Origin of the sequence: Streptomyces sp. NPDC051172, assembly GCF_040682555.1 — a bacterium.
Classification (GTDB): domain Bacteria; phylum Actinomycetota; class Actinomycetes; order Streptomycetales; family Streptomycetaceae; genus Streptomyces.
The window spans coordinates 1-46,979 of sequence record NZ_JBFBBE010000076.1 but is presented as its reverse complement, the minus strand read 5'-3'; the positions used below and the strand labels follow the sequence as shown (position 1 = coordinate 46,979).

Sequence of the window (46,979 nt, the reverse complement as noted above, 5' to 3'; positions counted from 1 at the left end):
CCTCACCCTCGACGACGGTACGGAGCTCTGGTTCTGCCACCAGTCGTCGATCAGCGTCAGCGTCGGCCAGAAGGTCGGCACGGGTGACGTCATCGCCGACCGGAGGTCTCCCCGTGACCGCGCCCCGCACCACCGCTCCCCGCAAGGTCCTCGGACGTCTGTCCCTGCCCGAGCGGACCTTCGTCGCGGACGCACTGCGCACCGAGACCGTCGGCGGCGTGCTGCTGCTCGCAGCCGCGATCACGGCTCTGATCTGGGCGAACATACCCGCGTTGCATGACAGCTATGAGAGCGTCAGCCACTTCCACTTCGGCCCCGGGGCCCTCGGCCTGCATCTGTCGGTCGCGCACTGGGCCGCCGACGGGCTCCTCGCGGTGTTCTTCTTCGTCGCCGGCATCGAGCTCAAGCGTGAGCTGGTCGCCGGTGATCTCCGCGATCCCAAGGCGGCCGCGCTGCCGGTCGTCGCGGCCCTGTGCGGGATGGCCGTACCGGCGCTCGTCTACACCCTCACCAACCTGAGCGGCGGCGGCTCGCTCCAGGGCTGGGCCGTCCCCACCGCCACCGACATCGCGTTCGCGCTGGCGGTGCTCGCCGTCATCGGTACGTCGCTGCCGAGCGCCCTGCGTGCCTTCCTGCTCACCCTCGCGGTAGTGGACGACCTCTTCGCGATCCTGATCATCGCGGTCTTCTTCACGAACACCATCAATTTCGCCGCGCTGGGCGGCGCCGTCGTGGGCCTCGTCGTCTTCTGGCTGCTGCTGAGGAAGGGTGTGCGCGGGTGGTATGTGTACGTCCCGCTCGCGCTCGTCATCTGGGCGCTGATGTTCAACAGCGGCGTCCACGCGACGATCGCGGGCGTGGCGATGGGCCTGATGCTGCGCTGCCACCGCCAAGAGGGCGAGGCGCACTCCCCGGGCGAGCACATCGAGCACCTCGTACGGCCCCTGTCGGCGGGCCTCGCCGTCCCGCTCTTCGCCCTGTTCAGCGCCGGTGTCGCCATCTCGGGCGGCGCGCTCGGCGACGTGTTCACCAAGCCGCAGACGCTGGGTGTCGTCCTCGGGCTCGTGGTCGGCAAGGCGCTCGGGATCTTCGGCGGTACCTGGCTGACGGCCCGTTTCACCCGGGCCTCGCTCAGCGAGGACCTCGCCTGGGCCGATGTGTTCGCCGTGGCGACGCTGGCCGGCATCGGCTTCACCGTGTCGCTGCTGATCGGCGAACTCGCCTTCGACGGGGACGCCGTACTGACCGACGAGGTCAAGGCTGCCGTGCTGACGGGTTCCCTCGTCGCGGCAGGCCTGGCGACGGTGCTGCTGAAGATACGTAACGCCAAGTACCGCAGGCTGTGCGAGGCCGAGGAGCGCGACGAGGACCTCGACGGCATCCCGGACATCTACGAGGAGGACAACCCGGCGTACCACCTGCGGATGGCGGCGATCTACGAGAACAAGGCCGCCGAGCACCGCCGCACCGCCGAACGGAAGGCCGCCGAACGACGCGCGCTTGCCGAAGTGCCGGGCAGGGCAGGCGACGATGACGACCGTCCGGCATGATCTGACGAGACGGTACAAAAAGAGAGTGAGGGAGACCGCGATGAGCGCACCCGACGGCAGCCCGGTCGGCGCCGAACGCAGCATCGGCCAGCTGTTCGCCTCCGCGACGACCGAGATGTCGGCGCTGGTGCATGACGAGATCGCACTGGCCAAGGCTCAGCTCAAACAGGACGTCAAGCGCGGCGCGACGAGCGGCGGCGCGTTCACGGTGGCCGCCCTGGTGCTCGTGTTCTCCCTGCCGATGCTCAACTTCGCGCTGGCGTACGGCATCCGGACCTGGAGCGGCTGGAACCTCGCCGTCTGCTTCCTGCTGTCCTTCGCGGCGAACGTGCTGGTCGCCGTCCTCCTCGCGCTGATCGGCGTGGTCTTCGCGAAGAAGGCGAAGAAGGGCAAGGGCCCGCAGAAGGTCGCGGCGTCGATGAAGGAGACGGCGGGGGTCCTGCAGAAGGCCAAGCCGCACCCGCGGCCGGAGCAGCCCGAGACCCCGGCGCTCGAGGACCGGGCCCCCGCGGCCATCGAGGCTGTGGCACGCTCGTCCTCATGACGGGCTCCTCCCCCTCTGCGGGGCAATCACCTTCGGCGCAACCCACCTCGGTCGTACGGCCGGACGCCCTGCCCGACGGGACAAAGGTGACCCACCGGGACGTGGCCGCCAACGGCGCCCGCTTCCACATCGCCGAAGCCGGCGACGGACCGCTGGTGCTGCTGCTGCACGGCTTCCCGCAGTTCTGGTGGACCTGGCGGCATCAACTGACCGCGCTGTCCGACGCGGGCTTCAGGGCCGTCGCGATGGACCTGCGCGGTGTCGGCGGCAGCGACCGCACCCCGCGCGGCTACGACCCGGCGAACCTCGCCCTCGACATCACCGGCGTGATTCGCTCCCTGGGCGAGCCGGACGCCGCGCTGGTCGGCCACGACCTGGGTGGATATCTGGCGTGGACGGCGGCCGTGATGCGCCCGAAGCTGGTCCGGCGGCTCGCGGTCGCCTCCATGCCGCATCCCCGGCGCTGGCGCTCCGCGATGCTCTCGGACCTCAAGCAGACCCGCGCGGGCTCCTACATCTGGGGCTTCCAGCGCCCCTGGATCCCCGAGCGGCAGCTGACCGCGGACGACGGGGAGCTCGTCGGCGAGCTGATCCGGGAGTGGTCCGGGCCGAACCTGCCGGACGACGAGGCGGTGCGGACGTACCGCCGCGCGATGTGCATCCCGTCGACGGCACACTGCTCGGTTGAGCCGTACCGCTGGATGGTCCGCTCCATGGCCCGTCCGGACGGCATCCAGTTCAACCGCCGTATGAAGCGCCCCCTGCGGGTGCCGACCCTCCATCTGCACGGCTCACTCGACCCGGTGATGCGCACCCGCAGCGCGGCAGGGTCCGGCGAGTACGTCGAAGCGCCGTACCGCTGGCGGCTGTTCGACGGCCTCGGGCACTTCCCGCACGAGGAGGATCCGGTCGCCTTCTCAACCGAGTTGGTCAACTGGCTCAAGGATCCCGAGCCTGACCGGTGAGACGCGCACTTTCTGTACAGAACCGGTCAATTGGCCGAAAGACCCCGAGCCCGATCGGTGACCGAGCCGATGCGCCCGGTATCCGGACCTGAACACGTGTCCTACGAACAGCCAATTGCCTGGCGCATAGGCCAATTGGGGGCTCAGGGGGCGGTTATCGACCTTGGGGCGGGGGCAGACGTCGGGGTATGGGCTGGACGCACGACTACAGTGACGCAGCACGCAATCGCCGCTCGGCCAGTGGCCTGAGCTCCCACCAGCGAGGCGGTGCACCGCAGATGGCGGGCACGGACCTCAGGGTGGGCATTCCGCGCATTCTGCGCCGCCGGGCCCGCTGGGTCTCGGTACGCCTGCGCCATCCCCGGGGCTGACCCGCCCCGTTTTCCCGCAACCGCGGCTCACAAGGCGCAGCTGTCGCTGTCCACCTGCTGGTTCGCGGTACGCCCCTTGGCGATGTCCTCCTGGATCTCGTCCGCGGTGAGGGCGTACCCCGTCTCGGCGTCGTCGAGGGACTTCGCGAACACCACGCCGTACACATTGCCCTTGGGCGTGAGCAGCGGGCCGCCGGAGTTGCCCTGGCGGACGGTCGTGTACAGCGAGTAGACGTCCCGGCGGACGGTGCCGCGGTGGTAGATGTCCGGGCCGTTGGCCGGGAGACGGCCACGCACGCGTGCAGCCCGGACGTCGTACGACCCGTTCTCCGGGAAGCCCGCGATGATCGCGTCGTCGCCGCTGCGGGCGTCCGTGGTCGTGAACTTCAGGGCGGGCGCCTTGAGATCGGGTACGTCCAGTACGGCGATGTCGCGGTGCCAGTCGTAGAGGACGACCGTCGCGTCGTACTTCCTGCCCTCGCCGCCTATCTGGACTGTGGGCTCGTCGACGCCTCCGACGACGTGCGCGTTGGTCATGACGCGGCGGTCGCCGAAGACGAAGCCGCTGCCCTCCAGGACCTTGCCGCAGCTCTGCGCGGTGCCCATGACCTTGACGATGGAGCGCTTCGCGCGCGTGACCACGGGGCTGTTCGCGAGGGCCGGGTCGGGGGGACGGACGTCGTTGATCGGCTCGTTCGAGAACGGGCTGAAGACCTGCGGGAAGCCGTTCTGCGCGAGGACCGAGGAGAAGTCCGCGAACCAGGTGTCGGCCTGGTCGGGCAGGGCCCGGGCGACACCGAGGAGCACCTTGGAGCCGCGGACCTCCTTGCCGAGCGTCGGCAGCGTCGTACCGGCCAGAGCCGAGCCGATCAGCCAGGCCACCAGGAGCATCGCCACGACGTTGACCAGGGCGCCGCCGGTCGCGTCCAGGGCGCGGGCCGGGGACCAGGTGATGTAGCGGCGCAGCTTGTTGCCGAGATGGGTGGTCAGGGCCTGGCCGACGGAGGCGCAGACGATGACGACGACCACCGCGACGACGGCGGCCGTCGTGCTCACCTCGGCGTTGTCGGTCAGTGCGTCCCAGATGACGGGCAGGACGTAGACGGCGACGAGACCGCCGCCGAGGAAGCCGATCACCGACAGGATGCCGACGACGAACCCCTGGCGGTAACCCACGATCGCGAACCACACGGCGGCGACCAGCAACAGGATGTCCAGCACGTTCACCGGTTCGAGCCTCGCCTCATCACTCTGCGGTCACCTCAGGTCGGCCGGGGGCCTGCCCGCCGCGCAGCGGCGACCGATCACAGTGTCCCCCGGGAAGACACAGCACGGCAGACACCCTGTCATGACCGCCAGTCGAGCGGGACCTGCTTGTTCCGGTCCCAGGGCCGCTCCCAGCCCGCGTAGTGGAACAGACGGTCGATGATTCCGGCCGTGAAGCCCCAGACCAGGGCCGATTCGACCAGAAATGCCGGACCTCGGTGACCGCTGGGGTGGACGGTGGTGGCCCGGTTGGCCGGGTCCGTGAGATCCGCCACGGGGACGGTGAACACCCGGGCCGTCTCGTTCGGATCGACGACCCCGACCGGGCTCGGCTCGCGCCACCAGCCCATCACGGGGGTCACCACGAAGCCGCTGACCGGGATGTACAGCCTGGGCAGCACGCCGAAGAGCTGCACACCGGAAGGGTCGAGCCCGGTCTCCTCCTCGGCCTCGCGGAGAGCGGCGCGCAGCGGCCCGTCGACCTTCGGGTCGCCGTCCTCGGGGTCGAGGGCTCCGCCGGGGAAGGACGGCTGCCCGGCGTGCGACCTGAGCGAACTCGCCCGCTCCATCAGCAGCAGCTCGGGGCCACGCTCACCCTCGCCGAACAGGATCAGTACGGCGGACTGCCGCCCCGCCCCGTTCTCCGGCGGCAGGAAGCGGCTCAGCTGCAGCGGCTGCACCGTCTCCACGGCCCGCACCACCGGGTCCAGCCACTCGGGCAGCCCCTCCTTGCTGAGGACCACCGGACCACCCTGCGTGTTACTCGCGCGCGTCATCGCCACCCCCGTCCTGCCGGGTCCAACGCCCCGAACGCCCGAGATCGTTCCTGGGCCCGGGCCTGTGCCGTGTCGTCCGTCATCCGGCCCCCAGCGGCGGCGCCGGCTTGCCGCCCGCGTCCAGGTACGACTGCGGGGGCTTGAGGCGCTGGCCGGGGAAGCCGCCCTTCTCGTACTTGAGCAGCTTCTTCGCCTTCTCCGGATCCGTCTCGCCCTCGCCGTACGCCGGGCAGAGCGGAGCGATGGGGCAGGCGCCGCAGGCGGGCTTGCGGGCGTGGCAGATGCGGCGGCCATGGAAGATCACGTGGTGCGAGAGCATCGTCCAGTCGCTGTTGGGGAAGAGCCCGCCGACGGCGGCCTCGATCTTGTCCGGCTCGGTCTCGTCCGTCCACTGCCAGCGCCGCACCAGCCGCTGGAAGTGCGTGTCCACGGTGATACCGGGCCGCCCGAAGGCGTTCCCGAGCACGACGAAGGCGGTCTTGCGGCCCACCCCGGGCAGCTTGACCAGGTCTTCCAGACGGCCGGGGACCTCCCCGCCGAACTGCTCCACCAGCGCCTTCGACAGCCCTATGACCGACTTGGTCTTGGCCCGGAAGAAGCCGGTCGGGCGGAGGATCTCCTCGACCTCCTCGGGGTTCGCGGCGGCCAGGTCCTCCGGCGTCGGGTACTTGGCGAACAGCCCGGGCGTCGTCTGGTTGACCCGGAGGTCGGTGGTCTGGGCGGACAGGACCGTGGCGACCAAGAGCTGGAAGGGGTTCTCGAAGTCCAGCTCGGGGTGGGCGTACGGATACACCTCGGCGAGCTCGCGGTCGATACGGCGGGCACGGCGAACGAGGGCGGTGCGCGACTCGTTCTTCGGCGGCCTGGCGACGGCCTTAGCCGAAGGGGCGCCCTCGACCGCGGCAGACACCTTCTTGGGCGCGACGGCAGCTTTCTCGACGGCCGCCGTCTTTTTCACGGCGGCCTTTTTCACCACGGCCTTCTTCGCGGCAGCCTTCTTCACCGGAGTACTTTTCGTCTCTTTTGCCGGTTTCTTTCCGCCACCGGAGTTCTGTTCGCCCATAGCGGAATTACGACGTACAACCACCCGCCCAGCCCCCTTGGCCTGTGCTCTCACCGGCGATTTGGACACCCGGCCAGCCTAAAGCCCGGCACTGACATCTGCCCCGGACCCGGAAGATCGGCCCCCAATTGGACCCCTGCCGCTTACCTCGGGACAGGTGTGCGGCATCCTTGTGACAGATCACACTGTTTGGACCGTCCGGCAAAATGGGGAACACGGTCCCCTGGTACCAAGGGGGAGCAAGATCCCCTGAGCAGGTCGACAAGGAGAGAACTCGTGGACGACGTTCTGCGGCGGAACCCGCTCTTCGCGGCGCTCGACGACGAGCAGGCCGCGGAGCTCCGCGCCTCCATGAGTGAGGTCACCCTCGCGCGCGGTGACTCGCTCTTCCACGAGGGCGACCCCGGTGACCGGCTTTATGTCGTCACCGAGGGCAAGGTGAAGCTCCACCGCACCTCCCCCGACGGCCGCGAGAACATGCTCGCCGTCGTCGGCCCCAGCGAGCTGATCGGCGAGCTGTCGCTCTTCGACCCGGGCCCGCGCACCGCCACGGCCACCGCCCTGACCGAGGTCAAGCTCCTCGGTCTCGGCCACGGCGATCTGCAGCCCTGGCTGAGCGCCCGCCCCGAGGTGGCCGGCGCCCTGCTGCGCGCCGTCGCCCGCCGGCTGCGCAAGACCAACGACGCGATGTCCGACCTGGTCTTCTCCGACGTCCCCGGCCGCGTCGCCCGCGCCCTGCTGGACCTCTCGCGCCGCTTCGGCGTGCAGTCCGAGGAGGGCATCCACGTCGTCCACGACCTGACGCAGGAGGAACTGGCCCAGCTGGTCGGCGCCTCGCGCGAGACGGTCAACAAGGCGCTGGCCGACTTCGCGCAGCGTGGGTGGCTGCGGCTGGAGGCACGGGCCGTGATCCTGCTCGACGTCGAGCGGCTGGCGAAGCGGTCCCGCTGACGCTTGGTCTGGGCGGTGCTTCTGGGGGCTCCGCCCCCAGGCCCCCGACCGGCCTGAACGGCCTCGTCCTCAATCTCCCCCACTCTCGGCTTCGCTTGAGCGGGGGGAGCCCCATGACAGGCTGATCTGGTGGCCCATGGCCGAAATTGTGCGGGAAGCTAGATGAGCCCGTGCTCCTCCAGATACTCCAGCTGCGCCCGTACCGACAGTTCCGCCGCCGGCCACAGGGAGCGGTCCACGTCCGCGTACACGTGCGCGACGACCTCGGTCGGTGTGCGGTAGCCGTCCTCGACCGCCGTCTCGACCTGGGCGAGGCGGTGGGCGCGGTGGGCCAGGTAGAACTCGACGGCGCCCTGGGCGTCCTCCAGGACGGGGCCGTGGCCCGGCAGCACCGTGTGGACGCCGTCGTCGACCGTCAGCGACCGCAGCCGCCGTAGCGAGTCCAGATAGTCGCCCAGACGGCCGTCGGGGTGCGCCACCACGGTCGTGCCGCGGCCCAGGACGGTGTCGCCCGTCAGAACGGCCCGGTCGGCCGGGAGATGGAAGCAGAGTGAGTCCGAGGTGTGGCCCGGGGTCGGCACGACCCTCAGCTCCAGTCCGCCGACCGTGACGACGTCCCCGGCGCCGAGCCCCTCGTCGCCCAGCCGCAACGCCGGATCCAGGGCCCGCACCTTCGTGCCGGTCAGCCCGGCGAAGCGGACGGCGCCCTCGGCGTGGTCCGGGTGGCCGTGGGTCAGCAGGGTCAGTGCGATGCGCTTGCCGGCCTTCTCGGCGGTGTCCACCACGTTGCGCAGGTGGCCGTCGTCCAGGGGGCCGGGGTCAACGACGACGGCCAGGTCGGAGTCGGGCTCGGAGACGATCCAGGTGTTGGTTCCGTCGAGGGTCATCGCCGAGGCGTTGGGCGCCAGGACGTTGACGGCCCGGGCGGTGGCGGGGCCGGTGGACACCCCGCCCCGCGGCTGGCCGGGAAGGGCTGCTGCGTCGGTCATGCGGTGTTCTCCTCCGTCGGCGTCGTCGGTCCGTCGAGTCGTCGGTCGGAGGCCGGCGCAGCACCGGGCAGGGCCCGGCCCGGAAGGGCTGCTGCGTCCGTCATGCGGAGGCTCCACCGGCAGGTAGGTCGGTAGGACGGTCGGTCGGGATGTGCTTCGTGAACTCATCGTGGCCCGGCCAGGACAGCACGATCTCACCGTCCTTCACCCGGGCCTCGGCGAGGACGGGGGTCAGGTCGCGGTCGGGGGCCGCGGCGAGCGCGTCGGCGGCCGTGGCACAGTAGGCCAGCTGGCGCAGGGTCGCGATGGTGGGCGGCATCATCGTCAGCTCGCCCTTGTCGTACGAGGCCGCCGCCTCCCCGGGGCGGATCCACACCGTGCGGTCGGCCTCCGTGGAGGCGTTGCGGGTGCGCTGGCCGTGCGGGAGGGCGGCCACGAAGAACCAGGTGTCGTAGCGCCGGGATTCGAACTCCGGGGTGATCCAGCGGGTCCAGGCGCCGAGCAGATCCGAGCGCAGGACCAGGCCGCGGCGGTCGAGGAACTCGGCGAAGGAGTACTCGCGGGCGGCCACGGCCGCACGGTCGGCCTCCCAGTCCTCACCCGTGGTGTCGCCGACCACGGAGTCGGCGGACGGCCCGGCGAGCAGGACGCCCGCCTCCTCGTACGTCTCGCGCACCGCCGCGCAGACGATCGCCTGGGCCTCCCGCTCGTCGACACCGAGCCGCTCGGCCCACCACGCGCGCGTGGGGCCCGCCCAGCGGACGTGATGCTCGTCGTCGCGGGGGTCGACGCCGCCGCCCGGATATGCGTACGCGCCTCCGGCGAAGGCCATGGAGGCGCGTCTGCGCAGCATGTGCACAGCAGGACCGCGGTCGGTGTCCTTCAGGAGCATGACGGTGGCCGCGCGCTTCGGAACGACCGGGGTGAGCGTGCCGTCCGCGAGCCCGCGGATGCGTTCCGGCCAGTCCTGCGGAAACCACTGCCCATTCGCCATGGGCGGAGGCTATCCCGTGGTGCGCGAATGTTCGAGAGCTCCCCGAGGTCAGAGCACCGCTACGGGACGAGCTCGACCTGGATCTCGACCTCGACCGGTGCGTCCAGCGGCAGCACCGCCACACCGACCGCGCTGCGCGCGTGCACGCCCTTGTCGCCGAGCACCTCGCCGAGCAGCTCACTGGCACCGTTGACCACACCGGGCTGACCGGTGAAGTCCGAGGCCGAGGCGACGAAGCCCACGACCTTCACCACGCGTGCGATGCGGTCCAGGTCGCCGGTGACGGACTTCACAGCGGCCAGGGCGTTCAGCCCACAGATGCGGGCGAGCTCCTTGGCCTCCTCCGCCGTGACCTCCGCGCCGACCTTGCCGGTGACGGGCAGCTTGCCCTCCACCATCGGGAGCTGTCCGGACGTGTACACGTAGGAGCCGGACTGCACGGCCGGCTGGTACGCGGCCAGCGGCGGTACGACCTCGGGCAGGGTCAGGCCGAGCTCGGCCAGCTTCGCCTCGACGGCGCTCATGCCTTCTCCCGCTTCAGGTAGGCCACCAGCTGCTCGGGGTTGTTCGGCCCGGGGACGACCTGGACGAGCTCCCAGCCGTCCTCGCCCCAGGTGTCCAGAATCTGCTTCGTTGCGTGGACGAGCAGTGGCACAGTCGCGTATTCCCACTTGGTCATGTGGCCGACTTTAGCCGCTGCCCGGCCGCCGCCCGCTGCCGCGTTGTCCACAGGCTGTCGCGTGGTTGGCACACAGACTGGTTAGGCTCGAAGACGTGAGCAGGCTCCAGGTCGTCAGCGGCAAGGGCGGGACCGGAAAGACCACGGTCGCCGCCGCTCTCGCGCTGGCCCTCGCGACCGAGGGGAAGCGGACGCTTCTCGTCGAGGTCGAGGGGCGCCAGGGCATCGCGCAGCTCTTCGAGACGGAAGCGCTGCCCTACGAGGAGCGGAAGATCGCCGTCGCTCCAGGGGGCGGGGAGGTGTACGCCCTCGCCATCGACCCCGAACTGGCCCTTCTGGACTACCTCCAGATGTTCTACAAGCTCGGGGGCGCGGGCAGAGCCCTGAAGAAGCTCGGCGCGATCGACTTCGCCACCACCGTCGCACCGGGTCTCAGGGACGTGCTCCTGACCGGCAAGGCGTGCGAGGCGGTACGGCGCAAGGACAAGGCGGGGCGGTTCGCGTACGACTACGTCGTCATGGACGCGCCGCCCACCGGCCGCATCACCCGCTTTCTGAACGTGAACGACGAGGTGGCGGGCCTCGCCAAGATCGGCCCGATACACAATCAGGCGCAGGCCGTGATGCGGGTGCTGAAGTCGCCGGAGACAGCCGTGCACCTGGTGACTCTGCTGGAGGAGATGCCCGTCCAGGAGACCGCGGACGGGATCGCCGAACTGCGCGCCGCGAAGCTGCCGGTGGGCCGGATCATCGTGAACATGGTGCGGCCCGAGGTGTTGGACGCGGAGGATCTGGAACTCGTACGCAGCGTGCCGCGTTCTTCTGTTGCCAGGTCGCTGTCGGCGGCAGGACTCGGCGGTGCGCGCCGCGGTGGGAACGCGGAGAAGCTGGTGGACCCGCTGCTGCAGCAGGCCGACGAGTACGCCGAGCGGTATGCGCTGGAGCACGAACAGCGGGCGGTGCTGGCCGAGCAGGGCCTGCCGCTGCACGAACTGCCGCTGCTCGCCGAGGGCATGGACCTGGCGGGGCTGTACGAGCTGGCCCGCGAGCTGCGGAAGCAGGGCCTGTCATGAGCCGGGGCACGCGGAGCACGAGCCGTCAGCAGCAGAAGCAGCAGAAGCAGCAGAAGCAGCAGAAGCAGGGGATGTCATGAGTCCGGAGCCGGCCCACACACAGGACACCGCCCGCCCCCACCTGACCCCCGCGCGCGTGCTCGACGTCGACCCGCTGCTCGACGATCCCCAGACGCGCATCGTGGTGTGCTGCGGCTCGGGCGGGGTGGGAAAGACCACGACCGCGGCCGCCCTCGGCCTCAGGGCCGCCGAGCGCGGGCGCAAGGTGGTGGTGCTGACCATCGACCCGGCGCGCCGGCTCGCCCAGTCCATGGGCATCGACTCGCTGGACAACACCCCGCGCCGGGTGAAGGGCGTCGACGGCGACGGTGAGCTGCACGCCATGATGCTCGACATGAAGCGCACCTTCGACGAGATCGTCGAGGCGCACGCGGACGGCGAGCGGGCCGCCGCGATCCTGAACAACCCCTTCTACCAGTCGCTCTCTGCGGGCTTCGCGGGCACGCAGGAGTACATGGCGATGGAGAAGCTCGGGCAGCTGCGCGCGCGGGACGAGTGGGACCTGATCGTCGTCGACACCCCTCCGTCCCGCTCGGCGCTGGACTTCCTGGACGCGCCCAAGCGGCTCGGCTCGTTCCTCGACGGCCGGCTGATCCGGCTGCTCACCGCCCCGGCCAAGCTCGGCGGGCGGGCGGGCATGAAGTTCCTGAACGTAGGGATGTCGATGATGACCGGCACCCTCGGCAAGCTCCTCGGCGGTCAACTGCTCAAGGACGTCCAGACGTTCGTCGCCGCGATGGACACGACCTTCGGCGGGTTCCGCACGCGCGCGGATGCGACGTACCGGCTGCTGCAGGCGCCCGGGACGGCGTTCCTCGTGGTGGCGGCACCGGAGCGGGACGCGCTGCGGGAGGCCGCGTACTTCGTGGAGCGGCTGGCCGCCGAGGACATGCCGCTGGCCGGTCTGGTGCTCAACCGGGTGCACGGCAGCGGCGCCGCCCGGCTGTCGGCCGAGCGTGCGCTCGCCGCCGCGGAAAATCTTGTGGAGCCCCGCATTGTCGATCAGGACGGCGGGAAAGCTGGACTTCGTAACTCTCCCGACACGTACGGCAGTTCAGGCTCCCCCGCTTCCGAATCCCCTGCTGACGGGTCCGCCGAGTCTCCCGCGTCCGAGAACCACTCCCCCGGTCCGGATCAGGAGGACGAGGGCGCCCAGGGCATCGAGCGGCTCACCGCAGGCCTGCTCCGGTTGCACGCCGAACGTATGCAGCTGCTCTCCCGTGAGCAGCGCACGCGTGACCGCTTCACGGCGCTCCACCCCGAGGTGGCGGTGGCCGAAGTGGCCGCGCTGCCCGGCGACGTGCACGACCTCGCAGGGCTCAGGGACATCGGGGACCGGCTCGCGGCCAACCGGCCGGAGCTGCCCGAGGCTGCCGTCGACTGAGCCGAGGGATCCCCTCAGCTCACCGCCGCATAGTTCTCGTACACCTCGTCGTCGTCGAGCGGCAGGATCCCCACGCCGCGTTCGTACTCCACTCGTGCCGTCTCGAGCAGCCGACGCCAGGAGGTGACGGTGGGTCGCCTGCGCAGCAGTGCGCGGCGCTCCCGCTCCGTCATGCCTCCCCACACGCCGAACTCGACGCGGTTGTCGAGCGCATCGGCCAGGCATTCCGTGCGTACCGGACATCCGGTGCACACTGCCTTGGCCCTGTTCTGCGCTGCTCCCTGAACGAACAGTTCATCCGGATCGGTAGTGCGGCAGGCGGCCTGCGCACTCCAGTCGGTTACCCAGCCCATACCGGCGCCGTCCTCTCCCGAATCGAGGCTCCCCCACGGCGGCAGCGGCATATTCACCGCCGCCAGTTGAGGACGTTACGGAAGGTGGGCACAGCGCAACACCCCCTTCGGGCCCAATCTTGAATGGCCCGAACGGACTATGCGTAAGCGGCAGATCACCCGGGGGAGTGAGCTGGTGACATACGTGACCTTCCCGGCAAAACGGGACGGTTCAGTTGAGTCACAACGGGCGCCAGGTGACACACAAGGCGGATTCGGACACGCCCCCACCAAAAAAGTTGGGGAACCTCCGGAACGATTCGGGGTCGCCGGACGTATTGATACGTGGCCCTACTGCTGTGACAGTTGAGAGCAGCTTAGGCCAAGGCATATACGCGTGTCCGGCGAATGAGAACGTAGGCTGCCCTCATGCCAAAGAAGCGCTCGGGCGGTGGCCTGTCCCCTACGCAGCAGGCCGCCAAGTTCCTCGGTGTCAGTGTGCTCGCGGGAGCCGTCATGGCCGGTATCGCGCTGCCCGCCTTCGGCGCACTCGGACTTGCCGCCAAGGGTTCGGTGGAGAGTTTCGACGAGCTGCCCGCCACCCTCAAGACGCCACCCCTGAGCCAGCGCACCACGATCCTCGACGCCGACGGCGGCCAGATCGCCACGGTCTACTCGCGCGACCGCACGGTGGTCCCCCTCAAGGACATGTCCCCGTACATGCAGAAGGCGATCGTCGCGATCGAGGACTCGCGCTACTACCAGCACGGCGCGGTCGACCTGAAGGGCATCCTGCGCGCGCTGAACAAGAACGTGCAGAGCAGCGGAGTGGCCCAGGGCGCCTCCACGCTCACCCAGCAGCTCGTGAAGAACGTCGCCATCGAGGAGGCCGGCGACGACCCGACGAAGGTCGCGCAGGCCACTCAGCAGACACTCGGCCGCAAGATAAGGGAGCTGAAGTACGCGATCCAGCTCGAGCAGGAGCTCGGCAAGAAGAAGATCCTCGAGAACTACCTGAACATCACGTTCTTCGGCGAGCAGGCCTACGGCGTCGAGGCCGCGTCCCAGCGCTACTTCTCCAAGCACGCCAAGGACCTGAACGTGCAGGAGGCCGCGCTGCTGGCCGGCATCGTCCAGTCGCCCAGCCGGTACGACCCGGTCAACGACTCGACGGAGGCCACCAGGCGCCGCAACGTCGTCCTGCAGCGCATGGCCGACATGGGTGACATCTCGCAGGCGGAGGCCGACAAGGCCAAGAAGACGCCGCTGGGCCTCAACCCCAGCCAGCCGAAGAACGGCTGCATCACCGCGGTCAAGGGCGCCGGCTTCTTCTGCGACTACGTGCGCGAGGTGTTCCTCACCGACCCGATGTTCGGCAAGACCAAGGAAGCCCGGGCGAAGGTCTGGAACCAGGGCGGTCTGACGATCCGTACGACGCTCGACCCGCAGGCCCAGACCTCGGTGCAGGCGTCCATCAAGGACCACGTCTACAAGACCGACGACGTGGCCACCGCGGCCACCCTCGTCGAGCCCGGCACCGGCAAGATCCTCGCCATGGGCCAGTCCCGCCCGTACGGCTTCGGCAAGCACGAGACGCAGATCGACCTGTCGGTGAACCAGAGCATGGGCGGCGGCGCGGGCTACCAGCCCGGTTCGACGTTCAAGCCGATCGTGGCCGCGGCCGCCATAGAGGGCGGCACGCCGGCGACGCAGTCGTACCCCTCGCCGTACGAGATGGACTATCCGAGCCCGGTCTCGATCTGCAACGGCCGGCAGTGGCGTGACGATCCGAACAATCCGAGCAAGGTGGCGAACGAGAACAAGTCGGAGCACGGCCCGTACAGCATGAAGGAGGCGACCGCGAAGTCGGTCAACACCTACTACGTGCAGCTGATCAGCGACATCGGCATCTGCCCGGTCACCGAGATGGCCAAGAAGATGGGCGTGGAGCGCGCGGACGGCGGCAAGCTGCAGCAGGCCCCCTCCATCGCGCTCGGCACCCAGGAGATGTCGCCGCTGACGATGGCGAACGCGTACGCCACCTTCGCCTCGCGCGGCATGTACTGCACGCCGGTCGCCATCGAGTCCATCAGCCAGCGGATCGGCGACCGGACGAAGTCGCTCCAGGTGCCCAAGACGACCTGCACGCGCGCGATGTCGCAGAAGACCGCCGACACCGTGACGACGCTGCTGAAGGGCGTGGTCGAGGACGGTACGGGTCAGCAGGCGGGTCTCAGCGACCGCCCGAGCGCCGGTAAGACCGGTACGACGGACAACCGCTACGCGGCCTGGTTCGTGGGCTTCACGCCGAACATGGCGGGCGCGGTGTGGGTCGGCGACCCGACCCACAAGCGCCAGATGAACCAGATCACCATCGGCGGCGTCTACCACGACCAGGTCTACGGCGCCGACACCCCGGGCCCGATCTGGAAGGACGCCATGACGGGCGCCCTGGACGGCAAGCCCGTCGAGAACTTCAACCTCGTCGACATCCCCGACGGCAACAAGGACAAGGGGAAGGGCGACGGCGGGAAGAACGGAGACAACGGCGGCAACACGGGCGGCGGTCTCATCGGCGGCCTGACCACCGGCGGCACGAACGGCGGCACCACCTTCCCGACGCCCACCTTCTCCTTCCCTGCCAACCTGTTCCAGGGCACGAGCAACGGAAACGGCAACGGCAACGGCAACGGTGGGCGGCGCGGCTGACGCCACTCTCCGGAAACGGCCGACGGCCCCTGTCCCACCGGCTCGCCGGGACAGGGGCCGTCCGGTTCAGCCGCGGTGGTCCCAACTGCTGGAGTCGTATGCGACGGTCCGGTCGTTGCAGATGACCGACCCTTCCCGGCGCACGCACTTCCCGGCGGCGGCCACCTTCACCGGACCCGCGTGCGCCGGGGCTTCTCAGCCGGCCAGCAGCTTCTTCACCATCGCCGCGACCCGGCCGCCCTCGGCCAGGCCCGCGACCTTCGGGTTCACGATCTTCATGACGGCGCCCATGGCACGCGGGCCCTCGGCACCGGCGGCCCTCGCCTCGCCGACCGCCTGGGCGACAATGTCGTTCAGCTCCTCGTCGCTGAGCTGCTTGGGCAGGTACTCGGCGAGCACCGCGCCCTCCGCCTTCTCCCGCTCGGCGCTCTCGGCGCGACCACCCTGCGCGAAGGCATCGGCCGCCTCCCGGCGCTTCTTCGCCTCCTTGGTGATCACCTTCAGCACCTCGTCGTCGGAGAGCTCGCGCTTCTCCTTGCCCGCGACCTCCTCCTTGGTGATCGCGGCGAGCGTCAGCCGGAGCGTCGAGGAGCGGAGCTCGTTGCGCTCCTTGATCGCGGTGTTGAGGTCTTCCTGCAGCTTCGACTTGAGCGTGGTGGTCATGGATTTGATTGTCGCAGGTGTGGAACGTCCGACGCCCGTTCATTTAAAGGGCAGTGAGGCTCGGGCCCAGGCTCGGGCCCCCAAGGGGCAGCGCGGCTCGAGGTACCTTCCGGGTCTGACACGATGGATGTATGCGCGCTCGATACGGAGTACCTCTGGGGATCGCGGCGGCCGGTGCCGCCGGTGTGGTGTACGCGGCGGGATTCGAGGCCCGCTCCTTCCGGCTGCGACGGGTGACCGTTCCCGTCCTGCCCGCCGGCATGCGTCCCCTGCGAATCCTCCAGGTCTCCGACATCCACATGGTCGGCGGCCAGCGCAAGAAGCAGCGCTGGCTGCGGTCGCTGGCCGGCCTGCGCCCCGACCTCGTGATCAACACGGGCGACAACCTGTCCGACCCGGAGGGCGTCCCCGAGGTCCTGGACGCCCTCGGCCCCCTGATGGAGTTCCCGGGCGCGTACGTCTTCGGCTCCAACGACTACTACGGCCCCAGGCCCCGCAACCCCGCCCGCTACCTGCTGGAGAAGGTCCAGGGCCGGCACGGTCTGAACGGCAACCCTCCGGTGGTCGGCGCGATCCACAACCCGTGGGAGGACCTGCGGGACGGCTTCGACGCGGCGGGCTGGCTGAATCTCACGAACACGCGCGGCACCCTGAAGATCGAGGGCGTCACCCTGGAGCTGACGGGCCTGGACGACCCGCACATCAAGCGCGACCGCTACCCGCAGGTCTCCGGCAGCCCGTCCGCCACCGCGGACTTCTCGATGGGCGTCGTGCACGCCCCGTACCTGCGGGCGCTGGACGCCTTCACGGCGGACGACTACCCCCTGATCCTGGCCGGCCACACCCACGGCGGCCAGCTCTGCATCCCCTTCTACGGCGCCCTGGTCACCAACTGCGACCTGGATCCGGCTCGGGTGAAGGGCCTGTCCAGGCACACGGCGGACGGCCGTACGTCGTATCTGCACGTCTCGGCGGGCTGCGGCACCAACCGCTACACACCGGTACGGTTCGCGTGCCCGCCGGAGGTCACTCTGCTGACGCTGGCACCCAGGGCGTAACCCGGTCGCCTCACCCACATCGCCCCATATGCCCCCTTTGCCTAGCTTGGGGGCATGACCGCCCCCATACCCAGGGACATACCGGACCTCCCGGCACTGCCCGGCGGGTCCCTGTTTGCACCCTCCTACGTCCCCGCCTCCGCGGTGCTGACCCCCGTACACCGCCCCCTCGCCGCCGTGTACCGCCTGCTGGTCGCCCTGGCGGCAGCGGCGGCCGTGACGATCGAACTGCTCCTCGGCAGCCCGGTCCACGTCCTGAGCTACTTCGCCATCCAGACCAACATCCTGCTGGCCCTGGTCTTCACGCTCGCAGCCCGCCGCGCCTGGACGGCCCGCCGCCCGCTCCCCTCCGCCCTGACGGGTGCGACGCTGCTGTACATCACCATCACGGGGCTGGTGTACCACCTGCTGCTGAAAGGGGCCTCACCGCCGTTCTCCATGACGGGCGGCACCACGCCCCCGGCCGGCCTGCAGTGGATCAGCAACCAGATCCTGCACACGGCCGTCCCCGCCGCCGCACTGCTGGACTGGCTGCTCCTGACGGCCCCCGGCCGCCTCCACCTCCGCCAGGCGCCGACGTGGCTGCTCTACCCCCTGGCCTACCTGGCGTTCTCCCTCGGCCGGGGCGAACTGATCATCCCCGGCACGCCGGGCCGCTATCTCTACCCGTTCCTGGATGTCGGCCTGCACGGCTACAAGAGCGTCCTCGGCAACGCCCTCCTCCTCGGCCTCGCCTTCTACGGCCTCGCCGTCCTCATGGTCGCCCTCGACCACATCCGCCCGAACCCCGTCCGCCACCGCGCCAAAACCGGATTTCGTCTCCAGCCACCGGTGGGCTAAAGTAAACGACGTCGCCGCGACAAGCAGGACATGCGACGACATCGGGGTGTAGCGCAGCTTGGCAGCGCGCTTCGTTCGGGACGAAGAGGTCGTGGGTTCAAATCCCGCCACCCCGACAGAGAAACACCAGGTCAGGCCCGGTACTGAGAGATCAGTACCGGGCCTGATTTGCGTTGGGGGGCCAATTTGGGAGCCATTTGGGAGCCGACTTCGGGATGCGGCTCCCCAGGTCAGTTCCCGGCACACCTCACCACACGGTTGCGCCACAGCACTCGGCGTCAGGCGCCACGGTCTCCGCCTGTGCGCCCACGCATCCCGACATCCAGTTCGCGCCACGCCCCGTCATCATTCCTCGCGGACCGTAACCACGGTTGCGCCCTCTCTATGTCGGCCTTTACCTGCACTGAGCCATAGGAGAGGCGCAATTGGGGCGCGGACTGTTCCGGCCATCCAACCCAGAACCCATTGATGCAGCCTTGAACGGCCCTCATCCTGGAGCGTTCGCCAACGGGAGAGAGGGGAAAGGTGAGCGATCCTGGAATCCACGCCAGCGATCCTGACGTCATCGGGCAGACGGTGGGACTGATCAACTTCCTACGTGATGTGGTCCACAGCAGCCACCAGAGGCAGCGTGACGACCGAGGCCGCGATCGCGTATGGCTGGCCCGGCTGCCCGAGTCCGTCCGCAGGCCCGCGCCCCGAGACGATGGCGTACTGCTGGCGCTCGACCATGTACCGCAGAGCACGCCGCCCGACCTGCCCGCGTCGCTCGACGGCTGGGTGGACCCCGCGCGCTGCCATGACCCCGAAAGAGGTGACCCGCCCCTCGCGGCACAAGGTCCACAGGATCCGGGACACGAGCTGGAGCGCGTCACGGACCGGTCCGAGCGACAGGAAGAGGAAGGCGTCGTCCGCCGTGAAGAGGCCGCTGACGTACTGCGCGCTTACGGCACCTGGCTGGACCGCTGGCGTCGGTGGGCCGAGCGGGAGCGTGCACAGCGCCCGCTGCGCGAGCTCTACGACCGGCTCTACACATGGCACCAGAAGCTGGCCCAGGAGGACGACCGGACCGAACTCGTCCTGGGTATCGGGCTGTTGACCTGGAGCGATCCGAACGAGGACACGGTGCATCGCCACCTCCTCACGTATCGGGCGGAGACCTCGGTGGACCGCCGCACCGCGAAGCTGACCGTGCGCCTGTCGTCGGAGGGCGCCCTGCGGCTTGAGGACCAGGACTTCCTGGACAGTGACGACGGATGGGTGCGCGAGCGTGGCGCCGCGCTCGCGGAGGAGATCGCCGCCCAAGCCCTGGATCCGTTCGGACCCGAGGCGCTGGAGCAGCTGGCCCAGTGGCAGGAACGCGCAACCACCCGGCCCATGGGCTTCAGCGCGGAGTGGGAGCCTCCGCGTGCTCCTGAGCCAGGGGCGCGCCTCACGTACGCGCCCGCCCTGGTGATGCGCCCGCGCAACCTCAACGCCCTCCTGCGCTTCTACGACCAGATCGCGGAGACTGTGGTTTCGGAGGGGCACGCCCCACTTGGCCTGGCGCAGATGGTCCTGACGCTCGAAGCCGAGCAGCGGTCCGCGTGGGGCCGGGACCAGAAGGCGTCGTTGTTCAGTGACGATCACCTCTTCCCCGGCAAGACGAACGCGCAGCAGCGTGGTGTACTCGGGCGCCTGGACCACGACACCGGCGTCGTGGTCCAGGGACCGCCGGGCACGGGCAAGACGCACACGATTGCCAATCTGGTCTCCGCGCTGCTCGCGCAGGGCCAGCGCGTTCTCGTCACCAGCGCCCGCGATCAGCCGCTGACCGTCCTGCGCGACAAACTGCCCCCTGCTGTACGGGACTTGTGCGTGCTCCTGCTCAGTTCCGCACGTCATGACGGTGCGAGCGAACTGGAGCGCACCATCAATGCGCTCACCGACCAGGTGGCCGGCAGCGACCCCGACGAGCTGCATGCCGAGATCAGCCGTCTGGCCATGGAGCGAGACGACGTACGGGGCCGGATCGAGACGCTCACGGAGCAGGTCATCTCGCTCCGCGAGGCCGAGTACCGGCATCGCAGTGTGGCGCCGGGATACTCGGGAACCCTCGCCGAGATCGTGGAACACGTCCGTGCGGGCGCCCCCGAGTACAGATGGATCGGCCGCCTCCCGGACAGCACTGACGACAACCCGCCTCTGTCGGCCCAGCGGGCCCAAGAACTCCTTCTTCTGCTGCGCGACGGAGCGGGCGCACCGCGCGTCGACGGCGATCTGCCCGACCCTGACGCGTTGCCGACGCCGAAGCTCGTGGCAGGCGTCTTCGCGGCCAGTCGCCTCAGCGACGAGAACCTGTCGGCGGAGGCGATCGAGATCCGCGACCTGCTCGCTAGCCTCGAAACATCGGTAACCGGTGAGCTGACCTCTCTGCTCGATGACTGCGAGACGGCTCTCCACCGGCTCGGGGTCCCGGCCGACGCCACCCGCTGGGATCCCGATTCCTGGATCTCCCGGGCGCTGACGGCCCGGCTCTCGCGGGCCGACACCGGGCTGTGGCAGCGCGTCGCCACCCTCGCGGACGACATTCGCAAGGTCGCGCGCGACCTGGAGGCTCTGGGCCTGCGCTTGGTCACCGTGCCCGAGGGGCTGACTGCGCAGGACACGAGCCGCCTGGTAACCACCGGCACGGTGCTTCGGAACCACCTGGCGACGGGCAAGACCCTGCGCTCCCGGTTCCCCGGGAAGGCGCAGAAGGCGGCCCGAGAGCTGCTGGACTCCTGCACCGTCGACGGCGGTGCGCCCCAGACCGTCGAGGATCTGGACGCCGTCCTTGCCCATCTTCGGGCACACGCCGCACTAATCGGTGCGGCCACCCGCTGGCAGCAAGCGGGGGCCGCGATCACGGCGGGAGACGTCGAAGTCCGACTGGTCGAACTGACCGCACGTGCCGAGCACCTTGAGCACATACAGGCATTCGGCGCGGCCAGGGAACGTATCGACGAACTCCTGGTGCGACACGGCGCACGCCTGATGATCACCTCGCGCCGGGCATGGCAGGACTTCACCGCGGCCGTCGCCGCCCTCAAGGACCGGCGTGCCGCCGATGAAGCGGTCAGGCAACTGGCCCTATGGGACGAGGTCTTGCGTGGTCCGGGCGGGGGGACACAGCCGTCCGCGGAGTCCACGGCGCTCGCGCAGGCCCTCAGGGATCAGGACGTGGACGCGTACGCCGAGGCCATGGAGGGGCTGGCCACCGCTCACCGACAGGAGCACCGTGCCCGACAGTGCGCTGCATTGCTGGGCGATCTTCGCGCCGCGCACCCACTGCTCGCCGGTCGCCTCGTGGACAGCGCCGACGATCCCGGCTGGGAAGAACGCCTTGAATTCCTGGACCGGGCCTGGGCGTGGGCCAAGGCGTCGCACTTCATCGAGGCGCAGCGCACACCAGGTCTGGAGCGCAAACTCGAAGGCGAACTCAGCCAGCACGAGGCCCGCCTTGAACTCGTGACCGGTGAACTCGCCGCCACTTGGGGCCGGTTGCGATGCCTGGAGCGCATGACACAAGAACAGCGCTCGGCGCTGCAGGCGTACCGGACGCACATGGCGTCCTACGGCAAGGGCAAGGGCCGCCACGCCGGGCGCTTCCGGGCTGCGGCACGCGATGCGATGTCCGTGGCCCAAGGCGCGGTCCCCGCATGGGTGATGCCCATTCCCCAGGTCGCAGAGATGGTGCAGGCGAAACGGGACGCCTTCGACGTCGTCATCGTCGACGAGGCCAGCCAGGCCGGCATGGACGCCCTGTTCCTGATGTGGCTGGCGCCCCGCGTGATCGTCGTCGGTGACGACAAGCAGTGCGCGCCCGCCGTCACGGGTCAGGGCCGACTGCAGGCCATCGAGGACAAGCTGGCCGCCCACCTGCCGGATATGCCGGCCCGACTGCGTGAGCTCTACAAGCCGCACGCCAATCTGTACCAGTTGCTCGCCACCTTCTTCCCGAAGGTGATCCGCCTCGAAGAGCACTTCCGCTGCGTCCCCGAGATCATCAATTGGTCCTCCAGTACCTTCTACAACAACAAGCTCCTGCCCCTGCGCCAGTACGGCGCCGAACGGCTCGACCCGCTGCGCACCCACTTCGTGGAAGGCGCCGTGGCCACGGGCCGCGACAGTCGCATTCACAACCCCAAAGAGGCCGAGGCGATCGTCGACTGCCTGGCCCGCCTCGTCGACGACCCCGTCTATCAGGACAAGACAATGGGCGTGATCGTCCTCCAGGGCTTCGGTCAGACCAAGCTTCTTGAGTCCCTCATCGAGCAGCGGCTGCCGGCGACCGTGCGCGAGCGGCATCAGATACGGGTGGGCAACGCGGCTTCGTTCCAGGGCGACGAGCGCCACGTCATCCTGCTGTCGATGGTCGTGACGGACCCGCCACGCGCGACCGGCGGGAACAAGAGCGAACAGCAGGCGTACAACGTCGCCGCGAGCCGGGCCCAGGACCAGATGTGGCTCTTCTACTCAGTCCCGCCGGACCGCCTGAGGCCACACGACCTGCGTCTCAACCTCCTTACCTACATGGAGAACCCACCCGCCTCACTGGAGGCCGCAGACGACATCGGACCGGTGTCACCCGACATCCGCCGGGCTCCCTTCGACTCGCTCTTCGAACAGCGGGTGTATCTGGAGATCAAGGAACGCGGCTACCACGTGGTGCCGCAGTTCCCGGCCGGCAGCAAGCGCATCGACCTGGTGGTCGTCGGGGCCCGAGGTCGTCTCGCCGTCGAGTGCGACGGAGATCCGTTCCACCACGCCACACGGGAACAGATCGTGAGCGACCAGCGGCGGGACCGTGAACTGCAGCGTGTTGGTTGGAAGTTCTGGCGCATACGAGACAGCGATTTCCGCTTCGATCCCGAGGCGGCGCTCAGCGGCCTATGGGAAGAGCTCGACCGACAGGGGATCCGGCCCACGTCCTACCCACGCACCGGGCGAATTCCTACGCCGGGGGCCTCTGACACCGAGTGGAGGCCGCTCGACCTCGCATCGGACGACGAAGTCACCGACGCCCCGGACGCCGGGACGGAACAGATCGACGACGACAGTGACGACCGCACGGAGGACGTGGTATGACGCAGGATTCCATCCTGGGACCGCTCGACGGCAACACCCTAAAGGAGCTGGCCCGCGTCATCTGCGGCGACGACCACCTCTACTACCGCAGGGGTTTCGAGATAGCCCATTTCCTGGCGAACTCTGGGTGGCGCAACGTGCCCGAGTACGACGGTGAGTACCGCGGCGAGTGGACGCTCCAGCTCCTCACGGAACGCCGCGACGACCCCACCGAACTCGAGAAAGTCCTCCTCAGGCTCGCGGACCCACGCGAGTACCTCGACGAACTCGACGTCCTCCCGACCGTCGTCACCGCAGTAAATACCTTCCTCATTCACGAGGGCTTCCGCCTGGAGAATCCCGGTGGACGACCCAGGCTCGTCGTCTGCGATCCCGCCATGGCGCACCCGGGTCAGCAGGCTCCCGTCGAGCTCAAGGCCACCATGGCCGAGATCATCTGCGAACCGAGGATGGCAGCGCTGCTCCAGCGTCGCTTGGACGAGGCCCGTACCTGCTACGCCAACGGAGCCCACGTCGCGGCCATCATCATGCTGGGCAGCCTCCTCGAAGGTGTACTGCTGGCGGTGATCGAAGAACGCGACGCCTCCCTGATGCGCAGCAAGGACCCCGACTTCATCGGCCTCAAGGCCCTCATCGACATCTGCCACCGGGCGGACTGGATCGATGTCGATGTCGAGCGGTTCAGCCAGGCCCTGCGCGAGTACCGCAACTTCGTTCACCCGCGCCGGGAGTTCCGCGAGGCGCACACCCCCGACCGGGACACGCTCACCGTGTCCTGGCACGTCGTGAACAGCGCCCTCAACGACCTCGCTGCCAGCCAGCCCGAGCCCGACGCAGCTCAAGGGGGAGCACGATGAAGCCCACCGCAGAGGTACTGCAGGATCTCGCCCAACCATCGAACGTCGCTGTCCACTCAAACGCCGAGCTGGCCGGGGATGTGAGCGCCACGGCAGCGGCAGACGACGAGAAGCGGAAGACGGACGACCTCGCCCCACTTCGACGAAAGCCGCGTCTGCTGGCCGTACCGGCGAAGGATCTCGACCCATCCGTCCAGCTCACGGCCTGGGACGTCCTCCACGCCCTGGGCCGGGCGATCACCCTGTCCCGGCGTGGAGCAGGACGCGGACTCGCCGAACACTGGGGCTGCCTGAAGTACAACCAGGCACTGACCGGGGACTCCGACTCCTTCATGGCCCTTACCTCCGAGGGCCGGGACACCGCGGACTACTACAAGGCACTCCAGTCGGGCGAACTCGGCACCGGCTTCGCGCTGACGCTCGCCACCCGGCTGCTACGCCGGCGCTACCCCGACCACTTCGTCTCGATCGTGTCGGCCGACACGGCTCTCCGCGCGGGGTGGGCCCTGACCAGCAGGGACTCCGGGCCGAAGTCGGGCTATCGGTATCGCCCACAGTTCTTCGCCGAGGTGTGGCAGCCCGGCGCCGCGTCCCGCGTCATTCCCATCGCATGCAAGGGCAACCACAGCGGGCTCTCCACGTCGCACACACAGCTCGCCTCCGCCTCGGCTCATGCCGAGGCAGTCCACATCGGGGTGTGGAACGAGACACCCAGCCTGGTGTTCAGTACGGAACTGCCCCTCGACGGCCCCCTCGCGGTGCACCTGCTGGAGTCCGGAGGAGACGGAGGCTGGCTGGACGCACCACCCCGCACGCTTGATCACGCGTTGGAGGACGAGAACGTCTTTCCCGGCATTCAGCCGCCGCCCACACACGGGACCGAGCCCGAGGAACCCGAACCCGGCTATCACGTGAAACCGGAGCGCTACGCGTGGTTCCAGCATGCCCTCGCCCGCACCGCTGCCGCGAGCCTCACCGCCTTCGCCGGGGACGGCAGGGCGACCACCCCGTACCTGACGAAGCGGCAGGGCCAGCGCCACTTCGCCGGCCTGACGCACGCGGCCACGGACAGCGTCCAGGACGCCCGACACCAGTTCCTGGGCATCGACTTCGTCGGTACGGATCACGTCTTCCGGCTCAATCGGCGGCGGGTCGAGGCGTTCTCCGGCGTGGCCGAGGACCTGTTCCGCCACCTTGAGGCAGGGCGGGTGGAGCGGTACCGCCATGAGGTCTACGCCCGCCGGTCCACCTGGCCGCACGCCACTTGGGATCCGGGCTGGAACGGTCCCATCTCGGTGCACGCCGACGGTTCCGTGCTGGCCATGCGTTCGCTACGTCACTAGGCCCCGCCCCTCGGGGAGCCGCTCCCGAGAGCGGCTACCCGAGGGGCGCGGCAAGTAGACAGCAGCATCATCCTCTACGAGGCCGTGGCGGTCCGTCTCCAGCACCAGCGGGGCGCATCGGCGGAGCAGATGGCGAGCTGGTGGGTGGGACACTCCTGCCCTGCTTCCCACCGTGGGTTTCCCGGACTTCGCTCCGGAGTTCCATACGCACCGCGTCCATACGGACAGGCTGACCCCGTAGCGCAGGAAGTCCTTTTCCTTGAAACGGTGGACTCCCGCGGGCATCTGCGCGAAGACGTCCCGGTCGAGGCTGCCATCCCGCTCGGCCGCCTGCTCCAGCAGGGCACTGCGGCCGGCCCTGACCCACGGTCCCGGCGGTCAGTGTCCGTCGGCGACGAGTGCCGCTCGTGCGCGCAGAAGATCGTTGAGCGCGCGCACCGGCGACGTGGGGCACATCGCGAGACGGGCATCGAGTGCCGCTTCCCACTGCCGGGTCAGGCCAGCAACGAGACGCCGGCGCATGCCGACGGTGACGTGGGCATAGCGTGCCGAGACCGAGCCGTCGATGTGGCCCATGCGTTCGTCCATGAGGACCTTCTCGGTGCCGAGGTCCTCCATCATCGTGCGGTGGGTGTGGCGCAGACCGTGAGGTGTGAGGCCCTTGGCGATCGGGAGCCAGCAGGCGTCCGCCCGAGCGGCGGCGCCTCGGCCTCGGGCTGGGATGCCCGGCCACGGCTCGCCGAGGATGGGCACCGGACGGGCCTCCTGGGGTGCCTTCTTCGGGTACCAGCCGGACACCGCCGGGGTGAACAGCCAGGTGGCGAAGCCGTTGCGGCGCCAGTGGGCTGCGTGCTCCGACGTGGCACCGCCCCGAATGAACCCGAGCTCTGCGATGGCGAGTTCGACCCGTACGCGGGTGTCCTCGTGTACGCGGTCGGGGTGGTTGAGGGCGTTGGAAACCGTCCCCGTGGAGACCTCGGCACGGCGGGCCACGTCGACGAGCTTGGCGCCCTGGTGACCACCGGTACGAGCCGCGCCCTGGCCTCGGAAGACGTACGTCCTGCCGTGGCAGGGGCAGGGCGTCGGCTTCGTGCGGGCGATGTGGTTGAAGACCAGGGCGGACAGCCAGTCCGGCGAGTCGATGGTGCGGTAGCTGTCGTCCTTGGGCGGGCAGCGCACCAGCTCGCCGGTGTCCAGCTCGTACAGCTGCCACTCGACACGGAACGCGTCTCGGCGCACGAACTCCGTTTCCAGGCCCACGATTTCGCCCCATCGCGTGCCGGTGTAGCCCTTGAGGGCCACGGCGATGAACTCGTCGTCGCGGCCGGAGAGCAGAGCCCCGCGCTCGGCGGTGAGCAGGATGCCGAGGGCATCGGTGACGACCTTCTCCGGGCCTCGGTCGCGCGAGCGGCCGGCGCGCTTGCCACGGCCACGTCGCCTGGCGGCCGGGTTGGACGTGAGCAGGCCCTCGTCGATCGCGTCCTCGAAGATCAGGTGGAGCGTGGAGCGCCAGGTCTTCACGCTGGACGCTGCGTACGCCGCCCGCTCCTTCTTCTCCCACAGCTCAACGTCCGTGCGCAGGATGCCGGCCAGCGCCTTGTCCTCGAAGTCGGGGAGCAGGTGCTCCTCGATGTGGCGGCGGTAGTTCTGCATCGTCGAGGCGGCGAGATCCTGGGCGGCGTACCAGCGGCTCGCGTACTCGCCGAAGGTCTCCTGGCCGAGTGCCGGGTCGCGCCAGTCGCCACGCCGGTACTTGTTCTCTGCCTCGCTCGCAGCGCGCTGGGCCTCGCCCTTGGTGGCGTACTTGACCGGCTTGCCGTCCTCGCCGACGACGGTGAGGTGCTTGCCGGGCGAGACCTTGTAGCGACCGCGCCAGTAGTTTCCGCGCTTCTCGCCGAAACCCATGTATCCCTCCCCTGCTTCGTCGTCGTGCTAGGCCGCAGTCCCGAACTGGCTCTGGCGCGCTCGGCGTGGTGGCCGGGCGCGGAGACGAGCCGTGGAAGCGGCGGGCGACGAAGGGAGCTGCGCAGCAGGGGTTTTGGCGGCAGGAGCCGCTTTCACCGCTCGCTGCTGCGGGAGAGCCGGGCGAGCCTCGTTCATGCGGATGATCTCCGCGAGGTGCTCGTCGGTGAAGCGGTAGGAGCGTCCGACGCGGGTGAACGGGATGAGCCGGCGGCGGGCACGGTCCTTGACCCACCAGGCGGAGCAGCCCAGCACGGCGGCGACTTCCTCGGGGACGTAAAGGCGCGGTAGGGCGACCTCAGCGGCCGCAGTCGGTGCGGAGGCAGGAGGTATTGCGGGTTGGCGCAAGGAGTGAGTCCTCTACAGGTCGTGGCGGTCGTGGGCGCGGCAACGCCGACCCGCCGGTCGATCGCTAGGGATGAGGGTGAGATGCCCGGCCAGGAGGTTTGCGGGTCCAGGTCGGGAGCAGGTGCCGGAGGTTATGCCTCGTCGGTGGCGTAGCCGTCACCGACGCCGGGCGGGGGACCATGCATCTTCAGCATGGTCTTGTTGGCCTCCTCCGCGATGGCGCTCTGGACCATGAGGTCGGCTTCCTCACGGATGTCGGGGTGTTCGGCCAGGTAGGCGTCGAGCGCGTCACGCGCCTCCGCGAAGGCCATGTTGGCTCTCTGAGTCGCGCGGAACGCGTCCACCACCTCATCGATGAGCTCCATGGCGCGGGCCTTGGCCGCCAGCTGCGGCGGCCCGACGAGATTACGCAGATCGATGCCGAGAACCTCGGCGAAACCGATGGCGTCATCGAGGTTGATGCGGCGCTTCCCGTTTTCGATCCGCCAGACCGCGGACGGGTTCATCTCGAAGCCGGCCTCGTTGAGCCGGTCGGACAGGGCGTTGGTGCTCCAGCCGCGCGCTTCGCGCTCCACCCGGATGCGGGTCGCGACGTTGGCCTCGCCGCTGAGCAGGACGCCCCCAGACGGTTCTTCCTCCGCCATCGGCGCCTCCTTCCGTTCGTAGCGATGCACTGCGGTTTGCAGCACAGCCTAAACAGTAGCATCGCTACTGCGAGATGCAAAACACTTCTGCGATCTGCAATTCGTGTGGCATAGTGATGGCACCCCCACCCCACTGACCTCAGGAGTCCGCACGCCCGCACGCGACATGAAAGAAGCCCCCGGCGATGCCGGGGGCTCAAGCGCAAACCTCTCAACCGCCATCCCTAGCGATCAACCTGCGGAGACCGGGATTGCCGTCCCATATGGCCCGCAAGCAGAGGAGCTGATGCCCAGTATGACCGATCCCCAGCCGACTACGCCATCCCTTCCCGACCACGCCGCGACATCGTGGCCTCCGGTTGCTGTACCCGGCCAACCGGCTGGCTCCGCCACGCCTCCCGCCGACGAGGGCTCCGCCGAGACACCCGCAGCTGTGCCCCTGCCCGAGGGGGCGCAGATCCTGAACGACCTGCGGGCGCAGATCAAGCGGTACGTGGCGATGCCGAGCGAGGAGGCGGTCACGGCGGTGGCACTGTGGGTCGCGGCGACGCATCTGCAGCGTGCGTGGCAGCACGCGCCGCGTCTGGCGATCGTCGCGCCGGAGAAGCGGTGCGGTAAGTCTCGGCTGCTGGATGTGGTGACCGAGACGGTGCACAACCGGCTGATCACGGTGAACGCGAGCGCGGCGGCGATCTTCCGGTCGATCGACGGAGAGGATCCGCCGACGCTCCTGGTCGACGAGGCCGACACCATGTTCTCCACGACCAAGGCCGCGGAGAAGAACGAGGAGGTGCGCGGCCTGATCAACGCCGGGCACCAGCGTGGCCGGCCTACGCTGCGGGTGTCCGGGCCCGAACACCAGGTACAGGAGTTTCCGACCTTCGCCATGGCCGCCCTCGCCGGGATCGGCGACCTGCCCGACACGATCATGGACCGTGCGGTGGTGATCCGGATGCGCCGTCGCGCGGCGGGCGAGAAGGTGGCCTCCTTCCGCACCGGCCGCGACACCCCAGCCCTGAACGCGATCCGCGACCGCCTCCACGCCTGGCTCCAGCCGCTCTACGAGCAGGCCATGGAGATGGAGCCACCCATGCCGGTCGAGGACCGCGCAGCGGACACCTGGGAACCCCTGGTCATCATCGCCGACCTCGCCAGAGGCGACTGGCCGGTGCTGGCCCGCGCCGCCTGTCGCACCATGACCGACTACGAGGCTGGCCAGGACGAGGAAGGCGGCCTGCGCACCCGCCTCCTGGTCGGCATCCGCCGTGCCTTCGCCGCCGTCGGCGACCCGGCCGTGCTGAGCACGAAGCACCTGCTGGAGTCGCTAAACGCGGACAGGGAAGCGCCGTGGGCGGAGTACGGCGCCAACGGCCTGACCCCGCGTGGCCTGCAGCTGCTCCTGAAGCCCTACGGCATCAGCTCGGCCAACCGTCGCTTCCCCGACGGCACCCAGGCCAAGGGCTTCGCGCGCAACCAATTCCTCGACACTTGGGCCCGCTACTGTCCCGAGCCCACATCGGCTGACCTGCCTGAACGGTCGGCGGCCGAGCCGCTGCCCGGCACCGCGGCCTGACTCGACTCCACTCGCATCACTCGTCCCCGCGCAGGTCAGCGCGGGGACGAGTGAGAGAGCCGCAACGAGTCGAGTCGACATCACCACATCACTCGTACCTGCCCTGACCAGGCACGCAACGAGTGGTACGAGACGTCACGCCCCACGGCGGCCATGCCCTGCCCTCCCCCTGCGCCGCAGCCGCCACCCCAAGACACCTGGAGCTACTCGCTTGTTCGCACGCATCGCCGCCATACGCGGCACCGACCTGATCCGCCTCGGCATCGCCCTGCTCGCCGTATTCGCCTTCGCCCTCTCCTACGACGCCCTGCGCCAGATGGGAGTCGCCATCCACATCCGCGGACTGCTCACCTACGCCTTCCCACTCGTGATCGATGGGTTCATCGCTGTCGGCGTCGGAGCTCTGCTCATGCTGCGTACCGCACCCTGGTACTCCCGGCTGTACGTGTGGCTGCTCGTCGGTGTCGCCACGATGACGAGCATCTGGGCCAACGCCGTACACGCTGTCCGCCTCAACGAGCAGGCCCGTCATGGTGATGGGCTCCGTCTCGACGACGTCACCGTCGGCGCCTTGTCCGCCATCGCCCCGCTCGCTCTGGCCGGTGCCGTCCATCTCTACATCGTCGTCCACCACCACCCCGCGCCCCGCTGCCCCGCCTATGTGGCGCGGGACTCTGCCGACGTGGCTTCGGACACGACTAACGTGGCTGAGACCCCTCAGCCCCCTGGTGCCCCACAGGATCACGAGCCCCGTGAGATCTCTCCCGAACGGCTCGCCCTCGCGCGCACCGCGCCACTCGGGCGCAAGGGCCGCGCCTCGCGCCGCCACATCGAAGCCACCTTCCGCAGCAGGGACTTGACCATCGGCAGGACGGAGGCGGACAAGCTCAAGGACACCCTGCAAGCCGAGCTCGACGCAGCCGCCTCCGAGCGGCCGCAGGAACTCGAAGCGGTCCCCGCCAGCACTGCCGCTTAACCCCTGCGTCCACGCCGGTCGCCCCGCCTCCGGGCTCGACCCGTGTCCCCCGTGCAGCCAGGCACGGGGGACACGCGGGCCGGCGTAGCGATGCACCCCGACGCCCCAGCACCCCTCGGAGAACCAACCCATGCACGATCCGCACCACGAACTCCCCATCCACCAGCAGGTGATGAACACCGGCCTCAACAGCGCAGCAAGTTGTCGGGTAAGGAGTCCTTACCCGCCCTCCGCCCCGCAGCGGGCGGAGGCATCCGGCGCCGAGGCGGCACCGGAGTCGGCCGGCCCAGGGGAGCCGACCGACGAAGGGAGCAGCAAGTCGTCGTCGAAGCTGTCCACGTCACCTGCGCCTCGTCGTCGTCTGCGTGACAAGCAGTTGCGCGAGCGCCGCGTGCACCCCCGCTACAACGACAACGAGTTCGCCCTCGTCCAGCACGCCGCCGCATTGAGCCGCATGGCGCTTGGCGGCTATGTGGCCGAGTGCTCGCTCGCCGCCGCCCGCTCTGACGACCCCACCGCAGCCGTCGCCGACTACCGCGCCATGATCAAGGCGCTCATGGCCGCCAACGGAAAGCTCGGCCAGATCGGCGGCAATCTCAACCAGCTCAGCCATCACCTCAACAAGGACGGCGCCTGGCCCCACCCCGCCACCGTCCAACGGCTCCTGGACCACGTCGAGGCGACCGTCGCCGAGCTGGACACTGCCATCGCCCAGGTCACTGAGGGGCGGTGAGCGGGTGATACCCAAGATCATCCTTAGCTCGGGTCCGTATGCCACGCGTCGCACGATCGGCTACCTCTTCGGCAAGGGCCGGGCCAACGAACACGTCGACCCGCACCTCGTGGCGTCCTGGAACGACTTCGCCCCCGACCCCGGCCGCAGCCCCCACCGCGATCCGAAGGACGCGATGGCCCAGCTCGTCGCCCAACTCGACCAGCCCGTGAAGATGCTGGGGGACAAGGCGCCCAAGGACACCGTGTGGCACTGCCCCGTCCGTGCCGCACCCGAGGACCCGATCCTCACCGACGCCCAGTGGGCCGACATCGCCCGCCGCATCGTCGCCGCCGCCGGCATCGCCCCCGACGGGGACGAGGACGCCTGCCGCTGGGTGGCCGTCCGTCATGCAGACGACCACATCCACATCGCCGCCACCCTCGTACGGCAGGACGGCCGCCGCCCCGAGCGCGGCTACGACCAGCGCGCCGTCCAGCGCGAGGCCCGCAAGATCGAAGTCGACTATGGGCTCCGGCGGTTGAAGCAGGGCGACGGAACCGGTGCCAAACGGCCCACCAGCAAGGAGCACTTCAAGGCCAAGCGCCTGGGTCAGGACGCCGCCACCCGAGATGTCCTACGGCTGCGGGTTCGCCGCGCCGTCGCCGCGGCGTCCGACGAGACCGAGTTCTTCGCACTGCTGGAGGCAACGGGCGTGACCGTACGCCTCAAGCTCGGCCCCTCCGGCGACGCGCTCGGCTGCAACTTCGCCCTGCCCGACGACACCAACGACAAGGGTGAGCCGGTGTTCTACGCAGGCTCCACCCTCGCCCCCGACCTGTCCCTGCCCAAGATCCGCAAGAGCCTCGCCACCACAGGCCCTGAGCCGGCCGCTGTCCGGGCGGGAGACCCGTGGCACCAGGCGACAGCCGCCGCCGAACGCATTCCCCATCACCTCTTCCGTGGCGACGAAAGGACCGCTCAAGGCCAACTGGTGGCGCTCGGCGCGACGCTGGACCTGCTCCCGATCACCGCGCCGGCCGCGGTGAAGGCGGAGCTCGAACAAGCCGCCGTCGCATTCGAGCGCGCCACCCGCTCCCGTATCGCGGCCGACTTGGACAGCACCCGAGTCCTGCGTCGCAGCGTCCAGGCGATCTGGCGGGGTGGGCCCGGGGACGGCGACGGGTCCGGGTTCGCGATGCTCCTGAACACCGTGCTCACGGCGGTGGCGTTCGCGATGCACTGGCACCGCACGCACCAGCACGCCCAGCAGGAAGCAGCGGCCGAGCAGGCCCTCGTTCACCTGCAGATCGCGTACGGGCAGATCGCCGAGCCAGTCCTGGCGGGCCTCGCACAACGCGCCCCGAGCCTCCAGATGAAGCAGCGCTTCGCCCGCCACCTCCAGCAGGCGGTCCCCGAGCACGCAGAGCGCATCCTGGACGACCCCGCCTTCGACGCCCTCGCAGCCGTGCTCGCCCAGGCCGAAGCCATCGGCCATGACACGGCGACCCTTCTCCGCCAGGCCCTCGGCCAGCGCACCCTCGACGATGCCCGCAGCCCCGCCCGCGCCCTGACCTGGCGCATCCGCCGCCTCGGCGAGCGCCATGCCCCCAGCCCTCGGGCCCAGGCAGCCAAGGCCCGCAGCGCTGCACAAGGTCACGGCGCCCCAGTCCTCCCGATGGCCGTCGCCCCACTTCAACCGCGGTCATCGGCGCACCGGCGCTGACGAAAGAGCGCGGAAGATAGCCGACGATCCCCGGTTACCGAAACCGGGGATCGTCCGGAGCATTTGTGCCTCAACCCCGAACTCCGGAAGGAATCCCTTACATGCCCTCGACCGAAATCCGACCGCACATCGTCGCCCTCCTGTGCCACTCGGACTTCAAGCTCCGGTCCGACACCAACACCTGGACCCACCGCTCCGGACGCCCGTTCACCGAGGAGGAGCAGGCAACGGCCCTCTCGGCCACCAAGGCCGAGTTCGAGGAGTTCGGCGCACAGCACCAGCGCTACATGGAGTACCTGTACGCGAAAGAGGGAGGTCCCGACACCCTGCAGCGCTTCCTCGCACCGTTCATGGAACGGCTCATCGAGAAGACCCTCGGCAACGCCGTCGACCTGATGAATGAGGGCGATCAGGCCGAACTCGATCGCATCCTCGGACTCATACTCGACCCGGCTCGTCCCTTCACCCCGTACGCCTTCTGACGTAACGCGGCCAGAACCGGCTGGCAGCCACTCGGTGGCCGCAGCAGGCACCACGGGCACGGCTGCGCCGATCAGGCCCGTGCGGAAACCTCGGGAGTGAGCAGCTCCAGCGCCTCCTCCCAGCGGTATCGGTCGGCACCGCCCCCGACCTTCGGCTGGTGAGGCTCGTACGAGCCAATCAGGACGCCCATCTCGCGCAGCACGTCGAGGCTGCGTGCGTACGCGGGGTGGGCGGCCTGGGCCCGGTTCAGGTACGGGAACACGGCGATCGGGATGTCCATCCCGTATGCCTCGCACAGGATGCCCAGCGCCAAGGTGTCGGAAATTCCCGCAGCCCATTTGTTGATCGTGTTGAAGGTCGCCGGCGCCACCGCGATGGCGTCGGCGGGTGGCAGCGGACGCGGGTCACCGGGCAGCCGCCAGGCCGAGCGGATCGGATAGCCGGTCTGTGCCTCGACCGCCTCGGTATCGATGAAGCCGAGGCCCTGGGGGGTGGCGACGACGCCCACATCCCAGTTCGCCTCCTGGGCCGCAGTGATCAGCTTGCCGACGTCACCGGCGATCCCGGAGGCGCACACGACGACATACAGGAAGGGCTTCTTTTTGGTCGGTTCGGTCTGTCGGCCTGGCTGATCACTCACGCGGGGACTCCCAGTTGGCGGCTGAAGCGGTGCAGTTCCGGCAGCGTACGGCGGCGGTCGCGGGCGGCCATGTCGGCCACCAGCTCGCGGACGGCCGGTCGGCGGATGTCCTGGGCCGCGCAGCTCTCGGCGATGCGCAGGGCCTGGTACCCGTCGGCCAGGCGGCCCTGCTGGCTGTAGGCACGACCGGCTTCGATCCACAGGGCGGCGCGGCGCTCGGGGACCGGGATGTGGCGGCGCATGAGCGGTCGGGCGGTGTCCAGGGCGACGCCCGCGTCGCCGAAGACGACGGCCGCGCTGAGTCCGTGCAGGGCCACGTTGGTCGGGCTGAAGTTGGCCCAGGCGTCGGGACTGTCGAGCGCGACGTAGCGGGCGACTTCCTTCGCCTCGGTGAGGAAGTCCTGGGTGGCGGAGCGGTCACCACCGCTGCTGGCGGCGGTGACCCCGCGCAGGAGCAGCAGTCCGAGCGCCGCGAGATACCTCGGGGAGCGCTGGTCGTACGAGCCCGTGAGCTGATCGGCAGTGTGCCGGACGAGGGTGACGGCCTGGGCAGTGTGGCTGTCACGGGCCAGAGCGTGGGCGTGCACGCGGACGCTGGAGGCGAGGACGACGGGATCGCCGGAGCGTTCGGCCTCGGCCATCGCGCGTCCGACCGCGAGCCAGGCGTTGCCCTGGTCGCTCTGTTTCAACAGCAGGCTCGCCGAGGTCTGGTACGTCGTGGCGAGGAGACCGGACAGGTCGCTCGAGCCGGGGTCTTCGTTGATGGCCTGGCGCAGCTGCCCGATCAGGACGGGCAGCGCGCCCTCCAGCTGCGTGTAGTCGCAGGTGCAGAAGAGGCGGCGTACGCCTGCGACTTGGTCCTGCAGGCCCTGTAGGTCCGGTACGGGTTCGGCGGTCACACGGGCCGTTCCGGGCAGCAGAGACTGGACCAGGTCCTGGTGACTGTTGTGCGGGGTGACGGTCGGGGCCGCGAGCGCGGCGATGCCGGCGGCGAGAACGGTACGGCGGCGCATGTCCTCAGTCTCGGGATCGGAGGGGCTGATGTCCGAAGCGGTGGCGAGGCCGAGGCGGTGCGGCGGAATTGCCAGCACCCGCGCGACCTCGCGCAGCATCCGGACGTCCTCCGTACCCCTGCCGCCTTCCAGGCGGCTCACCTTGGACTGGTGATAGCCCAGGGCCAAGGCGACGTCCTTCTGTGATCGCCGCTGTAATACGCGTGCCTGGCGGATCACTTCACCGATCCGTCTCGCCTCGCTGTGTGCGTCGGCCATCTGTGCCACGGCTCCTCCTGCCGTCGCCGATCCTGCCTGCTCAACCGAGCGTAATAGAGAGGCAGTTGCCCGTGATGCAGCTCCTGCATAGACGATGCAGCACCGGCACACGTCCTGGTTCGAGGGGCTCGTGAGGCGGTTGCGTGGAGTGGCCGAACCGATCCAGGAGGCCGCTCATGCAAGCGCACCAAATCCGGATTCCCGTCTGCGGCACACCTGCTGGTGCCACGTCCGCGCGCCGGGAGATCGCGGAGGGGATACGAGCTTGGGGCACCTCCCTCAGACCCGAACTCCTGGACGCAGCGGAGCTGGTCGCCTCGGAGCTGATCACGAACGCGGTCCGGCACGCGCACGACGGCCCGATCACCGCTGGCGTCGACCTGGACGGCCAGGCGCTGCGGATCGCGGTGATCGACACCAGTGCCGACATCCCCGAGATCGCCCTGCCAGATTCCGACGCGGAAGACGGACGCGGCCTGTTCCTCGTCGCCGCACTCGCGGATCGCTACGGGTTCGACCCGCTGCCTTCCGGCAAGCGCTGCTGGGCCGAGTTCGAGTTCAGCACTTCGCTCCTCCCCACCCCAACACACCGTCCCTCGCAGAGGAGTTAACCGTTGCCAGCCCTACGAATCCCCCCAGTCGCCGCAGAAGTAGTCGCCGTACGACCGAGCATTCCGCTGTTCGGAGCCGTGACCGTCGACGGATCGAAGAACGCGGCCCTTCCCCTGCTGGCCGCCGCGGCGGCCATGCACCGCTCCGTGCACCTGAGCAACGTCCCCGCGAACACGGACGTCGAGACGATGCTCACCCTTCTCCAGCAGGCCGGTTGGCACGCGGCCCGTCCGGTCAGCGATCCGCACACTGTGGCGATCCTGCCGAGCGACAAGCCGCAGCCGGATCCCGATCCCGCCGTTGCCTCCCGGATCCGGGCTTCGTACTACCTGATCCCGGCTCTGCTCGGCACCTACGGACGGGCCCGCCTTCCGTGGCCGGGCGGCTGCGCCATCGGGGAGCGCGGGATGGAACAGCACTTCAAGGTGTACGAGCGCTTCGGTGACCGCTCGACCGTCGACGACCACGGCTACCTGGTGGAGGCAGCCACTGGTGGACGCGGAACGGTGTCGATCATGCTGCCGTTCCGGTCCCGCGGGGCGACCATCGCCGCACTCCTGCGCGCGGTCGTCGCCGGACGCCCGCTGCGACTGGGGCAGCCGAATGTGTCACCCGAAGTCCTCAGCGTCGTAAAGGCGTTGAAGATCGCCAGGTGGGAGTCTCAGGTCAGCGAGAAGGTCCTCACTCTCCAGCCGCCTCCGTCCGCTACCGACGGCCCCCTTGCCTGGACGGTGCCCGGCGACAAGATCGAGGCCGGCACTCTGGCCTGCGCGGTCGCAGTGAGCGGCGGCAACGCACACATCCTCGGCGTACGCCGCGACGACATCGCACCCCTGGTCGTGGCGCTGCGCTGGCTCGGCGTCCCCGCAGACGCCGAGGACGGCACCCTCACCGTCCAGGCGCAAGACGCCCAGCCCACCGGCCGCCCCCTGCGAGCCATCGCCTCCCTGTCCCCCGGCGGCCTGGACGCGGACTTCGAACCACCGCTGATCGCCCTGGCCCTCACTCTCCCCGGCACCCACCTGTTCGCCGACGACATCAACCCCGGCCGCCACGGCAACCTGCTGCCCCAGCTCATCCGCCTCGGAGCCACGATCGACGAGCTGTCCCCCACGCAGTGTCGTTTCGCCGGACCGCAGCAACTGACGGGTGCCGGAGTCGAGGCCACCGACATCCGCACGGGCTCCGCCCTGCTCATCGCCGGGCTCACGGCTCAGGGCGTCACCACCCTCGGCGGCCTGGAACAGCTCCGGCGCGGCCACGCCGACCTGCCCGTCAAACTGCACGCCCTCGGCGCCGACATCTGCGAGGTGATCCCGTGAACCGGCAGCTACGGCAGATCATCGCCACGACCGACGTCCACTCCTCCTTCGACTCAGCCGCCCCGATGCTCGCCTACCTCCACGCCGCCAGGCCCGACAGCCTCATCGTGGACTGCGGTGACTTCTTCGAGGGCAGCGGCTTCTACCACCTCGCGAAAGGCCGTATCGAGCGCGAAGTCCTCACCACCCTGTACGACCTACTCGCGCCCGGAAACCACGGCTGGCCACATTACTTCGAACCGCAGCTGCACCGGATGGCGGTCTGCGCCAACACGACCGACGACAGCGGCAATCCGCTCTTCGACCGTGTACGCATCCATGTCATCGGAGGACGACGAGTCGCCGTCACTGCGGTGATGGGCCCGCAGGCGTTCAACGCCATCCCTGCCGACCAGCGCGCAGGCCACCGCATCAGCAACCCGGCTCAGGCCCTCCGCGAACTGATGCTGGAGCACCACCACCTTGCTGACGCCTGGATGGTGCTGTCCCACTCCGGCTTCGAGGAGGACCTGAAACTGGCCGCCGCCTGCCCGTTCGCGGACGTCATCTTCGCCGGGCACTGCCACAGTGACGCCCTCGGACCCGAGCACGTCGGCGACACCCTCGTAGTCAAGGGACGCGAACTCGGCATCGGATACGCCGCCACCGAGCCCGTCGGAAGCGGCTGGGCAGCCCGCACCGGCCTCTTCCCGAAGGCCACTGCCGTTCCCCAGGACCTCGCCGCGCTGCTGGAAGAGATCTCGACCGTCGGGGAGCAGTTGAGAACCCCCGTCGGCACCGTGGACAGGCCACACCGCAACACACCCCTGGACCGCCATAGGCTGCTCGAAGAGATCGTCGGCCGACTGCACTCCGGCCTCGGCGCTGACGCGGTCATCCTCAACGAGACCGCCCTACGTCCCGTGCAACTCGGCACCACCCTCACCCTCGGCGATCTGCTGGCCATCGAGCCCTTCGGCAACCAGCTCGTGCACGCCTTCCTCCCCGAGCAGCACGTCCAGGACCACACCAAGCTGCTCGACCACCTCACCGAACGCGTCGGCCCCCTGGTCGTCGCCCCAACTCCCCTGCCTCCGGCGATCCGCACAGTGCTGACCACCGACTACCTCGCCGACAGCTACCTCGGCAGTCGAACTCACGAGGCAGGCATACGGCTTGGACAAGCCGTATGCCGCGTTCTATCCACCTCACTCCCCAACTCCGCCGAGTACCAAGAAGGAGGCGAGCAATGATCCTCACCGGGCCTGAGATCAAGGCTGCCGTGGCCGACGGCCGCCTGCGGATCGCCCCCTTCGCCCCTGATCAGACGAACCCCAACAGCTACAACGTCCGCCTCGGTCCCACCCTGCTGACATACGCCGCCAAGGTGATCGACGCTCACCGCCCCAACCCGACGCGCTCGATCCTGATCGGCAAGGACGGCTACGTGCTCCAGCCCGGCGAGCTGTACCTCGGCCACACCGTCGAGGAGGTCGGCTCGGACGTCTTCGTCCCCCTGCTCTTCGGCCGCTCCTCGGTCGGCCGCCTCGGCCTGTTCGTCGAGATCACCGCGCCGATCGGCGACATCGGCTTCCACGGCCAGTGGACCTTGATGCTCTCGCCCGTCCGCCCGCTGCGGGTGTACGCAGGCATGAAGATCGGGCAGGTCATGTTCTTCGTCTCCACAGGTGACGTCGATCTATATCGCGGCAAATACCAGGGGGCTGCCGGCCCGCAGTCCTCCCGATACTGGCGGGACACGGCCCGTATCCCGGCGGTCGCTTCATGATTCTCACGGGCCCGGCCATCGCCGCCGCAGTCAGCACGGGAGCGATCACCATCGCCCCGTACGACCCAGCTCGGCTCTCCCCCAACGCCTACGACTGGCGGCTGGGCGACACGATCCGCATCTGCGACGGCGACTTGGACGCCGCCGCTCCCACCGCTTTCACCGAACACCCCATCCCCACCTCCGGCTTGGTCCTGAGGCCCGGAGCGCTCTACCTCGGCGTCACGCTGGAGAGGACCGGCTCGGAGACGTACGCACAACTGCTCAACGGCGACCGCACCATCGGCGCCCTCGGCATCTGGGTCCACGTGTCCGCTCCACTCGGCCACCAGGGCCACGCGATCCGCTGGACCTTGGAGATCCGGGTCGCCAAGCCCGCCCGCGTCTATCCAGGAATGACCTTCGGCAAGCTCGTCTTCCTCACCACCCTCGGCACCCCGGCCAGCTACCAGCAACAGCGCGCCAAGTACGCGGCCACGAAAGGCATCGACATCTCCCGCCTGTACGAAGAGATCCCCCAAGGAGCGCTGTGAGCCCCGTCGTACGCCCGGCCACGGGTCCGCTGACCGCCACCTTCCTCGACCTCCCAGCCGGTAGCCCCGGAGGAAGCGTCGAACTCTTCCTCGACCTCTACACCGGCGAGAAACCCCTCATCCCCGCGCGGGCCTTCATGCTGGCCCCCACCGGCCCCAGACCCCGTCTACCAGCGCGGCTCGATCTGCTGTCGGTGTCCGGGAAGTGCTTGAATGGCGCCGGCTTCAGCCGCTACGTCGCAGCCTTGCGCCAAGCCCTGGTGGCTGCGATAGATCCAGCGCAGATCGGCGTACTGCACCTGCAGCACCTCACATTCGGCGCCACCCCCGCGTTACTCCGGGCCCTGCCGGCGCACCCGAGGATCGCGTTGGTCCACGGCACCGACCTGCTGTTCGCCAAAGCCCACCGCGATCAGCTCCAAGTCCTGCGCGAGACAGCGAGGGCCGCCGACGCCATCGTCGTACCCACCAGTGCGATGGCCGATCACCTGCTCAAACTCGCCCCGCAAGCCGACCGCCGCAAGATCGTCCACATCCCCTGGGGCATCCCCAACCACCTGCTCGCCGGTCCACCGGCCCGGCCCGCGCGCACGTCGGCCAGCCACCTCCGGCTGCTGTATGCGGGTCGGCTGACCGCCGAGAAGGGTGCCGAGCACCTGATCACCAGCCTGGCACCCATTCCAGGCATCGAGCTGAGCATCGCCGCCCCAAGAGCCCAGTTCCACGCCTTGGCCCCGCTGCTTCAACGAACCAGAGTGCGCGCCCAGTACCTCGGCTGGCTCCGCCGTCCACAGCTGTGGAAAGCCTTCACGGAGCACGACGCACTGGTCATCCCGTCCACCACCCTGGAGGCCATGGGCCTGGTCGCACTGGAGGCCCAAGCCTGCGGCCTGCCCGTCCTGTACCAACCCGTGCCCGGTCTCAGCGAAGTGCTCGCCGCGTCCGGAGTGGCTACCGACTTCACCCACTCCGCCGCGCTCACTCGCGACCTGGATCGGCTGAGAACCGCACCGGGCCTGTTGCCCGCGCTTCGGCAAGCGGGCTACGCGAACGCCGCCCGCTACCCCCTCTCAGCAACCGCTCAGGCCCTGACCGAACTCGGCCAAGCACTCACCTGATCCCACGCGAAATCCCTCCGGCTTCGTGGCAGCGATCACGCCTGCGGCTTCGCGTCGATCTCCGCGATCAGACCCTCGATACGGGTGCGGATCTCATCGCGGATCGGACGTACGGCCTCAGCTCCCTGACCGGCGGGGTCTTCGAGCTGCCAGTCGAGGTACTTCTTGCCGGGGAAGATCGGGCAGGACACCCGCATGGACCACCTCGGCGTAGAAGTCGCCTCCACCGAAGACGTCCACGCCGCCACCACCCGCCTCGCCGACCAAGGCATGAACACCACGGTGGAGAACGACACCACCTGCTGCTACGCCCTCCAGGACAAGGTCTGGCTCCACGGCCCCGGACAGGAACCCTGGGAGGTGTACGTCGTCAAGGCCGACGCCGACACCCCCGCCAAGCAACCCGAAAGCACCTGCTGCACCAGCGCCACCGAGTCCACGGAGGCCGAGGCCAGCAGCTGCTGCTGACACCTGCGACCGGTCCGACGACATGAGGCTGCGAACGAGCTGAGGCTTGGTCGCAGCCTCATGTTGCGCGTGGCGTCACCCGACACCGAGGCGAAAGCGTTCCCCGTTCCTCCCACCCGTGTCACTACGCTGACGACGGGATGCCCACGGCGAACAGGGAGACCATGACGTACCGCACCGATCGCATCGAGCAGCTGCTGGGTGAAGGCGTCCGAGACAAGGTCTACCCGGGAGCTGTGTGGGCTGTTGGTGACGCCGCAGGCATCGGGGCGTCCGGCACGACAGGCGTCCTCGACCCCGACGAGCCGGATGCTCCGATGCGCCGGGACACGGTCTTCGATGCCGCCAGCCTCACCAAGATCCTCGCCGTCTGGTCCTCGATCGGCGCCCTCTGGGAGGACGGCAAGCTCGACCTCGACACCCCGCTCGGCTCGTTCTGGCCGGAGGTCACCGGCCGGCCACTCGGAGCGGCAACCGCCCGACAACTCCTGACCCACACCGCCGGCCTCCCGCTGCGGGCCCAGCTGAAGAACCTCTACGGCGCCGATGCCCAGGACATCCGCGACGGGGTCCTGCACGAAGCCCTGCACCGCCAACCCGGCGATGCCGTCGAGTACACCGACCGGGCCGCCCTGGTCCTCGGCTACCTCGCCGAATATCTGTCCGGCGAGAGCCTCAACCACCTCTCCGTGGCACGGACTTGGCGACCGCTCGGCATGCACTCCACACGCTTCGGACCGCTGCCTATCGAGGTCGCCGTCCGATGTGCGCCGACCGAACTCGACCAGGACACCGATACGCACCTCAAGGGCGTCGCCCACGACTTCTCCGCCCGACTATTGGACGGAGCATGTGGCATCGCCGGTGCCTTCACGGTCCTCAACGACCTCATCGCGTTCCTGCGCTACATGCTGGACACCACGGCCGCCCCGGCACGGGCCGGATTCGGCCCGGCCTGGACCGCAGAATCGCTGTCCGTCCAGACCGGGTCCTTGAAACCCGTACGCGGATTGTTCTGGCACCCCGCCCCCGGCACCGCCCAGGCCGAAGACGTCTGGGTCCATTACGGCTTCACCGGCACTGGAATGTGGATCTCGCCGCGCCAGCGACGATGGGCGGTTCTCCTGACCAACAAGCTCTACTACACCCGCGACCGGCAACCCTTGACGGACATCCGCAATGCCTTTCGTGGGCTCGCCTTCGACTGAGGTGAGGGCTGGGCCGCGGGTCTGGTCACCCCACGGGGCGAGCCTTGTCGACAGCCTGCGCCCAATGGGCATCGACCAGACCAGGGCTTCCGCGCCACGCTCGTCCGCGCGCGTGCGGGAACGCCCAGTTGCGTCATCAGGTTTCGCTGAAGGTGCGTCGGTACGCGCCTGGCGTTGTGCCGAGGCGCGCTCGGAAGCGGCGGCGCAGGTTGATGGCCGAGGCGAGTCCGACGCGGGTGGCGATGGCGTCGACCGGCAGGTCGGTCTGTTCGAGCAGGATCCGTGCCGCGTCGAGGCGTTGGCCGAGTAGCCACTGTCCTGGGCTGGTGCCGAGCTGTTCGGTGAACCGTCGGGCGAGGGTTCGGCTGGACAGTCCGGCGCGTGCGGCGAGGTGGTTGAGGGTCAGTTGGGTGTCGAGGTGGGAGTTGGCCCACTCCAGCAGTGGCGCCAGTGACTCGTCCGCCCTGGCCGGTGCGGGCTGTTCGGCGTACTGGAGTTGGCTGCCCTCCCGGTGCGGCGGCAGGACCATGCGCCGGGCGATCTGGGCGGCGTATGCCGCGCCGTGGTCGGCGCGCACCAAGTGCAGGCACAGGTCGATGCCCGCGCCGGTGCCGGCGCTGGTCGCCACTTCGCCGTGGTCGACGAAGAGCACGTCCGCATCCACCTCTACTTCGGGGAAGGTGGCGGCGAGGCGGGCTGTGCTGTGCCAGTGGGTGGTGGCGCGGCGTCCGTCGAGCAGTCCGGCCTGGGCGAGGACGAACGCTCCCGTGCAGATGGCGACGATCCTCGCCCCGCGCCGGTGGGCGGCCCGCAGTGCCTCGGTGACGGTCGGCGGCACGGTTGCGTCGGGCGGCTGCCGGCCGGGGACGACCACGGTGTCCGCCTCCTCAAGGGCGGCCAGTCCCGATTCGACGAGCATCGCGTAGCCGGCGGTGGTCGGCAGGGGTCCGGGACGCTCGGCGCAGACCCGGAAGCTGTAGCGGGGCGGCGTGTCCTGCGGGGCGGTGGTGAAGACCTCGGAAGCGCAGGCCAGCTCGAAGGGCGATTGCGGCGGGGTGAGCAAGGCCACAACTCGGTGAAGGGGCATGGCAAGAATGTATCTGAGGGTGTCTTTCCAGACTCTCGGCGGCCAGGCCGGCCCGGGTCACAGTGGATCCATGAGCGAAACCACCACCGAAACGACAGCGCTGCGGACCGAGATCCAGGTTGACGGCGAGACGGCCAGCTACCTGACCGTGGAGCAGGACGGCCCTGCCGTGTTGCTGCTGCACGGAACGTATTGGAGCCGGGTCTGGCTCCCGGTCCTCGACCGCCTCGCCGAAGCGGGGCTGCGCCCCATCGCGGTCGACCTCCCCGGACTGGGGCGCTCGGGAGGTGAACTCACCCTGGAGACCGGCACGGTCCCCGCCCTCGCGGACTGGGTGGCGCGCTTCGCCTCCGCACTGAAGCTCTCCGGGCCGATCGCCGTAGCGGGCCATGACATCGGCGGCGCCATCGCCCAGCACCTCCTCGTCCACGATCAGCTGGAAGTGTCCCGGCTGGCCCTGGTCAACTCGGTCACCTACGACTCCTGGCCGGTATCCAGCGTGGCTCGGTTCCGGGACCCTGATCTCGTCGCCGCAACCACCGGCGACGAGATCCTCGCCGCCCGCCGACAAGCCGTGACCACGGCGCTGGCCGGTGCCGCCACCGAGCAACTGATCGCGGACTATCTGGATCCGTGGACCGATGCCCGGGTTCGCCGCTCCTGGATGGCCATGGTGGGCGCGGCCGACAACCGCTACACCCGCGAGGCCGTTCCCGCGCTGCGGCAGAACACAGCGCTCAAGTTGCTGATCTGGGGCGAGGACGACGGCTTCCAGAAGGTGGCATACGCCGAGCGGTTCGCCGCGGAGATGCCGCACACCACACTCATACGCATCCCGGACGCAGGGCACATCCCCACGGAGAACGCGCCCGGCCCGATCGCTCGCGCACTCAGCGACTTCTTCACGGCGTAGCGGCTGAGGCGATAGCCGGTGAAGTCTTCCTGAGGCCGGTCAGGCCCTGTGGACGACGGCGGCGATGGCCGCCGCGACCGTTCGCTGCAGCTGGCCGGCGTCCGCCCCGGCACGGGACCGCAGGTTCACGCCGTGTGCCAGGAGGGCCAGGATGTCCGCCGCGGATTCCGGGTCGGCTCCTGCGGTGAGCTGCTCCTGCCTCTGGGCCGATACGAGCACCGTGTGCAGGGCGTCGCGCAGTCGCCGGTGCTGCCGGTCGAGGATGGCGCGTACCTGGGGGTCGTCGTTCTCGGCGCCCGCGTGCGCGTTGGAGACCATGCAGCCCCACTGGGCGTACTCGCCGGTGCAGCGGGTCTCGATCAGTGAGGCGAAGAACTCGGTGACGGCCGGCAGCCCCCGGTCGTCCTCCTCCAAGCGGCCGAGGACCGGCCGGGAGCGGAGCTGGACGTAGCGCTCGAGGGCGGCGCGGTACAGCTCCTGCTTGCCGCCGAAGGTCGCGTACAGGCTGGAGCGGTTGATCCCGGTCGCGTTCACGATGTCCTGGATGCCGGTGGTGGCCACGCCCTGTCGCCAGAACAGCCGCACCACGGTGTCCAGGGCCGCCTCGGGGGCGAAGTGCTTGATGTCCGGCATGCCTCACCTCGCCATCTTGAACTGATGATTCCAAGATACCGCGCCAGGCATTGACCTGGAGCGCGCTCCAGGCGCTATCTTGAAACAACCGTTCCAAGATAGCTCTCAGGAGGGACCCCATGTCCGTGAACGCCGAACTGCGCGCCTTCTATGCCGACCGCCAGGAGCAGATCCCCGCCGACATCCGCGCCATCATGCAGCGCGCGACCCAGGACCTGACCGCGTCCGGCCAGGCGGACCGCGCCCTGACTGTGGGCGCCAAGGCGCCGTCCTTCACACTGCCCTCCGCCACGGGAGGGGACACCTCCCTGACCGAACTGCTCGCCGAGGGCCCGGTGGTGATCACCTTCTACCGCGGCGCCTGGTGCCCCTACTGCAACATCGCCCTGCGATCCCTGCAGCAGCACCATGACGCCATCACCGCCCGCGGCGCCCGCCTGGTGGCCATCTCGCCCCAGGCCCCCGACGAGTCCTTGTCCCACGCCGAGAAGAACGAACTGGCCTTCGACGTGCTGAGCGACCTCGGCTGCGACACCGCCAAGCAGTTCGGCCTGGCCTTCGACCTTCCGGAAGACCTTGCGGCCGTCTACGCCGGCTTCGGTATCGACCTCCACCGCTCTAACACCGGCCATGCGCGCACCCTCCCCATCCCCGCGACGTACGTCATCGACCAGGACGGCACCATCAGCTGGGCCTTCGCCAACGCCGACTACACCACCCGCGCAGAGCCGGCCGAAATCCTCGCCGCACTCGACGAGCTCCACTGAAAGCCCATCAGCTGCAACTCAACGGCCCGGGCAGGGAAGCGCACCCGTGAGGACTTACTGTTGCAGGTCAGGACGTTGTCGACCCGGGGCAGTACAAGCGCGGGCGGATCTCAGAGCGTCAGATGCGGCGCACACCGGTGAGTCGGCCCGCGCTGCTCTCGGGCAGCGTGCGTCGGGGCACGGGAGCTGACGAGGCCGATCCACCAGATCGCGGATCCGACCCAGTACACCGGGTCTTGTGCGTCGGGGCGGGCAGGGTCGTTGAGATGGTCCGGATACAGGGGCGCCTCCGTAGGCTCGGTGGGTAAATCTCCAGCGGAGCGTTGTACGTTGACATGGCTTCCGGCTCCGTACCAGTCCTGTTCGGCGACTGTCCTGTCTGCCACGGGCGAACTGGCACGCTGGGAGCCGTTTGGGAGCCGACTTGCTCCCGAAGCCCCTTCCAGACCACGTGAAACCGATCGAGGCCACGCCTCTGACCAGGGGAAATGTCATCCTCGCAGGCAAGATCAGCAACCGAACCTCATTCGGGACGAAGAGGTCGTGGGTTCAAATCCCGCCACCCCGACGCCGTATTACCAGGTCAGGGGCCTGTTGCACTCAGTGGATCAGGGCCCAGTCGGGTTTGTGGAGATCGGG

Annotated in this window: 43 protein-coding genes, 1 tRNA gene and 2 pseudogenes; 29 read left to right on the top strand and 17 right to left on the bottom strand. The window is 69.2% G+C overall.

Translation table 11 applies throughout. The features are described 5' to 3' along the window. The first annotated feature begins 113 nt into the window (after positions 1–113). The 4 genes from nhaA (at position 114) to AB0N07_RS34410 (ending at position 3,430) form a co-directional block, all read left to right on the top strand. A complete protein-coding gene (gene nhaA / locus AB0N07_RS34425) occupies positions 114–1,550 on the top strand; it encodes a Na+/H+ antiporter NhaA (protein ID WP_365841912.1) in 1,437 nt (478 codons plus the stop codon). Positions 1,551–1,590: 40 nt separating this feature from the next. Next, a complete protein-coding gene (locus tag AB0N07_RS34420; protein ID WP_365841910.1) occupies positions 1,591–2,094 on the top strand; it encodes a phage holin family protein in 504 nt (167 codons plus the stop codon). Further along, a complete protein-coding gene (locus AB0N07_RS34415) occupies positions 2,091–3,059 on the top strand; it encodes an alpha/beta hydrolase (RefSeq protein ID WP_365841908.1) in 969 nt (322 codons plus the stop codon). The genes AB0N07_RS34420 and AB0N07_RS34415 overlap by 4 nt, the downstream gene beginning before the upstream one ends. A 188-nt stretch (positions 3,060–3,247) precedes the next feature. After that, positions 3,248–3,430: a hypothetical protein gene (locus AB0N07_RS34410; protein WP_078912721.1), complete on the top strand. Its 183-nt coding sequence runs from the start codon at positions 3,248–3,250 to the stop codon at positions 3,428–3,430. A gap of 27 nt (positions 3,431–3,457) precedes the next feature. Here AB0N07_RS34410 and AB0N07_RS34405 read toward each other — a convergent pair whose 3' ends face one another. The 3 genes from AB0N07_RS34405 to nth all read right to left on the bottom strand — a co-directional run bounded on the left by AB0N07_RS34405 (position 3,458) and on the right by nth (position 6,535). After that, positions 3,458–4,657: a MarP family serine protease gene (locus tag AB0N07_RS34405; protein WP_365841905.1), complete on the bottom strand. Its 1,200-nt coding sequence runs from the start codon at positions 4,655–4,657 to the stop codon at positions 3,458–3,460. Positions 4,658–4,776: 119 nt separating this feature from the next. Continuing rightward, on the bottom strand, positions 4,777–5,472 hold the full coding sequence (locus AB0N07_RS34400; RefSeq protein ID WP_365841903.1) for a CoA pyrophosphatase: 696 nt from the start codon (positions 5,470–5,472) through the stop codon (positions 4,777–4,779). Positions 5,473–5,551: 79 nt separating this feature from the next. Further along, a complete protein-coding gene (gene nth, locus AB0N07_RS34395; RefSeq protein WP_365841901.1) occupies positions 5,552–6,535 on the bottom strand; it encodes an endonuclease III in 984 nt (327 codons plus the stop codon). A 276-nt stretch (positions 6,536–6,811) separates the two neighbouring features. On the opposite strand from nth, the gene AB0N07_RS34390 reads away from it, so the two are divergent. Beyond that, the gene (locus AB0N07_RS34390) at positions 6,812–7,486 is read left to right on the top strand and encodes a Crp/Fnr family transcriptional regulator (protein ID WP_115906767.1); all 675 of its coding nucleotides are present in this window, start codon (positions 6,812–6,814) and stop codon (positions 7,484–7,486) included. 158 nt (positions 7,487–7,644) lie between these two features. Here AB0N07_RS34390 and AB0N07_RS34385 read toward each other — a convergent pair whose 3' ends face one another. The 4 genes from AB0N07_RS34385 to AB0N07_RS34370 all read right to left on the bottom strand — a co-directional run bounded on the left by AB0N07_RS34385 (position 7,645) and on the right by AB0N07_RS34370 (position 10,148). Further along, positions 7,645–8,475, bottom strand: a complete 831-nt coding sequence (locus AB0N07_RS34385) for an MBL fold metallo-hydrolase (RefSeq protein WP_365841899.1) — start codon at positions 8,473–8,475, stop codon at positions 7,645–7,647. A 100-nt stretch (positions 8,476–8,575) separates the two neighbouring features. Beyond that, a complete protein-coding gene (locus AB0N07_RS34380; RefSeq protein WP_365841897.1) occupies positions 8,576–9,469 on the bottom strand; it encodes an NUDIX hydrolase in 894 nt (297 codons plus the stop codon). Positions 9,470–9,528: 59 nt separating this feature from the next. Continuing rightward, positions 9,529–9,993, bottom strand: coding sequence for a RidA family protein (locus AB0N07_RS34375; protein ID WP_365841895.1), 465 nt, complete (start codon positions 9,991–9,993; stop codon positions 9,529–9,531). Next, positions 9,990–10,148, bottom strand: coding sequence for a DUF4177 domain-containing protein (locus tag AB0N07_RS34370; RefSeq protein WP_003967454.1), 159 nt, complete (start codon positions 10,146–10,148; stop codon positions 9,990–9,992). The genes AB0N07_RS34375 and AB0N07_RS34370 overlap by 4 nt, the downstream gene beginning before the upstream one ends. Before the next feature lie 95 nt (positions 10,149–10,243). Here AB0N07_RS34370 and AB0N07_RS34365 point away from each other — a divergent pair, with 95 nt between their 5' ends. Next, positions 10,244–11,221, top strand: coding sequence for an ArsA-related P-loop ATPase (locus tag AB0N07_RS34365; protein WP_365841893.1), 978 nt, complete (start codon positions 10,244–10,246; stop codon positions 11,219–11,221). A gap of 76 nt (positions 11,222–11,297) precedes the next feature. Beyond that, positions 11,298–12,665, top strand: coding sequence for an ArsA family ATPase (locus tag AB0N07_RS34360; protein WP_365841891.1), 1,368 nt, complete (start codon positions 11,298–11,300; stop codon positions 12,663–12,665). 14 nt (positions 12,666–12,679) lie between these two features. On the opposite strand, the gene wblA is transcribed toward AB0N07_RS34360, so the two are convergent. Continuing rightward, entirely contained in the window at positions 12,680–13,018 is a 339-nt protein-coding gene (gene wblA / locus AB0N07_RS34355; RefSeq protein WP_058924101.1) for a transcriptional regulator WblA, read from the bottom strand. Positions 13,019–13,426: 408 nt separating this feature from the next. Between wblA and AB0N07_RS34350 the strand changes: the two genes are divergently transcribed. Beyond that, positions 13,427–15,706: a transglycosylase domain-containing protein gene (locus AB0N07_RS34350; RefSeq protein ID WP_365841888.1), complete on the top strand. Its 2,280-nt coding sequence runs from the start codon at positions 13,427–13,429 to the stop codon at positions 15,704–15,706. A gap of 195 nt (positions 15,707–15,901) precedes the next feature. Here AB0N07_RS34350 and AB0N07_RS34345 read toward each other — a convergent pair whose 3' ends face one another. Next, positions 15,902–16,369 carry a GatB/YqeY domain-containing protein gene (locus tag AB0N07_RS34345; RefSeq protein ID WP_365841886.1) on the bottom strand — a complete coding sequence of 156 codons (468 nt, stop codon included), beginning with the start codon at positions 16,367–16,369 and terminating at the stop codon, positions 15,902–15,904. Between the two features lie 131 nt (positions 16,370–16,500). Between AB0N07_RS34345 and AB0N07_RS34340 the strand changes: the two genes are divergently transcribed. The 6 genes from AB0N07_RS34340 to AB0N07_RS34315 all read left to right on the top strand — a co-directional run bounded on the left by AB0N07_RS34340 (position 16,501) and on the right by AB0N07_RS34315 (position 25,576). Further along, a complete protein-coding gene (locus AB0N07_RS34340) occupies positions 16,501–17,427 on the top strand; it encodes a metallophosphoesterase (RefSeq protein ID WP_365841884.1) in 927 nt (308 codons plus the stop codon). Between the two features lie 54 nt (positions 17,428–17,481). Beyond that, positions 17,482–18,267 carry a Pr6Pr family membrane protein gene (locus AB0N07_RS34335; protein ID WP_365841882.1) on the top strand — a complete coding sequence of 262 codons (786 nt, stop codon included), beginning with the start codon at positions 17,482–17,484 and terminating at the stop codon, positions 18,265–18,267. Positions 18,268–18,309: 42 nt separating this feature from the next. Beyond that, a tRNA-Pro gene (locus AB0N07_RS34330) sits at positions 18,310–18,383 on the top strand. A 409-nt stretch (positions 18,384–18,792) separates the two neighbouring features. Continuing rightward, complete coding sequence (locus AB0N07_RS34325) at positions 18,793–23,376, top strand: AAA domain-containing protein (protein ID WP_365841880.1); 4,584 nt, start codon at positions 18,793–18,795, stop codon at positions 23,374–23,376. Further along, on the top strand, positions 23,373–24,233 hold the full coding sequence (locus tag AB0N07_RS34320) for a hypothetical protein (RefSeq protein ID WP_365841878.1): 861 nt from the start codon (positions 23,373–23,375) through the stop codon (positions 24,231–24,233). The genes AB0N07_RS34325 and AB0N07_RS34320 overlap by 4 nt, the downstream gene beginning before the upstream one ends. Then, a complete protein-coding gene (locus tag AB0N07_RS34315; protein ID WP_365841876.1) occupies positions 24,230–25,576 on the top strand; it encodes a hypothetical protein in 1,347 nt (448 codons plus the stop codon). The genes AB0N07_RS34320 and AB0N07_RS34315 overlap by 4 nt, the downstream gene beginning before the upstream one ends. A 378-nt stretch (positions 25,577–25,954) precedes the next feature. Here the strand turns inward: AB0N07_RS34315 and AB0N07_RS34310 are convergent, their stop codons facing one another. The 3 genes from AB0N07_RS34310 to AB0N07_RS34300 all read right to left on the bottom strand — a co-directional run bounded on the left by AB0N07_RS34310 (position 25,955) and on the right by AB0N07_RS34300 (position 28,530). Further along, positions 25,955–27,481 (bottom strand): LacI family DNA-binding transcriptional regulator, encoded by a 1,527-nt coding sequence (locus tag AB0N07_RS34310; protein ID WP_365841874.1) that lies wholly within the window; start codon positions 27,479–27,481, stop codon positions 25,955–25,957. Between the two features lie 27 nt (positions 27,482–27,508). Continuing rightward, on the bottom strand, positions 27,509–27,886 hold the full coding sequence (locus tag AB0N07_RS34305) for a helix-turn-helix domain-containing protein (RefSeq protein ID WP_365841872.1): 378 nt from the start codon (positions 27,884–27,886) through the stop codon (positions 27,509–27,511). 131 nt (positions 27,887–28,017) lie between these two features. Next, positions 28,018–28,530: a helix-turn-helix transcriptional regulator gene (locus tag AB0N07_RS34300; RefSeq protein ID WP_365841870.1), complete on the bottom strand. Its 513-nt coding sequence runs from the start codon at positions 28,528–28,530 to the stop codon at positions 28,018–28,020. Between the two features lie 295 nt (positions 28,531–28,825). Between AB0N07_RS34300 and AB0N07_RS34295 the strand changes: the two genes are divergently transcribed. The 5 genes from AB0N07_RS34295 (at position 28,826) to AB0N07_RS34275 (ending at position 33,999) form a co-directional block, all read left to right on the top strand. Continuing rightward, a complete protein-coding gene (locus tag AB0N07_RS34295) occupies positions 28,826–30,103 on the top strand; it encodes a DUF3631 domain-containing protein (protein WP_365841868.1) in 1,278 nt (425 codons plus the stop codon). Between the two features lie 211 nt (positions 30,104–30,314). After that, positions 30,315–31,079, top strand: coding sequence for a DUF2637 domain-containing protein (locus AB0N07_RS34290; RefSeq protein ID WP_365841866.1), 765 nt, complete (start codon positions 30,315–30,317; stop codon positions 31,077–31,079). Between the two features lie 130 nt (positions 31,080–31,209). Next, positions 31,210–31,812 (top strand): plasmid mobilization relaxosome protein MobC, encoded by a 603-nt coding sequence (locus AB0N07_RS34285; protein WP_365841865.1) that lies wholly within the window; start codon positions 31,210–31,212, stop codon positions 31,810–31,812. 4 nt (positions 31,813–31,816) lie between these two features. Next, complete coding sequence (locus tag AB0N07_RS34280; protein ID WP_365841863.1) at positions 31,817–33,517, top strand: mobilization protein; 1,701 nt, start codon at positions 31,817–31,819, stop codon at positions 33,515–33,517. 101 nt (positions 33,518–33,618) lie between these two features. Then, positions 33,619–33,999 carry a hypothetical protein gene (locus tag AB0N07_RS34275; RefSeq protein ID WP_365841861.1) on the top strand — a complete coding sequence of 127 codons (381 nt, stop codon included), beginning with the start codon at positions 33,619–33,621 and terminating at the stop codon, positions 33,997–33,999. A gap of 71 nt (positions 34,000–34,070) precedes the next feature. On the opposite strand, the gene AB0N07_RS34270 is transcribed toward AB0N07_RS34275, so the two are convergent. Both AB0N07_RS34270 and AB0N07_RS34265 read right to left on the bottom strand, forming a co-directional pair. Then, complete coding sequence (locus tag AB0N07_RS34270; RefSeq protein WP_365841859.1) at positions 34,071–34,640, bottom strand: flavoprotein; 570 nt, start codon at positions 34,638–34,640, stop codon at positions 34,071–34,073. Then, positions 34,637–35,911, bottom strand: a complete 1,275-nt coding sequence (locus AB0N07_RS34265) for a helix-turn-helix transcriptional regulator (RefSeq protein ID WP_365841856.1) — start codon at positions 35,909–35,911, stop codon at positions 34,637–34,639. Before AB0N07_RS34265 ends, AB0N07_RS34270 begins: the two co-directional genes overlap by 4 nt. Before the next feature lie 176 nt (positions 35,912–36,087). Here AB0N07_RS34265 and AB0N07_RS34260 point away from each other — a divergent pair, with 176 nt between their 5' ends. The 6 genes from AB0N07_RS34260 to AB0N07_RS34235 are packed head-to-tail and all read left to right on the top strand — an operon-like array spanning position 36,088 to position 41,264. After that, entirely contained in the window at positions 36,088–36,522 is a 435-nt protein-coding gene (locus AB0N07_RS34260) for an ATP-binding protein (RefSeq protein ID WP_365841854.1), read from the top strand. An 18-nt stretch (positions 36,523–36,540) separates the two neighbouring features. Further along, a complete protein-coding gene (locus AB0N07_RS34255; RefSeq protein WP_365841914.1) occupies positions 36,541–37,845 on the top strand; it encodes a UDP-N-acetylglucosamine 1-carboxyvinyltransferase in 1,305 nt (434 codons plus the stop codon). Further along, positions 37,842–39,077, top strand: a complete 1,236-nt coding sequence (locus tag AB0N07_RS34250; protein ID WP_365841852.1) for a metallophosphoesterase — start codon at positions 37,842–37,844, stop codon at positions 39,075–39,077. Before AB0N07_RS34255 ends, AB0N07_RS34250 begins: the two co-directional genes overlap by 4 nt. Further along, the gene (gene dcd / locus AB0N07_RS34245) at positions 39,074–39,613 is read left to right on the top strand and encodes a dCTP deaminase (protein ID WP_365841850.1); all 540 of its coding nucleotides are present in this window, start codon (positions 39,074–39,076) and stop codon (positions 39,611–39,613) included. The genes AB0N07_RS34250 and dcd overlap by 4 nt, the downstream gene beginning before the upstream one ends. After that, positions 39,610–40,146, top strand: coding sequence for a deoxycytidine triphosphate deaminase (locus AB0N07_RS34240; protein WP_365841849.1), 537 nt, complete (start codon positions 39,610–39,612; stop codon positions 40,144–40,146). The genes dcd and AB0N07_RS34240 overlap by 4 nt, the downstream gene beginning before the upstream one ends. Further along, positions 40,143–41,264 carry a glycosyltransferase family 4 protein gene (locus tag AB0N07_RS34235; protein ID WP_365841848.1) on the top strand — a complete coding sequence of 374 codons (1,122 nt, stop codon included), beginning with the start codon at positions 40,143–40,145 and terminating at the stop codon, positions 41,262–41,264. The genes AB0N07_RS34240 and AB0N07_RS34235 overlap by 4 nt, the downstream gene beginning before the upstream one ends. Positions 41,265–41,299: 35 nt before the next feature. Here AB0N07_RS34235 and AB0N07_RS34230 read toward each other — a convergent pair. Continuing rightward, positions 41,300–41,452, bottom strand: a pseudogene (locus tag AB0N07_RS34230) (phosphotyrosine protein phosphatase); the annotation flags it as partial. On the opposite strand from AB0N07_RS34230, the pseudogene AB0N07_RS34225 reads away from it, so the two are divergent. Together AB0N07_RS34225 and AB0N07_RS34220 are read left to right on the top strand one after the other, a co-directional pair. Then, positions 41,445–41,732 (top strand): annotated as a pseudogene (locus AB0N07_RS34225) (glyoxalase/bleomycin resistance/dioxygenase family protein); the annotation flags it as partial. The pseudogenes AB0N07_RS34230 and AB0N07_RS34225 overlap by 8 nt on opposite strands. Positions 41,733–41,896: 164 nt before the next feature. Then, on the top strand, positions 41,897–42,940 hold the full coding sequence (locus AB0N07_RS34220; RefSeq protein WP_365841846.1) for a serine hydrolase domain-containing protein: 1,044 nt from the start codon (positions 41,897–41,899) through the stop codon (positions 42,938–42,940). A gap of 136 nt (positions 42,941–43,076) precedes the next feature. On the opposite strand, the gene AB0N07_RS34215 is transcribed toward AB0N07_RS34220, so the two are convergent. After that, positions 43,077–44,027: a helix-turn-helix domain-containing protein gene (locus AB0N07_RS34215; protein ID WP_365841844.1), complete on the bottom strand. Its 951-nt coding sequence runs from the start codon at positions 44,025–44,027 to the stop codon at positions 43,077–43,079. A gap of 70 nt (positions 44,028–44,097) precedes the next feature. Between AB0N07_RS34215 and AB0N07_RS34210 the strand changes: the two genes are divergently transcribed. Beyond that, positions 44,098–44,940: an alpha/beta hydrolase gene (locus AB0N07_RS34210; RefSeq protein WP_365841842.1), complete on the top strand. Its 843-nt coding sequence runs from the start codon at positions 44,098–44,100 to the stop codon at positions 44,938–44,940. A 39-nt stretch (positions 44,941–44,979) separates the two neighbouring features. Here the strand turns inward: AB0N07_RS34210 and AB0N07_RS34205 are convergent, their stop codons facing one another. Next, a complete protein-coding gene (locus AB0N07_RS34205; protein ID WP_365841839.1) occupies positions 44,980–45,573 on the bottom strand; it encodes a TetR/AcrR family transcriptional regulator in 594 nt (197 codons plus the stop codon). A gap of 119 nt (positions 45,574–45,692) precedes the next feature. Between AB0N07_RS34205 and AB0N07_RS34200 the strand changes: the two genes are divergently transcribed. Then, positions 45,693–46,340: a peroxiredoxin-like family protein gene (locus AB0N07_RS34200; protein ID WP_365841837.1), complete on the top strand. Its 648-nt coding sequence runs from the start codon at positions 45,693–45,695 to the stop codon at positions 46,338–46,340. Positions 46,341–46,979 lie beyond the last annotated feature (639 nt).

Bases quoted from the DNA above. Each gene is read 5' to 3' on its own strand.
- AB0N07_RS34340 (WP_365841884.1), top strand. From the start codon at position 16,501: ATGCGCGCTCGATACGGAGTACCTCTGGGGATCGCGGCGGCCGGTGCC.
- AB0N07_RS34420 (WP_365841910.1), top strand. From the start codon at position 1,591: ATGAGCGCACCCGACGGCAGCCCGGTCGGCGCCGAACGCAGCATCGGC.
- AB0N07_RS34385 (WP_365841899.1), bottom strand. From the start codon at position 8,475: ATGACCGACGCAGCAGCCCTTCCCGGCCAGCCGCGGGGCGGGGTGTCC.
- AB0N07_RS34265 (WP_365841856.1), bottom strand. From the start codon at position 35,911: ATGGCCGACGCACACAGCGAGGCGAGACGGATCGGTGAAGTGATCCGC.
- AB0N07_RS34205 (WP_365841839.1), bottom strand. From the start codon at position 45,573: ATGCCGGACATCAAGCACTTCGCCCCCGAGGCGGCCCTGGACACCGTG.
- AB0N07_RS34215 (WP_365841844.1), bottom strand. From the start codon at position 44,027: ATGCCCCTTCACCGAGTTGTGGCCTTGCTCACCCCGCCGCAATCGCCC.
- AB0N07_RS34415 (WP_365841908.1), top strand. From the start codon at position 2,091: ATGACGGGCTCCTCCCCCTCTGCGGGGCAATCACCTTCGGCGCAACCC.
- AB0N07_RS34375 (WP_365841895.1), bottom strand. From the start codon at position 9,993: ATGAGCGCCGTCGAGGCGAAGCTGGCCGAGCTCGGCCTGACCCTGCCC.
- AB0N07_RS34210 (WP_365841842.1), top strand. From the start codon at position 44,098: ATGAGCGAAACCACCACCGAAACGACAGCGCTGCGGACCGAGATCCAG.
- nth (WP_365841901.1), bottom strand. From the start codon at position 6,535: ATGGGCGAACAGAACTCCGGTGGCGGAAAGAAACCGGCAAAAGAGACG.
- AB0N07_RS34360 (WP_365841891.1), top strand. From the start codon at position 11,298: ATGAGTCCGGAGCCGGCCCACACACAGGACACCGCCCGCCCCCACCTG.
- AB0N07_RS34400 (WP_365841903.1), bottom strand. From the start codon at position 5,472: ATGACGCGCGCGAGTAACACGCAGGGTGGTCCGGTGGTCCTCAGCAAG.
- AB0N07_RS34300 (WP_365841870.1), bottom strand. From the start codon at position 28,530: ATGGCGGAGGAAGAACCGTCTGGGGGCGTCCTGCTCAGCGGCGAGGCC.
- AB0N07_RS34200 (WP_365841837.1), top strand. From the start codon at position 45,693: ATGTCCGTGAACGCCGAACTGCGCGCCTTCTATGCCGACCGCCAGGAG.
- AB0N07_RS34285 (WP_365841865.1), top strand. From the start codon at position 31,210: ATGCACGATCCGCACCACGAACTCCCCATCCACCAGCAGGTGATGAAC.
- AB0N07_RS34370 (WP_003967454.1), bottom strand. From the start codon at position 10,148: ATGACCAAGTGGGAATACGCGACTGTGCCACTGCTCGTCCACGCAACG.
- AB0N07_RS34350 (WP_365841888.1), top strand. From the start codon at position 13,427: ATGCCAAAGAAGCGCTCGGGCGGTGGCCTGTCCCCTACGCAGCAGGCC.
- AB0N07_RS34410 (WP_078912721.1), top strand. From the start codon at position 3,248: ATGGGCTGGACGCACGACTACAGTGACGCAGCACGCAATCGCCGCTCG.
- AB0N07_RS34220 (WP_365841846.1), top strand. From the start codon at position 41,897: ATGACGTACCGCACCGATCGCATCGAGCAGCTGCTGGGTGAAGGCGTC.
- AB0N07_RS34315 (WP_365841876.1), top strand. From the start codon at position 24,230: ATGAAGCCCACCGCAGAGGTACTGCAGGATCTCGCCCAACCATCGAAC.
- wblA (WP_058924101.1), bottom strand. From the start codon at position 13,018: ATGGGCTGGGTAACCGACTGGAGTGCGCAGGCCGCCTGCCGCACTACC.
- AB0N07_RS34320 (WP_365841878.1), top strand. From the start codon at position 23,373: ATGACGCAGGATTCCATCCTGGGACCGCTCGACGGCAACACCCTAAAG.
- AB0N07_RS34345 (WP_365841886.1), bottom strand. From the start codon at position 16,369: ATGACCACCACGCTCAAGTCGAAGCTGCAGGAAGACCTCAACACCGCG.
- AB0N07_RS34335 (WP_365841882.1), top strand. From the start codon at position 17,482: ATGACCGCCCCCATACCCAGGGACATACCGGACCTCCCGGCACTGCCC.
- AB0N07_RS34295 (WP_365841868.1), top strand. From the start codon at position 28,826: ATGACCGATCCCCAGCCGACTACGCCATCCCTTCCCGACCACGCCGCG.
- AB0N07_RS34260 (WP_365841854.1), top strand. From the start codon at position 36,088: ATGCAAGCGCACCAAATCCGGATTCCCGTCTGCGGCACACCTGCTGGT.
- dcd (WP_365841850.1), top strand. From the start codon at position 39,074: ATGATCCTCACCGGGCCTGAGATCAAGGCTGCCGTGGCCGACGGCCGC.
- AB0N07_RS34275 (WP_365841861.1), top strand. From the start codon at position 33,619: ATGCCCTCGACCGAAATCCGACCGCACATCGTCGCCCTCCTGTGCCAC.
- AB0N07_RS34310 (WP_365841874.1), bottom strand. From the start codon at position 27,481: ATGGGTTTCGGCGAGAAGCGCGGAAACTACTGGCGCGGTCGCTACAAG.
- AB0N07_RS34240 (WP_365841849.1), top strand. From the start codon at position 39,610: ATGATTCTCACGGGCCCGGCCATCGCCGCCGCAGTCAGCACGGGAGCG.
- AB0N07_RS34380 (WP_365841897.1), bottom strand. From the start codon at position 9,469: ATGGCGAATGGGCAGTGGTTTCCGCAGGACTGGCCGGAACGCATCCGC.